The sequence below is a fragment of the Salinibacterium sp. NYA9b genome (genome assembly GCF_976973725.1).
The window spans coordinates 1369926-1426649 of the sequence record NZ_OZ333476.1 but is presented as its reverse complement, the minus strand read 5'-3'; the positions used below and the strand labels follow the sequence as shown (position 1 = coordinate 1426649).

Genomic DNA, 56724 nt, shown 5'->3' with positions numbered 1-56724 from the left:
ATCGCACCGGCACCGCCCATCGCGTAGACCTCATCGACGCCAAGAAGACCGGCGGCGCCGAGGATCGTCGGGTGAACTGCTCCCCCAAACGCTCGTTGAGGCGGAGAGGCCAAGGCCACGGAAGAGACACCAGCGACCTGCGCCGGAACGACGTTCATGATCACACTCGACGGGTACACGGCCTTGCCGCCGGGAACGTAGAGACCGACCCGGTTGACAGGCTGCCAGCGCTGAATAATCTCGGCGCCGTCGCCCAACTGAGTCATCATCGCGGGCGGCACCTGCGCTTTGCTCGCAGTGCGCACTCGGTCGATTGCGAGTTCGAGAGCCTCGCGTACGGCAGGTTGGAGCGCCCGCGTGGCGCGAGTGATCTCATCCGCGTGAATTCGTACGCGCTCAGGAAGCACTCCATCGAGGCGCTCTGCTTGATCGAGCAACGCTTGCTCGCCGTGTTCGCGTACATCCTCAATCAGTTGGATGGCCGCGGCAGATGCAACAGACACGTCCATTTGGGCGCGAGGGATGACACGAGTGAGTTCCGCACGACTCAAAGCGGCGGACCGAAGATCAATAGTATTCAGCGACATAGCTCAACCATGCTAGTTCGTTATCTGCAAGGAATGCGCCTACTCCAATTAGGGTTGTAGCAAGCACATGGAAAATTCAGAAGTAGCAGACGGAATCGACGCCTTCAAAGGCGCCTTCAGACGACACGCAGCCGGCGTCGCAGTGATCACTTCGCTCGCGCCCGACGGCCACCCTGTCGGCTTCACCGCCACGTCTCTCGCCTCGCTTGCTGCCGTGCCACCGCTAGCCACCTTCAACATGGCTCAAGTCTCCAGTTCTTGGCCTGCCATCACCGTCGGCAACAGAGTTGCTATCCACATGCTCGGCCCGCGAAGCCGTCATCTGGCCGAGAAGATGGCGGCCGATCATGACCTGCGATTTGTGGGCGACCACTGGAGCCCAGGCGAACACGGCCTCCCGCTGCTTGAGGAAGCGACCGCGATCGCGATCGGACACATCATTGAAGTGCATCCCGTGCATAACAATGCGATTGTCGTCGTCGAAATCGACCACGGCACCCTTGGCACCGAAGACGAAGCATTGCTCTACCACGAACGCACTTATATGCGTCCCGTCGAGCTCACGGACGACGAGCAGCGCTAACGCGTTTCGTGCAGTCCTAGCCGAGGCAGCCCGGGCCAAGCAGCGACTTCAACTCTCCGTAGAGATCTGCCGAAACTTTCACCCGATACGGGAGCTCAAAGACCCGCGCAACATCGTCACGCACGAGGCGTAATCGCACCTCGATGTTTCCGGAATGACGGATGAGGACCTCGCCAAGTCCCGAAACAACCTCGGTCGTGGCTCGCTGTTCTTTTAGCGTCAGTACGATCGGCCCAGAACCCAAACTCGCACCTAGATCGGGCGAGAACATGCTCACTGCGTGCAGGTTCATGCCATCGTCGCGAGCACTCGCGCGACCGCGAACCACGACGATGGAGTCATTGACCAGCCCGGGCGCAAATTCTTGATAGGTCTTGCCCAAGAACATGACGTCGATTTCGCCGCCGAAGTCTTCGACGGTGACGATTCCGTACTGGTTACCGCTATTGCGGGCTACCCGATGTTGCACACTCGTCACCAACCCGGCGATCGAAACATGCTCGCCATCCGCGACCACGTCGCCCGAAAGCACCTCAGTGATGGTGAAGTCTTGATGCTTCGCCAGCTGAATCTCAAGACCCGATAGCGGGTGATCAGAAACATACAGGCCCAGCATTTCGCGCTCAAACGCGAGCTTGTCGCGCTTCGACCACTCCGGCCGCTCGGGAACGCCATCCTCGTCTTCGTTGAAATCGAAGATTCCGCCGAAGAGGTCTACTTGACCGTTGGCTTCGTTTCGTTTGAGGCTGACGGCTGAATCGCACGCGTCTTCGTGAATCTCCAACAGGCCACGACGGGTCGCCCCGAGCGAATCGAAGGCTCCCGACTTGATCAGAGACTCGACCGTGCGCTTGTTGGCGACTTGGATCGATACCTTCCGCAAGAAATCGTGGAACGATTCGAAGCGCTCCTTTTCAGTGCGCGCCCGAACGATTTGCTCCACAACCGCAGCGCCCACGTTGCGCACTGCTCCGAGACCGAATCGGATGTCGCCAGCCACAGCGGTGAAGTTCACCGTCGACTCGTTAACGTCTGGCGCCAGAACCTTGATGCCCATGCGACGGCACTCGCTCAAGTACATGCCCAGCTTGTCTTTGGAGTCACCAACACTCGTTAACAGCGCTGCCATGTATTCGGCGGGATAATTCGCCTTGAGGTACGCCGTCCAGTAGCTGAGCACGCCATAGCCGGCGCTGTGCGCCTTGTTGAAGGCGTAGTCGGCAAAGGGCATCAGGGTTTCCCAGAGGACCTTTACGGCCTCTTTACTGAAGCCGTTGTCGAGCATTCCGGTTTCGAAGCCGATGAACTGCTTGTCGAGTTCTTCCTTCTTCTTCTTACCCATTGCGCGACGCAAAACGTCGGCTTGACCCAGAGTGAAGCCTGCGACCTTTTGCGCCACAGACATCACTTGCTCTTGGTACACGATGAGGCCGAAGGTCGTGCCGAGAATTTCTTTCAGCGGCTCTTCAAGCTCGGGGTGGATCGCATCGATCCCTTCCAAGCCGTTCTTACGCAGCGCGTACTTGGTGTGGGAGTTCATGCCCATAGGACCCGGGCGGTACAGCGCGATTACAGCCGAGATGTCTTCGAAGTTGGTGGGTTTCAGCTGCTTGAGCAGCGCTCGCATGGGGCCGCCATCAAGCTGGAACACCCCGAGAGTGTCGCCTCGCGCCAGCAAATCGTACGTCTTCTGGTCGGCATCGAGATCGAGGTCTTCAATGATCAAAGGTGAACCAGTATTGGCAGCGATCATTTTGAGAGCATCTTCGATCACCGTGAGGTTACGAAGACCCAAGAAGTCCATCTTGATCAGGCCGAGGCTCTCCAACGGCGGCTGATCAAACTGGGTAATGATAGCGCCGTCATCTTCACGACGCATGATGGGAAGCACATCGAGCAATGGCTCTGCAGACAGCACAACGCCGGCGGCGTGCACACCCCACTGGCGCTTGAGTCCCTCGAGGCCAACAGCGGTTTCGAAGACCTTCGCCGCTTCATGGTCCGTATCGAGAATGCCCCGGATGTCGGCGGCTTCTTTGTACCGTGCCGCATCTTTATTGCGCACGTCGCCGAGGGAAATATCCTTTCCCATGATGGCGGGAGGCATCGCCTTCGTCAGCTTCTCACCGACCGAGTACGGCATTCCGAGCACGCGAGCGGAGTCTTTAAGAGCTTGCTTGGCTTTAATCGTTCCGTAGGTGACGATCTGCGCAACCCGGTCGTCACCATACTTGTCGGTGACATAGCGGATGACTTCGCCGCGGCGCCGGTCGTCAAAGTCGACGTCGACGTCGGGCATCGACACACGCTCGGGATTGAGGAAGCGCTCGAAGATTAGCCCGTGCGCAAGAGGGTCAAGTTCTGTGATGCCCACGGCATAGGACGCCATCGAGCCGGCGGCGGATCCACGCCCTGGTCCGACGCGGATGCCCTGGGACTTTGCCCATTCGATGAAGTCTGCGACCACCAAGAAGTAGCCGGGAAACCCCATCTGTTGAATGACATCGACCTCGTACTTCGCCTGGGCGAGGTGCGCGTCAGACGGTGCGTTGTTGAACCGTTTGTTCATGCCACGGGCGACCTCTTTTTCGAACCAGGTCGCCTCGGTCTCCCCTTCGGGAACAGGGAAACGTGGCATGAGGTCGCGGCCTTCGAAGCTGATCTCACTGCGTTCGGCAATAAGCAGCGTGTTGTCGCAGGCTTCAGGATGTTCGCGGAACAGCGACCGCATTTCAGCAGCCGTTTTAAGGTAAAACTCGCTCGAATCGAACTTGAAACGGTTCGGGTCGTCGAGCGTTGATGCCGACTGCACGCACAGGAGCGCGGCGTGTGCCGTGGCATCGTGAGCATGCGTGTAATGCAAGTCGTTCGTCGCGAGCAGAGGCATATCGAGCTCTTTAGCGAGCTTCAGAAGATCGAGCATTGTGCGGCGCTCGATATCGATGCCATGATCCATGATTTCAGCGAAGAAGTTTTCTTTGCCGAAAATGTCTTGGAACTCAGCCGCGGCTATTTTCGCCTCGTCGTACAGGCCAAGGCGGAGCTTCGTCTGAACTTCGCCACCGACACAGCCGGTTGTGGCGGTAATGCCCTTGGAGTACTCGCTCAGAAGTTCGCGGTCCATTCGAGGCTTGAAATAAAAACCTTCAATAGATGCTCGTGACGACAGCCGAAAGAGGTTGTGCATGCCTTCGTTGTTCTGGGCAAGCAATGTCATGTGGGTGTAAGCACCACTACCACCGACGTCATCACGCGTCTGGTGGCTACCGCCCCAACGCACCCGCGTCTTATCTCTTCGCGACGTGCCAGGGGTGACGTATGCCTCTGTGCCGATAATGGGCTTGATGCCGCGGGCTGTCGCCTGTTTCCAGAAGTCGTAAGCGCCGAACATGTTGCCATGGTCAGTGATGGCGATCGCGGGCATGCCCTGCTCAACAGCGGCATCCAAGAGCGGACCGACGCGAGCCGCTCCGTCGAGCATCGAGTACTCACTATGAACGTGCAAATGCACAAACGAGTCGTTATTGGCAGCCAAAGACACTCCGAATTCTTTCGAAATCCAGCCTAAGCCAGCGGGCCGACGAGACTATAACTGACGCGCCCTAGTCGGCTCGAAGCACCTCAAGTGCTGCCTGAAGGTCAGCCGGATACGGCGACTCGAACGAGACCTGTTCGCCCGTTGCGGGATGGGCAAAACCGAGCTTATGGGCATGCAACCACTGCCGCGTTAGTCCCAGCCGCGTCGAAATCGTGGGGTCGGCACCGTACATGGTGTCCCCGACACAGGGATGCCGTTGCGCGGCCATATGAACACGGATTTGATGCGTGCGCCCGGTCTCTAAGTGCACCTCGACCAGAGCGGCCGACGGGAACGCTTCCAACGTTTCGTAGTGGGTAATCGAGTCTTTGCCGCCCGAGACCACTGCAAATTTCCAGCTGGAGCCCGGATGACGCCCGATCGGCGCATCGATGGTGCCGGCGAGCGGGTCGGGGTGCCCCTGCACGACAGAGTGATAGATCTTGCTGACTTCACGGTCATGAAATGCACGCTTGAGTTCGGTGTAGGCCAGCTCAGACTTCGCGACCACCATGAGACCACTTGTTCCAGCATCTAGACGGTGGACGACTCCGGCACGCTCTGCGGCACCCGAGGTCGAAATGCGGTAACCCGCACCTGCTAGCGCGCCAAGTACCGTAACGCCATCCCAGCCAATTGAAGGGTGCGCCGCCACTCCGGCTGGCTTATCGACAACAACAATGTGCTCGTCGTCGTAGATAATGCCAAGAGAGTCAAGAACTACGGGGACGATCTGAGGCTCGGTCTTGGAAACCCACGATACTTCGAGCCAGGAACCGTCAACGAGGCGGTCAGACTTACCGACGGCAACACCATCCATCGTCACTCCGCCGCCCGCCGCTACCTCAGCGGCGAAGGTGCGGGAGAAACCCAGCAGTTTGGCGAGAGCTGCGTCGACGCGCTGCCCCGCAAGGCCCTCAGGAACCGGCAAGCTTCGGGTTTCCATGATGCTCCTTGATAGTGATGCGTTTAAACGGACGTGCCGCACTCCCCCAGCGCGGCTGGGATTGGTGCGAACACAGCAAAAGCCGCCAGCGGCGGCGGAGCCTAAGCTCTCACCGACCGACTGACGGCCATTGCAGAAAAACTAGCTACCGGAGAATCCGGAGAAGCTGGCGGGAGGCTGCTGTGCCGACTGAGGCGCAGCGAAGTCTTCCGGAGTCAAGTGACCAGAAGGCTGCGATGCCGGAGCCTGGCCCTGCTGAGCTGCTGAACCACCAGCGGTGACGAGGCTCGAAGAATCGAGATCGTGAAGCTGGCCTTCGATGTAGCTCTTGAGCTTCTCGCGGTACTCACGCTCGAAGCTGCGAAGGGACTCGATGCGACCCTCAAGAGCTTCACGTTCGCGTTCGAGAGTGCCGATCTGCTCGCGCTGCTGCGCTTCAGCCTCGGCAACGAGCTCAGCGGCTGTTGCCTTGCTTGCAGCCACAACTTCGGCGGCAGATGCCTTGCCCTCAGCGAGAATCTCGGCAGCGGATGCCTGACCCTCAGCGATAAGAGCGTCGCGCTTCTGAACGCCTTCGCGGACGTGCTCTTCGTGCAAGCGACGCGCGAGCTGAAGAAGATTGTTGGTGCTACTAGCGTCGTCGAGGACCGACGACGCCGGCTCGATGGCGGCGGGTGCAGCAGGAGCGGGCGCGCTTTCAATTGCAGCGGGCGCCGGAGCGGCAATCGCGGCAGGAGCAGCGGCAGCAGGAGCGCTACTCGCGTTCTGCTGAAGTTCAGTTGCGCGAGCCTCTGCAGCGCTCAAGCGCTGACGAAGCTCGTCGTTCTCTTGGTTAAGACGGCGCAATTCAACAACAACCTCGTCGAGGAAGTCATCGACGTCATCTTGGTCGTATCCCTCGCGGAATTTAGTTGATTCAAACCGCTTGTTGACCACGTCTTCTGGAGTCAAAGCCATTTCCGCCACCTCTAACACTTTCTTTCAACGTATACACAACGTTCAACGTTCGCATCACATCGTAGTAACGAAACCTGATTAGTTGCCGCATGCTCTCCGATAAGAGTACATCTGTCGCGGCTAGTTCTAAAAGCCCCGCAAAATGGAGGTAAGGATGATGCATACGAGCATGACCAGCATCCACGACAGATCGAGTGCTCCGTTGCCGATTCGAATCATCGGGACAACTTTGCGAACCGCCTTGATCGGAGGATCAGTGATCGTGAACACAAGCTCAGAAAGAACCAGTCCAATGCCGCTGGGGCGCCATCCTCTAGCGAAGACGACGACGAGATCGAGAATGAACCGAGCCCACATCGCGAACATGAACAAAGTGATGGCGTAGTAAGCCACCAGGGCGATAACAGAAACGGGATTCACCCCTCTAGATTAGCGGGCTTCACATCACCCGCCGTGCAGTGCGGCTACTGAGCGAAGAAGGAAGCGTCGACGTCAGACTCAACTTCAGCCTGTTCGCCGCTCACGGCAACGTGTGCCGGAGAAAGCAAGAAGACCTTGCTAGTGACGCGCTCGATCTTGCCGTAGAGGCCCTGCGAGAGTCCGCTGGCAAAGTCCACGAGACGACGAGCATCCGGCTCGCTCATCTGCGACAGGTTGATGATCACGGGGATGCCCTCGCGGAAGTTCTCAGCAATGAGCTGAGCATCCTTGTACTGGCGCGGGTGCACCGTCAAAATCTCGTTCATCTCTGCCTCCGCAGTGCTGGGTGCAGCGCGACGCAACGGAGTAACCGGGGCACGGTTAGAACTCGCTGGTGCGGGTGCTGCTGCAACAGGGGCAGCCGGCGCGGCTGGTCCCTGCTCGTACTCGTAGTCCTCATCGGCGAGGCCGAGGTAGACCATTGTCTTGCGCAGTGGGTTGGCCATGATAATCCTCCGAATGGTGAAGCTTCTGCTTCGAGATTAACCATGGTCGGGTCGTTTTCCCGTGATTGCCGTGCCAATTCGTAGGTGTGTCGCGCCTTCGGCAATAGCCTCGGCGAAGTCTCCTGACATGCCCATAGACAACGCTGCAGCCTCGGGATGGTTCAGCTGCACGCGCTCGGACAACGCCCGCAGAGCGGCGAAGGCAGGCCTTGGGTCGCCGTTGAGCGGCGCAACGCCCATGAGGCCGCGTAACCGCAGCCCTGACGCGGCAGCGACGCGGTCGGCGAAGGCTTCCAGCTCAGCGGGCACTACGCCACCGCGACCGGAATCATCGGTGAGGTTGACTTGAACGAACACATCAAGCTCAGTGTCAGCGTCGTCGTTGGCCAGCGCGGTGATCAATGAATCACGATCTACGGAGTGCACCGCCTGACAATAGGCCCGCACCTGGCGTGCTTTCTTGCTTTGCAACTGACCGACAAAGTTCCACCGCAAATCGAGGTCAGCCAACTCGGCCGCCTTCGGTTGCGCTTCCTGATGACGATTCTCGCCAATGTCACGAACGCCCAATCCGTGCAGCTCTCGGACGAGGCTCGCCGGATGGAACTTGGTAATGACGATGCGCGTGATTGACGACAGATCGCGGGATGCCGCGCGTGCGGCATCCGCGATCGTGTCGTCGACCTCTGCGAGTCGTTCGCCTAACGGAGTCAGGTCGACCATTGCGACTACTTCAGGAAGTCAGGAACGTCGAGATCGTTGTCGTTCTCGTCGTCATCATCGAAACTGCGATCGATCGGTGTCGCGGGAACTGCACTCGGCTGCGACTTCCAATCGGCTTCCTTGCTCGGAGCCTTCTCGTCAGCTGCGATGTGCTCGGCCGGGGGCTCGGGAACAACGTAGTTGGTGCGGCGACCCTCAACAGGCTTAGCCGAGGGCTCTCCCCCGTCGAAGCCAGCGGCAATGACGGTGACGCGAACCTCGTCGCCCAGAGTGTCGTCGATGACGGCACCAAAGATGATGTTGGCCTCACGGTGAACGGCTTCTTGAACCAGACGAGCGGCATCGTTGATTTCGAAGATACCGAGGTTTGATCCGCCCTGAATCGAGAGCAGCACGCCGTGCGCTCCGTCAATGCTGGCTTCGAGCAACGGTGACGCCACAGCAAGTTCTGCTGCTTTTATCGCCCGGTCGGCCCCGCGTGATGAGCCAATACCCATCAGTGCAGAACCGGCACCCTGCATGACCGACTTGACGTCGGCGAAGTCGAGGTTGATCAGACCCGGGGTCGTGATGAGGTCGGTAATGCCTTGAACGCCAGCAAGCAGAACCTGGTCGGCGGTCGAGAATGCTTCGAGCATGCTGATGCCGCGGTCGCTGATCTCAAGGAGGCGGTCGTTGGGAACGACGATCAGGGTGTCGACCTCGTTCTTGAGGGTCTCTACACCGATCTCTGCCTGAGACGAACGACGCTTGCCCTCGAAACCGAACGGCTTCGTGACAACACCAATCGTGAGCGCGCCGATCGACTTAGCGATGCGGGCGACGACGGGAGCACCACCGGTGCCCGTTCCACCACCCTCGCCTGCGGTAACAAAGACCATGTCGGCGCCCGCAAGCGCCTCTTCGATCTCTTCGGCGTGATCCTCGGCAGCACGACGGCCAACCTCAGGATCGGCGCCGGCTCCAAGTCCGCGCGTGAGTTCGCGACCGACGTCGAGCTTGACGTCTGCATCGCTCATGAGCAGCGCCTGGGCGTCGGTATTGATCGCAATAAACTCGACGCCTCGCAGGCCGAGCTCGATCATCCGGTTGACAGCGTTCACGCCACCGCCACCGATGCCGACTACCTTGATGACTGCGAGGTAGTTCTGGTTTGATGTCACTTTTCGGCCTCCACTGGAAACTATCAACCTCGACTTGAGGTTTAAAGTTATGCTCAGTATGTATTTCTTTTGTTGAGAGTATGCGGACAGCACCCCACACGGATGCACAACTGGCCGCGTGTCGGAAAGTGTTCTGGCAATTAGCGGCCTTGCCGCACGCTCAGCGCTCGCGAAGGGCTAGCTGGGACGGAAAATGCCATTGCTGGGAGCCGACACGTCGAACTCGCCCGCTTCATCCGACGATCGAGTAGAGATGAGTGCTTCGAGCAAAGCTGCCTTTTCGTCCGAATCGCTAGCGCTGCCCCACACCACACGCTGACCTACCCCGGTCAACACAAAGGACACGTCATCCTTGGTGGTCGCAGAAACGCTTTCGACCCGCGCTCGAAGCTCCGTTGGCAGAGATAACAAAACCTCCGTCGCCGCGGTAAAGGCAGAACTCGAGACATCCGCTCCCCCAATATCGATCAGCGGCACTCCGGGGATCCGTTCTGCTGATTCCTGGATGGTGATTCCAGCGGGATCGAGCAACGTGAACACTCCGTTGATCTTCACTGACCCAATCGGTTCGCGTTCAACAATGTGCACGAGCAAAGTATCGGGCGGCACAATTTCGGTGACATAACTGCGGATCAACGGGAAGACCGACAGTTCTTCGTTGATGGCATCAAAGTCTAGGAGCGCGAGCGGCGTTCCCTGTTGGGTCTCCACGGCAGCTTGCACCTCAGCGGGATCGATGCGGTTCGTTCCGTCAACAACTACCGTGCGCAACGCCAGAATCGGCGAGAACACAGCGACCGCGATGAGGGCGAGCAACACGGCGACGAGCCCAGAAACCGAGAGCCACACAAACTTACGCGTGCGTGCGCGACGCGTGAAACGGCGAAGCTCCGCTTTCTCTGCACGTTTGCGCGCCCGCGCAGCACGACGAAGCTGTCGCTTCGCGTGAACTTCAGGATTGGGTTCTCTGCGCTGCTTTGTGGGGCGCGGACGCGGGTCGGCCGTGGGCTTCGGCGCCGCTGTGGGCTTCGCTTCCGGCTTCGCTACGGATGGCCCGGGCTTCGGCGTGCGTGCGGATGTGGCGTCTTTCGCCGGCTGCGGCGAACGCTTTCGGCGAGACTTCGCCGGAGGCGGATCCGGCTGGGCAGCAGACTTATCGAACCCTTCAGGCCTCTTCACTCGGCACCTGATCTGCGACCGTCTCGGATGCCTCGACAACGGGATAACGATCGATCGCTGCGACAAGCTGCGGGATGATGCGATAAACATCACCACAGCTCAGGGTCATGACGATGTCACCCTCCTGAGCAATCTCAGCGACACGTTGCGCCGCCAACTCCCAGTCGGGCTGGTAGTCAACCCGGGAAGGATCAACGAAACCAGACGAGACGAGTTCTCCGGTGACACCAGGAATCGGGTCCTCACGCGCACCGAACACTCCGAGTACAACGGTGTGGTCTGCCAAGCGTTCGTAAACCTCGGCAAATTCAGGTGCCATGTCGCGGGTGCGACTAAAGAGATGCGGTTGGTGCACAGCGATCAATCGGCCGCTGCCCAACACACTGCGGGCACCGCTGAGGGCTGCTTCGACCTCGGTGGGGTGATGAGCGTAGTCGTCGTACACGCTCACTCCATCGACAACAGCATGCAGCTCGAAACGGCGCTGCGTGCCCGCAAAAGTGGACACCGCGTCAATAGCGGCTCCTAGTTCATGACCAAGACCGATCAGTACAGCGATCGCTCCTGCAGCGTTGAGGGCGTTGTGGTGCCCAGGGACAGCAAGTTGCACACGCTCTTCGCGACCGTCGACAACGACGGTGAATGCCACGGGCCCGAGAGACGTGACGGAATGGATGCGCACGGTCGCGTCATCCGCTTCACCAAACGTCACCACGTTGTCGTGCGTGAGTCGTTTGGTCACCCGAATTGCGCCAGCATCATCGCTGGAAACGACGACGGCTTCAGTAGCCCGCGACGCAAACTCTACGAAAGCGTCATCGAAGGCCTCGTGGGAGCCGTAGTGGTCGAGGTGATCCGCATCGACGTTGGTGATCAGGGCGACAGCGGTGGAATAGAGCAAAAATGAGCCATCAGACTCATCTGCTTCGACCACAAACAAATCATCGGTTCCTGAGCCCGAACTAGTGCCCAAGCCCTGAATCACGCCGCCGTTCACAAAGCTCGGAGACGTGCCCAGTTCGCGCAGCGCGGTGATGATCATTCCTGTCGACGTTGTCTTGCCGTGGGCGCCCGCGACGGCAACCAGACGAGTCGAGCCCACGAGCCAGGCGAGAGCTTGAGAGCGGTGGAGCACAGGAATGCCACGCTCAAGCGCAGCGAGGTACTCGGGGTTATCGGGCCAGAGCGCGCCCGTGTACACCAGCGCTTCCGCTTCACCGAGGTGAGCGGCGTCGTGGCCGATCGAGATCGTTGCACCCGCTGCGTTCAGCGATGCGGTGTTTGCGTTCGCGGCCTTGTCGGAACCGGTGACCGTAATTCCGGCATCCAAAAACATCTGGGCGATGCCGCTCATACCCGCGCCACCGACACCAACGAAGTGCGCCGAACGCAATGGTCCGGGCAACGGCATAGACAAGTCGGGAAAGATCATGATGTCAATGGTAGATCGCGGCCGAGGGCCAGATCGACGAGTTCAAGCATCCGGTCGGTTCCGTCGAGGGAACCAACGCTCGAGGCGCGGGCAGCCATGTCCGCAATAAGGGCACGTTTGCGCAGCATCGGAACGAGTTCGGAACTGACCCATTGGGGCACGAATCGGGAATCCGTGACGAGCACTGCGGCTCCGGCCTCTACTGCTGTACGAGCGTTGTATTTCTGCTCGCCATTGCCGACAGGGTACGGAACGTAAATCGCGGGGACGCCGAGCCCGGTGAGTTCGGCGACAGTTGATGTGCCCGCCCGCGCAATCGCAAGATCGGCCGCCGCGAGGGCGAGCTCCATGCGGTCGCAGTATTTGACCACGATGTAGCCGGGGAGTTGCTGATCATCGACAGCGTCTCGGTACTCCCCCGTAATGTGAAGCACTTGCCAGCCCGCGCCCAAAATGCGCGTGATCGACGCGGAAATAGTGTCGTTGATGCGTTTCGCTCCCGAGGAACCACCCGTCACCAGGAGGGTTGGCTTCTTGGGATCAAGGCCGAAAAAGGCATCCGCCTCGGTGCGCGCCGCAAAGCGGTCGAGATTCTCAATTTCGGCACGCAAGGGCATACCGACGACTACGCCGCCACGAATCGGAGTGCGGTCGAAGGCTGTGCCCACAAACTTCGTAAAGAAAGAGCCGAGACGGTTCGCGATGCCCGGGCGACTATTGGCCTCATGGATGACGAGAGGAACCCCCGCCTTGCGCGCGCCCAAGTAGGCCGGCGCCGCAACGTAGCCGCCGAACCCGACGACCACATCCACGCCGCGTTCGGCAATGATCGAGACGACCTCGTCAATAGTGGCGCGCAGCCGAGCCGGAAACTTTAGTGCAGCGCGGTTTGGCCGACGCGGAAACGGAAGCTTCGCGATCGTGAGAAGCTCAAAGCCGCGGGCCGGGACCAAGCGGGCCTCTAGCCCCTCCTTCGTGCCCAGAATCAACACCTCAGAGTCGGGTTCGCGCAGGCGAATCCGTTCGGCTACTGCGAGCAAAGGATTAACGTGGCCGGCGGTACCCCCACCGGCAAGGAGGTAAGTAGTCATCGGCGTCCTCGTGCTCGATTAGCCGCCAGCATGCGGGAACGGTCAGCTGCAGTTTGAGCAGGAGCAGCAGCGGGGGTCGCGGCACTCGGGGCCGCCGTAGGAGCACTCGCCGGCCCCGAAGGCCGAGGCGCAGCGGAGGCCGCCTTGTGGTCAGACCTCGCGAACGACAGCACAATTCCGATAGCCAGCAGCGTCGCGATGAGCGCAGAGCCACCCGTGGATATCAAGGGCAACGGAACTCCAAGAACGGGAAGAACTCCCAGCACCACCGCAAAATTCACGAACGCCTGGCCGACCGTCCACACCATAACGCCCGCGGTCGCGATGCGAACGAAGCTGTCGTTGGTGGTGCGGATGATGCGGATAAAGGCAACTGCCAACACGACGAACAACAGCAGAACGACGATCGCGCCAATAAGCCCGAGTTCCTCGCCGATGATCGCGAAAATATAGTCGTTGTCGGCGTGAGGCAGCCATCCGCGCTTGGCAACCGAGTTGCCAAGCCCGCGGCCAAAGAGACCGCCGCCGGCGAGAGCCCAATTCGCGTGATCGATTTGCCAGCACGAATCCTGATAGTCGAGCTCGGTGCATCCGTTCAACCAGATATCAATGCGCGAGGTACGAGAACTACTAGTGGTGGCGAACAGCAGCGCCCCGACAACAACGGCAAGGACACCGATCGACAGGAACTTCAGCCGCACACCGGCGAAGAAAAGGCACGCGAAGACGATGAGAAGCATGATGGATGCTGTTCCCAAGTCATTACCGATAAGCACGAACCCGATAGCGGCGCCGGCAACCGGCACAACAGGCAGCACTACCTGACGCCACTCACTCAGCACGTCTTGCTTGGTCGAGAGCACCCAGGCCACCCAGATGATCACGGCGACCTTCACGAACTCAGACGGTTGTGCGCTGAACGATCCGATTTGAATCCAGTTTCGGTTACCTCCGTACTCCAAACCGATACCGGGGACGAAGACGAGAAGCTGCAAGACCGCGCCAAGCACAAGCCCAGGAAACGCCCACCGCTTCCAGAATCTTGTCGGCGCGCGTGACGCAATGAGCATCAGCGGGATGCCCAAAAGAGCGAACAACCCCTGACGCAAGAAGCTGCCGAAGAATCCTTGATCGGCGGCGTAGGACTCCACCGATGACGATGAGAGCACCATCACGAGCCCAAAGATTACGAGGAAGAGCGTTGTTCCCAAGAGCAGGAAAAAGTTGCTCGATTCTCCCGAGAAAATGCGTTTGACCGGCACGCGAGCCGCGACAGGCTCCTGCTGCTTCGGAGATGCGTCCGCGGATGCGGCGTCAGGTTGCGAGGCTTTCGGCCCGTTGGTCGGCCCGCTACTCGGCCGCTGGGGTCGGTGTGGTCGCTGAGGAGGCGTCATCGTCGTTCCCTCCTACTCGTTCGAGCACTGCTGCTGCGAACTTGTCTCCGCGATCTGCGTAACTCGTGAATTGATCCATGGATGCTGCCGCTGGCGCCAACAAGACGGTGTCGCCTTCGGCAGCGATTCCGTGCGCCATCTCGACAGCACGGGGCATCACGTGATCAGTGTCAGTCGAGTCAACCTCGAAGACCGGAATCTGGGGCGCGTGTCGCTGGAATGCGGCCTGTATTGCCAGCCTGTCGTTACCAATGACAATTGCCGCCTTGAGCCTCGGTGCATGTTTTGCGATCAGCGGTGCGACATCAATGCCCTTGAGGAGGCCGCCCAGAATCCACACCACAGGGTCGGCCGCGGAAAGCGATGCACTCGCGGCGTGCGAATTAGTGGCCTTGGAATCGTTGATCCACGTCACTCCCCCGCTGACGAGCACAACCTGGTTACGGTGGCCATCAATTTCGAAACTAGCTACGCCCTCACGCACTGCGTCGATGCTTACGCCAGCGGCTCGAGTGAGTGCACTCGCCGCGAGAACATTGGCGACCATATGAGGCGCCGCAAGGTTGCGCTGGCGCAGCTCGTCGAGCGTGAAGAGTTCGAGGGCAGCGTTGTGGCGGTCATCGCCGAACGCGCGGTCAGCGAGCAAGTCGCTCACTATCCCGAAGTCGCTGGGACCCGGCGTATCGAGTCCAAAACCGATCGCCCGGCATCCCTCGACCACCTCAGCATTTTCGACCATGGCGAGCGTCTCGGGCACCGCGCGATTGTAAACAGCGGCAATCTTCGTGTTGGCGTACACAGTCGCTTTTGCGTACGCGTAGGCGTCGCGAGAACCGTGCCAATCGAGGTGGTCGTCGGCAAAATTGAGACAGACACTGGCGAGCGGTGAGATCGCACCAGCGCCCTCTCGCGGCATCCCATGAAGTTGAAAACTCGAGAGCTCAACGACGAGAAAGTCAAAGCCATCGGGGTAGCGAATAGCGTCAAGTACCGGGATCCCAATATTGCCGACTGCACCAGCTCGGAAGCCTGCCGTTGTCAGAATGTGGGCGGTCAGCTGAGCCGTGGTCGTTTTGCCGTTGGTGCCTGTGATGGCGATCCATTCGGCAGGCGTGCCTGTTTTGTCGCGCAGACGCCAAGCGAGCTCAATTTCGGTCCACATCGGCACAGCGTTTGTGCGGCACCACTCCACGAGAACGTGATCGAGCGGATAGCCAGGTGACACGATGACGACGTCCGGGGCGTGAGCGGTGAGCGCGGCCAGTTGTTCGTCGGCGCTTCCGCCAAGTGCCAGCTCGGCACCGATGACCTGCGTCATTTCAACGCGGTTCGCGGATGCGGCGTCTGCGACCACCAGCACGCGAGCCTTGAGTTCGGTGAGGGTGTCAGCCGCCGAGAAGCCGGTTGCACCCAGCCCGAGGACCGCGACGCTCAGTTCGCTCCAGGCCGAGTTCCAGCTGGTGAGTGAGGTGAGATCGCGCACGACTACTGATTGATCCATTCGAGATAGAAGGTTCCGACGCCGGCCGCGACGAAGAGCGCCGCAATAAGCCAGAAACGCACCACAACAGTGACTTCTGCCCAGCCTTTGAGCTCGAAGTGATGATGCAGCGGGCTCATGAGGAAAATACGCCTACCGCCGGTGATCTTGAAGTAAGCCCGTTGCAGAATCACGGAACCGGTGACGATAAGGAAGAGTCCACCGATCAGGATGAGCAGCAGCTCGGTGCGGCTCATGATTGCGAGAGCAGCAAGCGCGCCACCAAGGCCAAGTGAGCCGGTGTCGCCCATGAAGACCTGTGCCGGTGACGTGTTCCACCAGAGGAAGCCGATGAGAGCACCAACGATTGCGGCAGCGATGATCGCAAGGTCGAGCGGGTCGCGGACTTCGTAGCACTTGTACAGCACTTCGCGATCAATGGTGGGGTTGCTGCACGACTGATTGTTCTGCCAGAAACCGATGACAATGTACGACGCGATCGCGAAGATCGCTGAGCCGGTCGCGAGACCGTCAAGACCGTCGGCCACGTTCACACCGTTAGACGTGCTGACGATGATGAGAGTCACCCAAATCGCAAAGAGAATCGCGCCGGTAACCACTCCAAAAGTGGCGAGGTCGAGCCAGCTGATGTCGCGTAGTCCCGAGATCATCGATGATGCTGGTGTGAGTCCGCCAGGATCGGGGAAGTTGAGAGCGAGAGCAGCAAAACCTGCGGCGACGATGACCTGCCCAGCGACCTTCGACCAACCGCCAAGGCCGAGACTGCGCTGCTTGCGAGTCTTCATGAAGTCATCGATAAAGCCGATGATGCCAAGGCCAACCATGAGGTAAATAACCAGGAGGCCCGACAGTGTCACGTCCTCGCTGGCGACCCAGTGTCCGACGAAATAACCGATCGTCGCGCCCAGAATGAAGACGATTCCGCCCATTGTCGGGGTGCCACGCTTGGTGTGATGGCTCTCGGGACCGTCGTCACGAATGAATTGGCCCCACTTGAGGCGCACAAAGAGCTTGATGAAAAGCGGCGTGAGCAGCAGCGTGAAGAAAAGGGAGAAGCCCGCTGCAACGAGAAGCGCGATCATGCGGTCACCCCGGCGATCCGGTCACCCAGGTGCCGCAAGCCAGCAGAGTTCGACGATTTCACTAGCACGACGTCGCCCTCTCGCAGTTCTTCACGCAGCACAGCGTATGCCTCTTCGACGCTATCCACGAGGACCGACTCTCCATCCCACGAACCTTCAAGACCCGCTGCATTGTGGATGTGGCGCGCTTCGTGCCCGACCACAATGAGCTTCTGTACGTTCAATCGCACGATTAGCCGACCGATACGGTCATGCTCGTCGTTCGCATAGTCGCCGAGCTCAGCAAGCTCACCCAGCACCGCAACGGAGCGATTTTCGGGGCCAACGATCTGAACAAGCGTCTTGAGCGCAGCCGCCATCGAGTCAGGGCTCGCATTGTAGGCATCATTGATGACGGTGATGCCGCCGGGAGCCTCCAACAGCTCCATCCGCCAACGTTCGGCGCGCTCGATGGATTCGAGCGCCGCGACCGCGCGCGCGGGATCGATGCCCAGAGCGCGTGCTGCCGAAATCGCCGCCAGAGCGTTCGTGACATGGTGTTCGCCGAGAATGCGCAACTGCACGGGAATCATCGCGCCTCCGACGTGCAACTCAAACGCGGTTCCGTGGACCGTAGCCTGAATGTCGTCAGCCCACACCTCAGCACTCGAGTCGAGCCCGAACAGGGTGACGTTAGCCTCCGTCTGCTGCGCCATAGCTTTGACGCGACCGTCGTCGTTGTTCAAGACGGCAGTCGCGGACGAAGGCAGATGGGAGACCATCTCGGACTTTGCTCGGGCCGTGACTGCGGCATCCCCGAATTTGCCGATGTGGGCCAGACCCACCATCAGGACGATGCCGACGTCGGGCATGACAATCGACTGAAGGCGCGTGATGTCGCCAAGGCCGTCTGCTCCCATCTCGACAACGAGAAATTGAGTGGAATCAGTGACGTTGAGCATGGTGATGGGCGCACCGACATCGTTGTTGAACGAGCCCTGAGGCGCAACAGTTTCACCCTCGTGCTCCAGAATCGCGCGCAGCATGTTCTTCGTCGTCGTTTTACCGTTGGAACCGGTCACCGCGACAACTTTGAGATGACCCTTGCTTCGGACGGAAGCAACGACTGCGCGCGCGAGAGCTTGGAGAGCGATTACCCCGTCGGCAACAATGATCTGCGGAACGTCAAGATCGAGTAGTCGTTCGGCGACAACGAGCGTTGCGCCATTCGCTACTGCGGTGGCCGCGAAGAGGTGACCATCAGTGCTTTCGCCGCGCAGAGCAAAGAAGATGGAGCCTGCAGTGCTGAGCCGGGAGTCAGTTTGCACGCTGCTCGCGGGGAGGCGTTGCTGACCGTCGCTGCCATCACGGAGTTCTCCGCCAACGGCGGTGGCAATCTCGGCAATGCTCAGTTCGATCACGTGATGTGCTCCAGGGGTAGGGGACGCGGGGGAAGCTCACCAACGCAGCGGCAGATCCGGTCCCGAAGTGTTTGACGGGGTAACACGGTAGGTGGTGAGCGTTTGGGCCATGATGTCGCGGAAAGTCGAGGCAATGGCGCCGGAATATATGCTATCCGGGATCCCGGCTGTCGCGATCACTATGTACTCAGGGTCATCTGCTGGGGCGAGCCCCGCATAGGAAATCACTACGTTGCTGCCATAGGCACCGTTCTCGGCAACCTGCGCTGTTCCACTCTTTACGGCGACCCGATAGCCGGGAATCTGAAGATTCGGAGCCGAACCACTAGCGCTGTACACCATCTCCATCATTTGGAGAGTCTGATCAGCAGCCGTCTCGGAAATAACCCGAGTGCCTTCAGTTGACGGCGTATCGGTGACCGTGCCGTCAGGCCACGTGCAGCCCTCAACAAGAACGGGAGGAAGTCGAACACCATCGTTGCCGAGCGCCTGGTACGCGCTCGCCATCTGAATGGATGTCGTGCTGAGACCTTGGCCGAATTGAACGGCGTAGTTCGTACGCGCGTCCCAATCCTTGGCTTCGTAAAGAGTGCCGCTCGATTCACCGTTGAAGCCGATACCGGTTGCTTCACCGAGCCCGAACTTCTGAAGGTAATCATGTCGAGACGCGGCATCGAGAAGATCCGTGTACTGAGCAATGGCTGTATTGGAAGATTCCACAAGTGCTCCCGCGAGAGTCAATTGTTGGTCTTCGTGATAGAAGGAGTCGCTGATCGTTCCGCCGCCGTTGGTCAGCTCTAGCGCGTACGGCGAGACAACTTGCGTTTGCTGGTTGGCCACGCCCGCATCGATCAGAGAGGCAGCAGTCAGTGCTTTCACGGTCGAACCGGGCTCATAGGGCGTACTGAATGCTCGCGAGCCCAGGGCTCCACGCTCGGCGAGGTCGACGTTGTTGGGGTCCACGGTCGGCCAGTCGCTGACGGCAAGAAGGTGAGCATCGCTGACGCGCATCACGACACCCGTTGCCCACGTAGCGCCGAGCGACTCCGCGGTCTGCGCCATCCGCTGCTGAACGTAGAACTGAAGATCTCGGTCTATCGACAGCGCGAGCGTGCCACCGTCTTGCGGTTCGATCGATTCCACCGCGCTTCCGGGCAACGCGACGCCATCTTCACCACGCGCGTAACTCGCTTCAACGTCTTGACCGGCGAGGCACTCATCGCCTGTCAGCTCGACGCCGGCTTGCGGACCGTCGGTACCGATGAATCCCACGAGGTTGCCGGCGATTTCGCCGTTCGGGTAACTGCGTTCTGGACTCAGTTCGTAGTAGAGCCACGTGATGCCTAGCTCGCCAACGGTCTGATACTGCTCGAGAGTGATGCCCTTCGCCAAGTACTCGAAGTCTGACTCTGGGTTGTCCAGAATCATGGCGAGCAATTCATCAGGATCTCCCCCAATGATGTCCGTTATCTTCGTCAAGTCCTCAAGCACGACCACAGAAGCGTTCTCACGCAACAGGGTCACCCGTGGTGAGATGACGATATCGAAACGTTCGACACTGTCAGCGAGAACGGCGCCCTTCGTGTCAACGATGTCCCCGCGCGTTCCGTACGTCACCCGAGTCAGGGTTCGTTTGGTATCAGCTTCAGCGTTGAGCGTTTCTGCCTGCACGATCTGCAGGTCGACGAGACGAACCATGAAGACACCCGTCAACACCACGATGGTGAGGATGACAAATGCCACTCGCGCGCGAGTTGAGCGTGGTTTCATCGAGTCTCCCCCAGAAGGTTCATCTCAATCATCGCGTGACAGGTGCCGGAATCGCGTTATTGGAAGGCTGTGGCGCGGCGGTAGCCGAATCCGCAACAGCAGTTCCTGACGTGCTAGCAGCAGTCGTTGCGGCAGCAGTCTTGGCTGCGGCCGCGGCCGCAGCATTTTCCGCACTCACGAGCGGAACACCAGAAAGCAGCGTGTTGCCGACAAGGCCACAGTTGCCACCACATCCGGTGGGATCCGCGCTGCCCGGCAGGCGGAATACCGAACCATCCGAGATGTTCAGCGAATATGGCGTCGTGTTGGGAACCATGCCGAAGCCTGCTGCCTGAGCAGCGAGATTCTGTGACGACGACTGCAACGAGAGCGACTCAAGCAAGCTTTGCTCGGTGCGGATCAGCACCTTCTGCTCGTACTGCAACGAGTCGATCTGGTAGGCACCCTGGGTGACCACAATGCTGAGCAAGAGCTGCGCCGCAAGAATCACGAACAGGCTGCCAACGGTCACCACGGCGTAGAGCATGCGCGGTCGAGCTTTGCGCTGTGCCTTCGTCGTGACGATCTCGATGTGAGACGGGCGTTCCGTGGGCTGGTAAAGCGGCTGTGGCTGCGCATAAGCGAGGTTGGTGCTCATGAGATGACTCGCATTCGTTCTATTGCTCGCAGTCGTACGGGCTTTGCTCGAGGATTAAGGGCTTGTTCTGCTTCGCTCGCTTGCTCAGATCCACGAACAAGGAGTTTGAGCTCCGGCTTGTGCTCCGGAAGTTCAACCGGAAGCCCTGCCGGCGCAGTGGACTTGGAGCGGCGCTGTAGCTCACGCTTGACGATGCGGTCTTCCAGCGACTGATAGGCCAGCACGACCATTCGTCCGCCGAGGGCGAGCGAGTCGACGGCAGCGGGAATCGCCCGCTCGAGCACCGAGAGCTCTTGATTGACTTCGATTCGCAGCGCCTGGAACACGCGCTTTGCGGGATGTCCCGCACGCTGTGCCGCCGCCGGCGTAGCCGCAATGACCAGTTCCACCAGTTGAGCGGACGTCGTCAAGGGCTGCTGCTCACGAAACTGGACGATGCGGCTGGCGAAACGCGGCGCTAGCTTCTCGTCGCCATACGCGTAAAAGATGCGGCGAAGTTCGAGCTCGCTGTACGTTGCGAGGATGTGCTCGGCCGTGACGGGCGTCGAGGCATCCATCCGCATGTCTAGCGGAGCGTCTTGAGAATAGGAAAACCCGCGCTCAACACGGTCGAGTTGGAGTGAGGAGACTCCGAGGTCGAAGAAGATGCCCTCGACTGACGAGATTCCCAACGTAGCGAGTGCCTGCGGAATTTCGTCGTAGACAGCATGAACAAAGTGCGTGCGGCTAGCGAAAGGCTCAAGCCGGCGTCTAGCGATAGCAAGAGCGTCCTCGTCTCTGTCGATGCCCACGAGCGTGAGGTCCGGGAAACGCTGCAGGAAAGCCTCCGCGTGCCCGGCCATGCCGAGGGTGCCGTCAACAAGAACGGCTCCAGGAGCGTTCAGCGCCGGCGCGAGCAACTCAATCGAGCGCTCAAGGAGTACTGGGGTGTGGATGGTGTTGTCAGCCATGGCGTAAGGGCCTAGTTCTTGGATGCTGATCCCCATCCGATTCGACCTGATATCGGGGAAGAAAATCAGGGCGTTCGGCTGGGAGTCAGCGTCGAAGAGCTAGAAGAGTCCCGGAATCACCTCCTCGGTGGTGTTGACGAAATCGGCCTCGGTGGCCTCGTAGTAGTTGTTCCAGGCTTCGGTGTCCCAGATTTCAGCGCGGTTACCCGCACCGATCACAGTCAGGTCTCGCCCTAATCCGGCGTACTCACGTAGCCCAGCGGGGATCGTTACCCGGTGCTGCTTGTCAGGCGTCTCTTGGTTTGCACCAGAAAGAAAAAGACGCAAAAAATCGCGCCCCTGCTTGCTCGTGACAGGCGCCTTGCGAATCGCCTCGTGCATTACTTCGAACTCGCGCTGGCTGAAGACGTAGAGGCAACGTTCTTGGCCACGAGTGACCACGACGCCGGACGCGAGCTCCTCGCGAAACTTCGCCGGAAGGATGATGCGGCCCTTGTCGTCGAGCTTGGGGGCGTAGGTGCCTAGAAACACGGCGCCCTCCCCTCAATCTCCGGCCCGGATTCTGGTTGCCTCCACTTTACTCCACTTTCAACCACATATCTAAGGTTTTCGCGCACATTGCGTAAAAGTTATCCACAGAGGCCAGTGAATACAAGGAAACTAGGGGTGGAGGAAAATGGAGCAAAATCGACCGAATACACGTTTCCAACCCCGTTCTGGGCACAAAAAAAGGACCAGCCCGAAGGCTGGTCCTTGAAAGTGGAGAAGGTTGGAGTTAGCTATTGCCGTCCTGGCGGCGATCCCAACGCTGGTTGATTGTGTCCATAAATGACGTGCCGCGCTTGGCGGAGCGGCCCGATGAAGCCGACGACGGCTCCGGTACTTCGTGGTCGTCTCCAGCACGAGGTGGCGCCACGAAAAGCAGAACACCAACGAACATGACGACGAACCCAAGCACGCCCACGAGAGGCTGCTGAATGATCACGCCTGTCAACAATGCAATGATTCCAGCGACCCCGACTAGGACGCCAACAACCATCATTCGATAGTTGGGCTTGCCTTTGCGAGGGCTGACTGCGCTGACGAAATCGGCGTCGTTTTGATAGAGGCTGCGCTCCATCTCATCGAGGGCCCGCTGCTCTTGCTCTGAAAGCGGCATTCCGTTCCCCTCTCTCTGGGATTTACGGCTAGGTCTCTATAGTACGCCCCCATTCACTAGGTAGGCTAGACGAGTGCCTGAGAGTAACCAGTTAGTTGACCTTGTCCAGCTGAAAATCGATGAATTTCTCGCCGAGAAGCGCAATGAGCTTGACGCAATCGCCCCCGAGTTGACCGCCCTCACCGACGTTGGTAGCGCGCTCTTGTCTGGCGGCAAGCGTTTTCGGGCGCTCTTTTGCTACTGGGGATGGCAGGCAGTCGCCGGGCTCGCCTCGTCTGATGACCCGTTTGCTGAGAACTCCGTGAGTAAAGACCTCACGGGCGTACTGCTGTCAGCCTCCGCCCTCGAGCTCTTCCACGCCGCAGCACTCGTTCACGACGACATCATGGATCGCTCCGACACCCGCCGCGGTGCGCCTTCAGCCCATCGGCGCTTCGAGAAGATGCACCTCGACGGCGGATGGAGCGGCAACGCCGAGGCGTATGGAGAGTCATCCGCACTCCTGCTTGGTGATCTACTCCTGGGCTGGAGCGACGAGCTCTTGGGCCGTGGGATCGCGACACTCCCCCGCCCTTCGGCTTTGGCCGCGCGTAAGGAATTCATGACGATGCGCACGGAGGTCATGGCCGGGCAGTTCTTGGACATCCATGATGAAAGCGCATGGGCAAGCTACCCCGAGTCAGAAGCCCTTGACCGTGCGCAGCGCGTCTTGATCTACAAGTCTGCGAAGTACAGCGTTGAGGCCCCTCTTGCGCTTGGCGCCAGCCTGGGCGCCGGCACTGACGAACAAATGGCCACTCTTCGCGCCTTCGGTTTACCTCTCGGCGTTGCTTTCCAGCTGCGCGACGACGTGCTTGGTGTTTTCGGTGACCCGGAAGTGACGGGCAAGCCCGCCGGCGACGATCTTCGTGAAGGCAAGCGCACCGCCATCATCGCAATCGCTCGCGAAAAACTCTCGAAGAGCGCCAACGCCATCCTTGACGAACTGCTGGGTGACCCAGATCTCAGCGATGAGCAAGTGAACATGATTCGTTCGACGCTCGAAGAGTCGGGCGCCGTCGCGAAGGTTGAGAAGGCGATCTCGCGCAATCTCGAACGTGCGTGTGAGGCAATCGAGAACGCGGACCTTGCACCGACAGCGCGCGCACGCCTACTCGAGCTGGCCGAAGCGGCGACTACGAGATCGTTCTAGAGCGCTGGTGCGCAAGCGCACCGCGCAGCTAGTGATCTGGCGCGCTACGAGATCTTAGAAGCCGAGGGCCTGAGCGACGCGGCGGACTTCGGCCTTACGTCCAGCCCGGAGTGCTTCAACCGGCGCTACACCCAAACTCGGCTCGCTCGAAAGCAACCAGTTCATTGACTCATCGAGCGAGAAGCCCGCGTCAGAAAGCACGACAACGGTTCCCCTGAGCTCGCGCAGCGGCGCTCCGTCGACGATGAACACGTCGGGAACCTGCCACACTCCATCGATTTTGCTCGCGAGGAGAGCGCCTTCTTCAATGAGGCGACGCACTTGGCTCACCTTGAGCCCGAGAAGCTCGGTGAGGTCTGGAACAGTAAGCCAGTTGATGGTGGGTGATTCAGTCACACCTTAAGACTGCCACGACACTGGAGTTAAACCTGACAGTTCGCACGGCATACCCAGAATATTCACTAGCAACTTAGGTAACACCAGTCACATTGGCAACACCAGCCACAATGGTTGACACTAATAAGCTTCTGTGACAGCGTTGAGCCGGTGATCTCAGTGATCGCATGTACCTTCTCGGGGCCGGGAGCAGGAAGAACGCTATGACACACTTCATGATGGACGACACAGACAGCATTGCTGCGACCGTTTTTGCGGGGCTAGTGCCCGCACACGCAGTCGACACGCCTGATCGCGCTCGACGGATCGCCCAGCAGCGCTCCCGCATGAACCGCAGCGTCATGAACACGGTTCCTGTTCTCCTGGTTGGGTCCCTTGCCGCTGCGACCTTCAACCTCACCGGGCCCGTCGAACCGGTCAACGCCAGGACGCCTGATGACCCCCGGCTCTCCACTGAACGTGCCACTAAGCCTTCTCGTGTGACGACTCCCACGATCAGCGAGGCTTCGACAACGATCATCGGGCCCGCTCCGGCGAGCTACCGCGTTGCCGAAGGCGACACCGTCAGCGACATCGCTTCTCGCTATGGCCTCTCTACAGCATCCGTTCTGGCGCTGAATGGGTTGAGCTGGTCGTCAATGATCTTTCCCGGCCAGGAACTCAAGCTGACCAAGGATGTCGTCAACACCGTTCCCAGCGTGAACCACGTCAAGACCACCAATGGTCAGTACACAATCGTCGCTGGTGACACGATCAGCGGCATCTCGCACAAGTTTGGCGTCTCGACGATCTCGGTGATGTCGGCAAATGGCCTCGGCTGGTCGAGCATCATCTACCCGGGTCAATTGCTGATTATTCCCGGGAACTTGAGCTCTCCCACGCAAGAAACCGAAGAATACGATTTCACTGCGGATGAGGACGACGCCCCGAGCGACAGCGCTTCTTCGGCAGAGAGCGAGGATGCCGCAGAGGATGCCGCAGAGGCTCCAGTCGAAGTTGTGGTTGAAGCGCCGGCGCCGGTAGTTGAACCAGAGCCAGCACCGGTAGCCGAAACGGCCCCCGTCGAAGGAAGCACCTACCTCGTTGTTTCTGGCGACACCGTATCGTCGATCGCATCACGCGTCGGCATCTCGACTCAAGCGCTACTCGACGCAAACGGCCTGTCATCGTCAACCGTTATCTTTATCGGCGACAAACTGACGATTCCGTCATTGAGTTCTGTGCCGGCCAGCACAGGTGGAAGTGTCACCTACCTCAACTCCGAGATGCGGGCGAACGCAGAAGTCATCATTCAAGTCGGTCGCGATCTTGGCGTTTCCGACTATGGCATCACTATTGCCCTCGCGACTGCGATGCAAGAGTCGAGCCTACGCAACCTCACCTGGGGCGATCGCGACTCCGTTGGTCTCTTCCAGCAGCGCCCAAGCTCAGGCTGGGGAACTGTCAGCCAACTCACGACACCTTCCTATGCTGCGAAACTTTTTTACGGCGGACCGAGCAACCCAAATAAGGGAATCACGCGCGGATTGCTGGAGATCTCAGGCTGGCAGAACATGAGCGTAACGAAAGCGGCACAGGCCGTGCAGATCTCAGCTCACCCTGATGCCTACGCAAAATGGGAGACTTCCGCCCGATCTTGGCTAGAACAGCTCGGCTAAGAGCCAGAACAGCCGTGTCTAGCGGCACTCTCGAAGCTCAGAACTTTAGACTCTGAAGGTGAATGCGAACTCTACTGATCCGATGATCGGCCGTCTGCTCGACGGTCGGTATCAGATTCGTTCGCGGATCGCGCGCGGCGGCATGGCAACCGTGTACCTGGCTACTGACCAGCGTCTCGAGCGCAAAGTCGCCATCAAGGTCATGCACGGTCACCTTGCTGACGACAGCAAGTTCAAGGAACGCTTCGTGCAAGAGGCTCGATCCTCAGCGCGGCTAGCCCACCCCAACGTCGTCAACGTCTTCGATCAAGGTCAAGACAGCGATATGGCCTACTTGGTGATGGAATACCTGCCTGGCATCACGCTGCGCGATCTGCTGCTGGAACACCGCATCCTCACTACCGAGCAGACGCTCGACATTATGGAAGCCGTGCTCGCCGGCCTCGCCGCCGCCCACAAAGCTGGCATCGTTCACCGCGACCTCAAACCAGAGAACGTCTTGCTCGCCGACGACGGCCGCATCAAGATTGCGGACTTCGGACTAGCGCGCGCCGCTAGCGCCAACACCGCCACCGGCGCCTCGCTGCTCGGCACAATCGCGTATCTCTCCCCCGAACTCGTGACTCGTGGACTGGCAGACACCCGCAGCGACATCTACGCCGTCGGCATCATGATGTACGAAATGCTCGTAGGCGAGCAGCCCTTCAAGGGCGAGCAGCCCATGCAGATCGCTTACCAGCACGCCAATGACGCCGTGCCGAGCCCGAGTTCACGCAACCACCTGGTGCCCGCCGAACTCGACGACCTCGTGCTGTGGGCTACCGCGCGCGAGCCGGACGACCGCCCCAAAGACGCACGCGTGCTGCTCGACCAGCTGTACCAAACGCACAGCTCACTCATGACCGCCCTGCCGCCCACGGCATCCACCGCTGTACAACGAACGATGGTGCTCCCGAGCGCGCCGGCAGAAGAACCACAGAACTCGACGGCAGACACCCAGGTGTTCGGCGCAGAACTTCAGCAGGTTGCAGCTCCGGCTCCTACCCAAGTGTCCGAGAACACCACCACCCTGTCGACACGTGCCACGAAACGAAAGTCACGCGGCTGGTGGCTGCTCATCCTCATCGTTCTACTCGTCGGCGGTGCAGCCGGTGCTGGCTGGTACTTCGGCGCTGGCCCGGGCTCACAAGTGACGATTCCTGACAGCATCCGCAATGCAACGCCGGAAGAAGCCCAAGCAATCTTGGAAGACCTCGGGCTTGTTGTCAGTGATGAACTTGGCGAAACCTACGACCCCGTGGTCGCGGTCGATCTTGTGGCGAACTCAGCTCCCGAAGTGGGTGCGAGTGTGCCGAATGGCTCTCCCGTGCAGCTGCTGATCTCGCAAGGTCCGCGCCCGCTCGCTGTGCCTGACTTCTCTGGAATGACGGAAGAAGAAGCGCGTGCTGCTATCGAAGCAGCCCCCTTCACTCTCGTAGAGCCCATCATTAAACAGTTCGATAGCGATATCGCCGCCGGTCTCGTCGTTGATGTACTTGGTGCAGACTCTGCATCAATTCTCGGAGCCGAAAACTACGGTGAGCTTCAAGACGTAACCCTCGTCATCTCCGCAGGCTCGCTGCCCGATGTCACGTGCTCTACCGTCGACGAAGCAACGCAAACTCTTGCCGGCGTCGGGCTGAACGCGGAGACCGGCATCGAAGTGTTTAGCGATTGCCAAGAAGGCAGCGTCGTAGCCATCGACTCAGAAAAGAATGCGGATGGTGTTCCCCGCACATTCCGCGAAGGCGACACTGCGACTCTCATCACCTCGAAGGGCCCTGACCTCGTGCAGGTTCCCGACGTTTCTGGAGAGACGATCAACGGTGCCATCGCAGAGCTCGAGGAACTCGACTTCATCGTCAACGTCGAGACCGACCTGCCGCAGGGGTTCTGGGGTTCCGGCCTCGCCATAGTTTCCGGCACTGACCCATCAGCGGGCGAGGCGATCAAGCGCGGCTCTGAAGTCACCGTTTACGGTCCGCAGATCTAGCTACGGTTCCCGCCACTGCACCAAGTGGGCTGTGGCTCACTACACCGCGAAAAACGCCCGCCACCCGTGACGCTCTCCTGCGAGAGTGTGGGGATGGCGGGCGTTTTCAGTGATGCTAGAAAGCGCGAAGCTCCTCGGCTACCAAGAAAGCGAGTTCAAGCGACTGCATGTGGTTGAGTCGCGGGTCACACAGCGACTCGTAGCGAGTTGCGAGAGTAGCCTCATCGATCTGCTCCGAACCGCCCAGGCACTCCGTGACATCGTCGCCGGTGAGCTCAATGTGGATACCGCCGGGGTAGGTTCCCGCAGCGCGGTGCGACTCAAAGAAGCCCTTGACCTCATCAACAACATCGTCAAAGCGACGTGTCTTGTAGCCAGTGGGTGTGGTGAGCCCGTTGCCGTGCATCGGGTCGGTGATCCACAGCGGCGTCGCGTCCATCTCCTTGATGGCCTCAAGCAGCGGCGGAAGCGCATCGCGAACCTTGCCAGCACCCATGCGGGTAATGAAGGTCAGACGGCCGGGCTCGCGCTCAGGGTCAAGCTTGTCGATGAGCTGCTTCATGGTCTCGGGCGTCGTCGTCGGACCGAGCTTGACGCCGATCGGGTTACGCAGTCGCGAGAAGTAGTCGATGTGAGCACCATCGAGGTCGCGCGTGCGCTCCCCGATCCACAAGAAGTGGGCGCTCGTGTTGTACGGCGTGCCAGTGCGCGAATCAATGCGCGTCATCGGACGCTCGTAGTCCATGAGGAGACCCTCGTGACTCGAGTAGAACTCGGTGCGCTTGAGCTCGTCGAAGTCAGCGCCTGCCGCCTCCATGAAGCGCACAGCCTTGTCGATCTCTTTAGCGAGGCTTTCGTACTGGCGATTCGCCGGGTTAGCAGCGAAGCCCTTGTTCCACGAGTGCACCTGGCGAAGGTCAGCAAATCCACCCTGCGTGAACGCACGGATGAGGTTCAGTGTCGACGCTGCCGTGTGGTAACCCTCAACCAGACGGGCGGGGTCAGCAGTGCGAGACTCCGGCGTGAAGTCGTAACCATTAACGATGTCGCCACGGTATGCCGGCAACGTCACGTCGCCGCGCGTCTCAGAATCACTCGAGCGAGGCTTAGCAAACTGGCCAGCCATGCGGCCCATCTTCACGATGGGCTTCGAAGCGCCATACGTGAGGACAACAGCCATCTGCAGAATCGTCTTAACACGATCACTAATCTGCTGCGCGGTCGCTCCCGCGAAAGTCTCGGCGCAGTCACCGCCCTGCAGCAAGAATGCCTCACCCTGAGCTGCGCGCGCGAGGCGCGTACGCAGACGATCTACTTCGCCCGCGAAAACGAGGGGCGGCAGCGACGCAATCTTGCTGGAGGCTTCGCCAACGGCGTCGGCATCCGGCCATTGCGGCTGCTGCTTGATGGGGAGGGTGCGCCAGTTGTCTAGCCCCGCAAGCACGGCGGGATCAGCGAGCACGACTGGTTCTGACGGGTCGACCACGAGGAGTTTCCTTCATACAATTACTGCGAAAATGAACGGGTTTGTGACCCACTACGAGCCTACCGGCACAAGTGGGTGCTGAGTGTCACCGTTACGGCACTGCTCCACGGTGAGGTGTTGCACCACGTAACCGACTGGCTGCTACCGACGAGCGGCGCGATCCTTCACTGATGTTGCGTAGACATCGACGTACTCTTGACCGCTGATGCGGTTGAGCTCATACATGATCTCGTCGGTAATCGAACGAAGGATGAACCGGTCACCCTCCATCCCTTCGAAACGGCTGAAGTCGAGGGGCTCACCGAACACAATTCCGATGCGGCCCATGCGAGGGATCTTCGTGCCGATCGGCATCACTTTTTCGGTGTCGATCATGGCGACGGGAACAACAGGCACGTGGCCTTCAAGAATCATGCGTGCGACGCCGGTGCGGCCGCGATACATTTTTCCGTCGGGGCTGCGCGTTCCCTCGGGATAGATGCCGAGCACCTCTCCGCGAGCCAACACGGCTAAGCCCGTGTTCAAGGATGCTTCTGATGCTTTTCCGCCGGAACGGTCGATCGGCAACATGCCCGTGCCATTGAAGAAGGCACGCGAGAGCCAGCCCTTGACGCCTCGGCCAGTGAAATAGTCACTCTTGGCGAGAAAGAAGATGCGGCGGTCCATGATGAGCGGCAAGAACACCGAGTCGATGAACGACAGATGATTGCTAGCCAGAATGACGCCACCCTTGCGCGGGACGTTCTCCAGACCGGAAACCCACGGACGGAAGACGGTCTTCAAGATGGGACCGGCAACCAGATTCTTCATAAACCAATAGAACATGGCACCTCAATTCCTCGTCGCGGGACTCCCCACTCTACCGTTTGCCGGAACGTACCCCACAAACGGGTGCAAATTTTCTCCCGCGCCAATGCGCACGTGGTTAGGCGTGCCTGACCTCGCTAGAGTGGAGTAGACCACCTACCGGTGCCAAAGGAGTTGCCGTGAAACAGTTTGATGTACCAGCCATAGTTGAGGCTGACCCGGAAGCAAACGCTACCGATCTTTTGATGGATCGCGTTGCGGCCACACCCAATAACGCGTTGTTCTCGCTCCCCACCGCCAATGGTGGTTGGAGCGATGTGACTTCGTCAGAGTTTCTTACCCAAGTGAAAGCCCTGGCCAAGGGACTCGTCGCTGCTGGCATTGAGCCCGGCGACAAAATTGGCCTCATGTGCAAGACCCGCTATGAGTGGACGCTCATTGACTTCGCGACTTGGTTTGCGGGCGCAGTGCTCGTGCCAATTTACGAGACCAGCTCGCCCAGCCAGATTCTGTGGAACATCACGGACTCCGGCGCAACAGGGATGATCACGGAAACGCCCGATCACTTCGCACGCTTCGACGAGATTCGTGCCGACGTGCCGGGCATCGCCAATCTGTGGCAGATCGATTTGGGAGACCTCGACAAACTCGCCAAGTCGGGTACCGACGTCAGTGACGACGAGATCGAACGTCGCCGCAATCTGGCCAAGGGCTCCGATCTCGCGACGCTGATCTACACCTCGGGAACTACTGGAAAGCCCAAGGGCTGCATCATCACGCACTCCAACTTTGTTGAGCTGTGCCGCAACTCGCAAAAGGCGATCCCCGAGGTCGTCAACCCCGATTCGAGCACGCTGCTCTTTATTACGACAGCGCACATCTTTGCTCGCTTCATCTCGATCCTCTGTGTCCACGGCGGCGTCAAGGTCGGCCACCAGCCTGATACCAAGTTGCTGCTGCCCTCGATGGCGTCGTTCAAGCCGACATTCCTTTTGGCTGTGCCGCGGGTATTCGAGAAGGTCTACAACTCTTCCGAGCAGAAGGCCGAAGCTGGCGGCAAGGGCAAGATCTTCCGCAAGGCTGCCGATGTCGCGATCGCACACTCGAAGGCACTCGATGAGGGACACGTGCCGCTGGGGCTCAAGATCCAATTCGCTGTCTTCGACCGTCTCGTGCTCTCCAAGATTCGCGCAGCACTCGGCGGGCGCGTCAAGTACGCGGTCTCCGGATCCGCGCCACTCGGATTGCGTCTCGGTCACTTCTACCGCAGCCTCGGTCTCACGATCCTCGAGGGTTATGGGCTCACCGAGACCACGGCGCCGATTTCGGTGAACAAGCCGTCCAACTTCAAGATCGGCAAGGTCGGCCCGCCGCTCCCCGGCGTTTCGGTGCGGATTGCCGAAGACGGTGAGATTCAGGCCAAGGGCGTGTGCGTCTTCGAGGGGTACTGGAACAACCAGGCTGCCACCGACGACGTCTTTGAAGACGGGTGGTTCAAGACCGGAGACATCGGTCAGTTCGACGAAGATGGATACCTCGAGATCACCGGTCGCAAGAAGGAAATCATTGTGACCGCCGGCGGCAAGAACGTTGCTCCCGCAGCACTCGAAGACCCCATCCGCGCAAACCCGATCATCGGCCAGGTAATCGTCGTGGGTGAACAGCGTCCGTTCATTTCGGCCCTTGTCACTCTTGATGAAGAAATGCTGCCCGTGTGGCTCGCCAACAATGGGCTCGACGCAACCTGGACGTTGGAGCAGGCGGCGAAAAATCCCGCCGTCCTCGCCGAAGTCCAGCGTGCGATCGACGTGGGAAACTCCCGCGTCTCTCGTGCCGAGTCGATTCGTAAGTTCCACATCCTCGATGCGGACCTCACCGAGGAGAGCGGTCACCTGACGCCCAAGATGAGCATCAAGCGCAATGTGATTCTGGCTGACTTCGCCGATGTGATCGAGTCACTGTACTCAAACTCGCCGGCGACAGAAGGAATCTCACTGAAGTAGCACGACAAACGTTGAAGGCCCCGTCATACGCAAGTATGGCGGGGCCTTTGTCGCGTAGATCCCCCACAGCATGCGCTAGCGGGCGCACTCGATTACATGCCCTTTCTCGAAGCGAGAGGGCGCGTGACGCGGGTGAGGTTTAGTACCAGGGTGCCTGACGGATGGCGCGCATCGCTTCGCGCTTAGCCTCAGGTTCGAGTCCCTCAATATACAGATGGCCATCGAGATGATCGGTCTCGTGTTGCAGCGCCTGAGCCATAAGCCCTTCACCGCTGAGCTCAACAGGCTCGCCCGCGAGATCGACTCCGGTCACTCTGGCGAAGGGATAGCGGCGACGCAGGAAATAGAAGCCGGGCACAGATAAGCAGCCCTCATCCACCAGCTCCGACTCCCCCGAGACTTCGGCAAGCACCGGGTTGATGATGTAGCCGATATCGCCATCGATGTTGTAGCTGAATGCGCGCAAGCCGACGCCGATTTGGTTAGCGGCGAGCCCGGCGCGGCCGGGCAGCTTGACCGTCTCAATGAGGTCGTCGATGAGCGCAGCAGCACGGGCATCACCGATAACAATGGGATCGCATGCTGAGCGAAGGACGGGATCGCCAAACAGGCGAATCTCACGAACAGCCATAGTGTCAGTTAGCCCGAACTGCCGGAAGACCATCCATGACAACCGCCGCGAGTTCGCGAGCAGCAGCCTTGGTCAACCGGTTGAGGTCACGGTAGTGAACGACCGATCCCGTAGCCAAGCTGGGGTCGTAGGGCACGCGAACGATCTCACGAACGCGCGACTTGAAGTGAGCCTCAATCTCCTCAAGCTTCACCAAGTTGGTGCCCTGAGTGGCGGTGTTGATAGCCACGACAGCATTCTTGACGAGATCTTCGTGCCCATTGGATTCGAGCCACGTGAGAGTCTCTGATGCGAGACGCGCTTCGTCGACGCTGCCACCGGAAACGATGACAATCGAGTCAGCACGCTGCAGCGTTGCCCGCATCACCGAGTGAACAATTCCGGTTCCACAGTCAGTGATGGCGACCGAATAGAAACGTTCGGCCATATCGGCAACGACGTTGTAGTCGTTTTCGTCAAATGCTTCTGACACGTGTGGGTCAGTGTCGGATGCCAAAACGTCGAGACGAGTCTCGTCACGAGACACCACTGTTTGGAATTCGCTAAATGTGTGGAGCGACTCTGCACGCATCACGACATCGCGAACCGTTGCACGGGTTTGCTTATCAATTCGCTCGGCAAGCGTTCCGCGGTCGGGGTTGGCGTCGATCGCAATAATGCGGTCCTCGCGGGTATCTGCCAACGCCATTCCAAGAAGGGCTGTGATGGTGGTCTTACCGACCCCGCCCTTGCGGGTGAGAACAGGGACGAAACGCGTTCCACCGACGAAAGTCTTGGTAACACGAGCCTCAAGAGCCTTGCGCTCTTTCACGCGGTACGAATCGCCGAGGTTTACAAGATGGAACGTCGCAGCGTAAACGAGTTCTTGGAAGAATCCCTCGGGTGCTGCGGTGCGATTCTTCTTGCCAGGCTTGATGAGGCGCTCAGCGGTCAGCATCGTCGCCGTCTCTGGCGTCGTCGCGCGAACCTCGGTGCGCTGGCGACCGCGACGAGTCGTCGGGCGGTCTGCCGGTGGCAGCTCCGGAATAACAGCCACCTCGGGCACGGACTCGGGCGGGATAGTCACGACCGACTCCGGCGCAAACGTAATTGTGGTGGTTGCCATGGTTGCGACATCCACTTGATGAGCGTTGACAGCAACATCGTCGATCGCCACGGCAGCTTCATGCTCGGGCGTCTCGCGAACAGCGACCGGCAGCGAGAGCGTGAACGTCACGTTATCGGGGTTCGGAGCCTGCTCGACTGTCGACTCCTTCGCATCGTGATCGGTCGACGTATCGCGCTCGTCGACGGACGGCTGCACATCAGGTTCATTGCGCTTCGTAGTCACGTATCGATCCCCTCCAGAAAGCAAACACACCACTTTACCGCGTTAACGAGCGAGACGTGACCGATGTGCTTACAACGATCACGTCCCTACCCTACAAACTTCTGCGGATTAGCTGGGTTCGATTTCCACAAGCAAGTCGCCGCCGTCTACCTGCTGCGTCTTCGGAATGGCCAATCGCTTGACCGTTCCTGCAACAGATGCCGTGATTGCGGCTTCCATCTTCATCGCTTCGATCGAAGCCACAGTGTCGCCAACGGCAACGGTTGCGCCCTCTTCTACCTGCAACGTGACAACGCCGGAGAACGGTGCCGCGACGTGTCCAGGCTTAGACGCATCAGCCTTCTCAGCCGCAGTCGAGTCGACCTTGATGCTCTGATCGCGAATGAACACCGGACGCAACTGGCCATTGAGGGTCGCCATTACTGTGCGCATACCCTTCTCGTCAGCTTCACCGATCGCTTCGAGACCGACGAACAATTGCACGCCCTTCTCGATCTCGACAACGTGCTCGTGACCCTGCTGGATGCCGTAGAGGTAATCCTTGCTATCGAGGGCCGACAAGTCGCCATAGGTTTCGCGAGCCGTCTCAAAGATCTGGGTGGGACCAGCGAACAGCAACCGGTTGAGCGCTGAGCGTCGTTCCTGAGGTTCGCCATCGAGCGCGGCTTGATCGTCAGCACTGATTTCCTCAATGCCGATCTTGACGTTGCGCCCCTTCAGCACCTTCGAGCGGAAGGGCTCAGGCCAGCCACCGGGCAGTTCGCCCAACTCGCCAGCCATGAAGCCAATCACCGAATCAGGGATGTCGTACTTGTCGGGGTTCTCTTCGAAGTCAGCAGGATCGGCGTGCGCCGCTGCTAGAGCCAGCGCAAGGTCACCGACGACCTTCGACGACGGGGTGACCTTCGGCGGACGGCCGAGCATCTTGTTGGCCGCAGCGTAAAGGTTCTCGATTGTCTCGAACTGGTCAGCGAGACCCAGCGCAATCGCTTGCTGACGCAGGTTCGACAGTTGACCACCCGGAATTTCGTGGTGGTAGACCCGCCCTGTCGGACCGGGAAGGCCCGATTCGAACGGCGCGTAGGCGTGACGCACTGCCTCCCAGTAGGGCTCAAGATCGGAGACGGCGTCAAGCGAGATGCCCGTGTCGCGTTCGGTGTGGGCGAGAGCCGCGACCAAAGCCGACATGGATGGCTGGCTTGTCGTTCCTGCCATGGGAGCGCTCGCGACATCCACTGCGTCTGCACCGGCACGGGATGCCGCCAGCAGGGTAGCCAGCTGGCCGCCTGCCGTGTCGTGAGTGTGAACGTGCACCGGAGCATCGAAACGCTCACGCAAGGCCGCTACAAGCTTCTCAGCGGCTTCCGCCCGCAAGAGACCAGCCATGTCCTTGATCGCGAGCACATGGGCGCCGCTCTCCATGATCTGGTCGGCAAGCGTGAGGTAGTAGTCGAGCGTGTAGAGATCCTCATTCGGGTCAAGCAAGTCACCCGTGTAGCAGAGGGCAACTTCAGCAACAGCAGTGCCCGTGTTCAGCACAGCATCGATCGCCGGTCGCATCTGCGAAACATCGTTGAGCGCGTCAAAGATGCGGAAGATATCGACACCGGTATCAGCGGCCTCACGTACGAAGGCATCCGTAACTTCGGTCGGATACGGCGTGTAGCCAACCGTATTGCGACCGCGCAACAGCATCTGGATCGCCACGTTCGGCAGAGCTTCGCGCATGGACGCGAGACGCTCCCACGGGTCTTCAGCGAGGAAGCGCAGAGCGACGTCATACGTTGCTCCACCCCATGCTTCGACCGAGAGCAATTCTGGCGTCATGCGAGCCACGTGTGGCATTACCGCGACAAGGTCACGAGTGCGCACTCGAGTGGCGAGCAACGACTGGTGGGCGTCGCGGAAAGTGGTTTCGGTCACGGCAAGCGACTTCTGCTCGCGGAGAGCCGAGGCGAACCCGGCCGGGCCGAGCTCCAACAAACGCTGACGCGACCCCGCCGGAGCTTCTACCGAAAGATCGACCTCGGGCAGCTTCAATTGCGGGCTGATGATGCCAGCGCCATCGCCATTGGGCTGGTTGACCGTCACATCGGCCAACCACGTGAGGATCTTTGTTCCGCGGTCCTTGGAGCGATGCGAGTTGACGAGCCACGGGCGCTCGTCAATGAACGCGGTGCTCAAATCGCCCGCAATGAACTCGGGGTCATCGAGCACACCCTGAAGGAACGGGATGTTCGTGGTCACTCCGCGAAGGCGGAACTCAGCGAGTCCACGGCGGGCGCGACGCACAGCCGACGCGAAGTCGCGTCCACGGCACGTCATCTTGACGAGCATCGAGTCGAAGTGCGGAGAAATCTGCGAACCAGCAGAAACCGTTCCACCATCCAGACGGATGCCGGCGCCGCCAGGCGAGCGGTAGGTCGTGATTTTGCCGGTGTCGGGTCGGAACCCGCTGGCCGGGTCTTCGGTCGTGATGCGGCACTGGAGCGCCGCTCCACGCAGCTTGAGCTCGTCTTGACGCAGCCCTAACTCGTCGAGGGACTCCCCAAACGCGATTCGCATCTGCGATTGCACGAGGTCAACATCGGTGACTTCTTCGGTCACCGTGTGCTCAACCTGGATGCGCGGGTTCATCTCGATGAAGACGTGCTCGCCCTTGCGCTCCCCCGCCGTGTCGAGCAAGAACTCGACTGTGCCGGCATTGACGTAGTCAATTGACTTCGCAAAAGCGATCGCATCGCGGTACATCGCTTGACGCGTGTCTTCGTCGAGGTTTGGTGCCGGTGCGATCTCGACAACCTTCTGGTGACGACGTTGAACCGAGCAGTCACGCTCGAACAAGTGGATGGTGCCGCCATGGGCATCAGCGAGAATTTGGACTTCGATGTGGCGAGGGCGAACAACCGCCTGCTCAACAAACATCGTGGGGTCACCGAAAGCGCTGTCAGCTTCACGCATCGCCTCTTCGAGGGCGCCGCGCAAATCTTCCTTCTTCTCGACACGGCGCATACCGCGCCCTCCGCCGCCAGCTACAGCCTTGGCGAAGACCGGGAAACCAATCTCGTTGGCACCCGCGATGAGTTCATCGAGATCGGTGCTGGCCGGAGTTGACTTGAGAACGGGAACTCCCGCTGCAATTGCGTGTTCCTTGGCCGTGACCTTGTTGCCGGCCATCTCAAGCACCCGGGTCGGCGGTCCGATGAAAGTGATTCCCGCTTCCGCCGCTGCGCGAGCGAGGTCAGGATTCTCCGAAAGAAAGCCATAACCGGGGTAGATCGCGTCGGCGCCGGATTCTTTGGCGACGCGAATAATCTCCGAAACATCGAGGTATGCGCGGACAGGATGCCCCTCCTCACCGATCTGGTAAGCCTCATCAGCTTTCAGACGATGAACCGAATTTCGGTCTTCGTAAGGGAAAACGGCCACAGTTCTTGCCCCGAGCTCGACAGCCGCACGCATTGCGCGGATAGCAATCTCACCTCGGTTGGCAACGAGAATCTTCTTAAACATTCGGTCCTTCCTGACAAAAACCAAGCCTAGAGTGATTGAACTCTGGCAGTTTCCTCAAGGGTGCGCAAAAGTTGGCGGTGTTTTAGGTTTCTTAACAGTAGTGAAGGTATCGTCGTTACTCGTGCACGTACTTAGCGTTAGCTCCCTCAAGGGGGGCGTGGGAAAGACGACCGTCACGCTTGGGCTCGCTTCGGCAGCTTTCGCTCGCGGTCTTCGAACTCTCGTCGTCGACCTTGATCCCCAGTCCGATGTTTCGACCGGAATGGACATTGATGTCGCCGGTCACCTCAATGTGGCTGACGTGCTCGCGTCTCCGAAGGAGAAGATCGTGCGTGCCGCGATCGCGCCGAGTGGCTGGACCAGGGGCCGTCCCGGCAAAGTGGATGTGCTGATCGGTTCACCGTCCGCCATCAACTTCGACGGACCGCACCCCAGCATCCGCGATATTTGGAAGCTTGAAGAAGCCCTTGCCAATGTCGAAGCTGACTACGACCTCGTGCTCATTGACTGTGCACCATCTCTCAACGCGCTCACCCGCACAGCGTGGGCTGCCAGCGATCGTGTAGCGATTGTTACCGAACCCGGCCTGTTCTCCGTTGCTGCTGCCGACCGAGCCCTCCGCGCGATTGAAGAAATCCGCCGCGGACTCTCCCCTCGCCTTCAGCCGCTCGGCCTCATCGTGAACCGACTGCGTTCGCAGTCGCTTGAGCACCAGTTCCGCATCAAAGAACTACGCGACATGTTTGGACCGCTCGTGCTGTCACCACAGCTCCCCGAGCGCACATCGCTTCAGCAGGCACAGGGTGCCGCGAAGCCGCTCCACGTGTGGCCAGGCGAGAGCGCTCAAGAAATGGCGCGCTACTTTGACCAACTCCTTGATCGCGTCATGCGTGCGGCACGCATGGGCGAATACAGCAACGGCCAGTAGCGCACATTCGGCTTCGCCGAAGCCGGCGTAAGGCCGCGGCTGTTATAGCGAGCCCGAAGAGGCTCTGGCGAGCGCTGTCTAGGAAGCGCGGGATGCGCGGCGCTTAGCCAACTCATCCATGGGGTCTTCACCCTTGACCGTGTCGAGGTCGATGAGGCTTGTTTCGACCTCACGCAGGACCTTGCCTACGGCGATGCCAAAGACACCCTGGCCGCGGCTGACGAGGTCAATAACTTCGTCGTTTGACGTGCACAAATAGACACCGGCACCGTCACTCATCAGAGTGGTCTGCGCGAGGTCGTGAATGCCTGACTCACGAAGTTGGTTGACGGCGATACGGATCTGCTGAAGCGAGATTCCCGTGTCGAGGAGGCGCTTAACAAGTTTGAGCACCAAGATGTCGCGAAAGCCATAGAGTCGCTGCGAACCTGACCCTGCCGCGCTGCGGACAGTGGGCTCAACGAGCTGCGTGCGAGCCCAGTAATCGAGCTGACGATAGCTAATGCCGGCCGCACGGGCAGCGACGGCGCCACGGTAGCCAGAGTTATCGTCGAGGTCTGGCATTCCATCGGTAAAGAGGAGCCCAAGATCGTAGCGTGACTCTTCGCTACGGTTCACTTCACTCATGGCTTTGCCCCTTTAGTTCTGATTGATCAGCACGAAAACAACGAACCTTCATGTTGAAGTTGACGCTTAATGTTTCGTGTTACCCCACGGTAGTCACGCCCACTGCCTCTATCAACGACATTCGCAAAAAATCGGCGGCGTGTCGGAATCAGTCGGGTAAAACTGGGCCAACCTCGCGAAACCGCGTTCGGTGCGAGCCGAAAAACGGTCAACAGATCGACCGTACTACGAATCCAACCGACTGAGTGCGGATCGGATAAGACTGCTTCGAACAATCTCCAACTGGCCCGCAATTTCTCGCGCCATCTCCGCAGCACGTGCTCGACTTGACGCATCCTTGCGACGAGCAACCGGCATAAGAGCACTCTCGATAAGCCCCAGCTCCCGCTCTGCCGCCGCGCGGAAGCCACGAAGGTGTCGTGGCTCAATACCGCTGCGTTGGAGCTCTACAAGCGACTTGAGGACCGCAAGGGCATCTTCACCAAAAACATCGGAGGCAACAATGAGAGACGACGAAATAGCATCGCCCAACAGCATGGGGCTGGCGCCGGCTTCGCGGATCAGCTCATCGCGCGTGAGCTTGCGCTCGGCCGACAACATGGACGCGGCAGCAACCGCCCCGCCAGGCAGCTCAGGCGTGCGCCCGGCATCCATCTCTTCTAAATAGCCACGAATGACCTTCAGCGGAAGATAGTGGTCACGCTGCATCGTAAGAACAAAGCGCAAGCGCTCCATGTCTGCCGAAGAAAACTTGCGGTAACCCGAAGCAGTACGCGCCGGGGACACCAACTTGCGCTCTTCAAGAAAGCGCAGTTTTGAGGGAGTTAGATCAGGAAATTCAGGACTGAGCTTGGCAAGAACCTGCCCAATGCTCAGAAGCGCTGGTGCAGGAGTTGAACGCGTTTGACGCGCGACCCCAGCCACTAATTACCAGCCGCTGGCGCAAGATCGCGACGCGAAGGATAAAACGTGAGCTTGTACTTGCCGATCTGAACCTCAGCGCGGTCGCGAAGAACAGCAGTGGACTCAATGCGGTCGCCGCCAAGATAGGTGCCGTTGAGCGAGCCGAGGTCTTTGACCTCGAAGGCTGTGCCCGAACGCAAAAACTCGACATGACGACGGGAGACCGTGACATCGTCAAGAAAAATATCGGCCTCAGGGTGACGGCCCACCGTGGTGACGTCAGCATCTAAGAGGAAACGGGCACCCACATTCGGGCCACGACGGACAATCAACAGCGCAGAACCCGAAGGCAAGGCCGCGATCGCGTCTTGCTCGTCGACGGAAACGTCAACACCCATAGCAGCTACCTGCGCCGCGAACTCGTGACTGTACGTAGCAGTGGTGTCGATCCGCTCGACAATAGGCTGCGCGGACGTCTCATTTGCCGACTCTACGTCGGCGCCGTGACCATTATTCATTGACTCAACCATCGCAAACCTCCCTGACTGACCAGCGTATCGGATCAGAACACAACTCAGACCCTCGGAAGACGAGAAATACGGACGGATTGCGCAACATAAATGAAGCCAGCCCACCAATACAAGAACGCGCCCCAGAGCGCGAACGCCCACCCGATTGGATCAGTGACCCCGGCGATAGCCGGGAAAGCTTGGCCCAGCATCAGAATCGGCAACGCATAGAACAGTGCCGCCGTGGCAACTTTGCCCAAATGGTGCACCGGTAGCGGGCCAAAACCGTAGTTCGCCGAGATGATTCCCAAAATCACCAGCATGATGTCGCGCCCGACGATAACCAAGAACATCCACCAGGGGATGACGTCGCGCGCGGCGAGACCAATCAACGCGGCAAAAATAAACAGTCGGTCGGCCGCCGGATCAAGCAACTGGCCGAGCCGCGTGATTTGGTTGAAACGACGAGCAATCACGCCATCGAGGTAGTCGCTCAGACTGGAGAACACAAGAACGATCAAAGCCAACGCGTCTTGGGCAGAAATGATCAGATATAAGAAGACCGGAACCAACGCGAGCCGGATGAAGCTCAAGACATTGGGCACAGTCCACACACGATCGCTGATCTCGGGTGAACTACGGGTGGCCACCTTCTGAGTCTAGCCAGCATCCGCACGCAAAATGCCGCGAATGCAACGCAAACTTGTCGCGACGCAGGCGTACCCTTGAATGCATGTCATGCATCCGCTTCAATACCCCAGCCCAGCGGGAACAAATGCGAGCAATGGCCCCCTCGATGCTCACGGCCGAGGAAGCCGCGGAACTTCACCCTGCGCCCGAGGTAACCGCGAGCAAAATCGCGAGGATCCGCATACTGGCGGCCGACCCCAATCCGAAAATTCGCGAGAGTGCCGCGAGTAACCACAACACGCCCATCGACGTGTTCGAAACGCTCGCCCGCGATACTGACGACGGGGTGCGCGCCTGTGTGGCTCGTAACGAATACGCTCCCTGCGACGTGCTTCGGATGCTCGCCGACGACCCCTCGGAGACCGTGCGCGGTTTCCTAGCAATCAACTTCTTTGTTCCCGAAGACACCATGCTCACACTCGCCGCGGACACCAGCGCCACTGTGCAGCGACTCGTGCAGTGGAAAACTGAACTCGCCTCCGTCTAATGGCTGCCGGAACAGTTCGCGTCGATAGCTGGTTGTGGGCGGTGCGCGTCTACAAGACTCGCTCTCAAGCGACCACCGCGTGCCGTGCTGGCCACGTAAAGATTGGTGGAGCGAGCGTAAAGGCAGCGCAAGCTGTAAAAGTCGGTGACCAAGTGCGCGTTCGTATCGCCGGATTCGACCGCATTTTGGTCGTCAAACAGACCATCGTGAAGCGCGTTTCGGCAGTGACCGCTGCCGAGAGCTATGTCGACGAGACTCCCCCACCGCCCACTCGCGAAGAGCGTGCCTTCGCACCGATGCGTGATCGTGGCGCCGGTCGTCCCACCAAACGTGAGCGACGCGAGCTCGAGAAGCTACGCGGCCGAGACAGCGCAGACACCGGCGACGAATGGATGACCGAGCTTTAGCTCGCCTCAGTCCGATCCTCGGGCGCCCCCGCGTGCGCTTGAGCCTGATGTTGCGCCTCCGAGCGGGCCCGACGTGACACTAGCCACACAACTACAGCGGCAGAGGCAGACACCGCAACCACCCCGAGCAAGAACACCACGTTATCGATGCTCGCGCCCGTTGTGGCGGCCCATGACTCTGCACGGTACTGAGCGGTAATCGGGACGAAACCGCCCAGCGACGCGGTTCCGTCGCTGACCAGCAGAAGGATGCCGATCCCGATCGTGAGCGCGCCAGAAATAATCATGGTCCACGAATTTGACCAGTTGCGGATCCTGAGCGTGCGCGGACGCAGCCAGGAACGCCCACGAGATCCCACCCGCTTCCACACCGCAGCAAGCACGAGTAGAGGCACCGTGAGCCCGAGCGCATAGAGCGTAAGCATGATGGCGCCGTAGGCAGCGTTTCCACTCAGAGCCGCAACCGCAAGCACCGAACCAAGGATGGGGCCAGCGCAGACACCGGCGACCGCGTAAACCATGCCGAGGGCGAAAACGGAAACTGCAGAGGTTCGATCCGTCGCGGCATCCGCTTTTTCTGTTCGGCTGAAACCGGGAATCGGGATACCGAACAGTTGAATTGCTCCAGCGACGATCACCACGATTGCAGCGCCAACCACGAGAGCACCGCGATGCTCGTGAACGAGTGACCCCAGCGTGGCCGAGAACACTCCCAGCGGAACCAACGTGGTCACTAAACCACCAAAGAACAACCCCGTTCGGGCGAAAAGCTTTGCCGCTGAACCAAACGCATAGGCAAAAAACGCCGGCAGCAGCATGACCGAGCACGGGCTCAAGAGCGCAAACAACCCGCCGATGAACGCCCCGGCGTACCCGATGTCCACCGTTACTGGCCGGCCAATCGGAGTTGCTCATCGATCACGTCACGGAACACCTGAAGAGGCTGAGCACCCGCAATCGGCACATCGTCGATCACGATGGACGGCACACTCGAGACACCAATTTGCTGCGCTTCGGAAACGTTCGCTTGAACCCGAGCAATCAGAGCCGGACTGCTGAGGTCTGCCTCAAACTGAGCAAGGTCAGGAACCCCAATGTCGCGGGCGTACGCAAGAAGCTTTTCTCGGTCAATCTCGAGATGTCCCGTTTCGGGCGCCGATTCGTACACCGCTGTGTTGTATTCCCAAAAAAGATCTTGCTCGCCCGCCGCGTGGGCTGCAACAGCCGCCATCACCGAGGTTTCACCAAAAATGGGGTAATCGCGCCATTCGATGCGCAGCTGCCCAGCGTCGACGTATTCGCTGATCAGCTCAGGAAGCGTCTCGCGCGACAACACACCGCAGAACGGACAGCGATAGTCCGCATATTCGACGAGCACGACGGGAGCATCAATCGCCCCCATTGCCGTGGGGTCTCCTTCGATTCGACGCGCCAAGTCGATCGTGGGCTCGCTGCCCTCTTCGGCGGAGACCGACGGCAATGCCTGAGGCGTTGACGATCCGGAGTTTGCCTTGGCCCCGGCTACGAACGCGACGGTGAGCAGCACCAGCGCGCCGAGACCGCCGAGCAACATGCCGAGTTGCTTGCGAGAATACTTGCGGCGGCCCCGTGGAGCTCGGTTCGACTGTGGCTGGCCGCTGTTTTTCACGCTACAGATCCTCTCGGGGCACTCAACTACCCTGCTGCTCGACCCCAAGAAGAGTCATCCTCCACCCTACCCAGTGACGGCACACCGGAGCGCCAGAGCACTGCCCACCACCACGCTCACATCGCGGGTTTAGCCTGGTTTGCTCGCCGCACCATCGAGCCACAGCGTGTCTGACTCGTCGCTATGCGTGCCCGAAGTGCCAACATGTTTGGAGTCGATACGAGCACCCTTTCTCGATGACTCGAGAAGCCTCCTCTTAGTCTGCGGCGAGCAGGGCGTCGATCTGGCCGATAGCCTCTCGCATGCCTTCTTCCATGCCCATCTTCACCATTTCTTCGAGCTGCTCTGCTGACTCGAAGCCTGACAGGATCGTCAGCCGGGTGCCGCCGTTAATGGGCTCGAAGGTAAGGAGAGCGGTCGTAACACCGATATCCCCCGATGGTTCGCCCTGGTCATCCGCAAACTCATCTTCGATGGAAACTTCGCGCGGCTCGGTAATCGACAAGATGCGCCACATACCGTGCATTCGCTCACCATCAGGACCTTGCATGAAGTAATGAGCGCGCCCACCCGGCACAAACTCGTAGCGCACGAAAGTTGCCGGCCACTCGGGCGGCCCCCACCAGCGCTCGAGCTGACGCGGATCGCTCACCAGCTGCCAAGCGCGTTCAAGAGACGCAGCAAGTTCGGTGGTGGTCGTCAGGGTGAGTGCTTCAGGATCAGTGTGAGTTGTGACGTTCATTGCTTCACCATTTCTTTAGTCGTGAGGGATATCGACCCGAGCCCCTGAACTGGTGGGGCTCGGTGGTGCCTCAGTGGTTGCGTCATCCCGCAACACGTCAGCCATGTGCAGTGCACGCTGCTTCCACACCGCTTCGAAGTGAGAAAGAAGCTTTTGGATGTGATGAATCGAGGCGAGATTGCCACTGACAATCTGCTCGCGACCCTGCCGGGATTTTGTCACCAACCCTGCTGCTTGCAGGACGGCCACGTGCTTTTGCACTGCGGCGAAACTCATGTCGTAGCGCTCAGCGAGACGCGACACTGAAGCATTTTCGTGCAACACGCGATCGACGATGTCACGTCGGGTGGCATCGGCGAGGGCGCGGAACATCGCGTCAACTTCGGAGTCTGTCAATTCATATACAACCATTTGGTTGTATATTATGGCAGCGGGAAAATCAGCGCAAGGGGTAGCGAGAAAACTCTCGCCGCAGGCGCGCGCTGGGGAACGCTAGACCTTGCGCAGCGTCAAGATTTGCTCGGCGCGCCCGAACGGCCCCTGCTCGTCGTGGAGCACCGTGGAGGTCAGGCCAATGCCATCCGAGCCAAAGTTCACCGCATTCTCGAGACCGAGCCACTCACCAGCCGGCAGCCGGTACAAGTGCACCTGCAGGTCGACGTTGGGGAAGGCATACCCGCCCGCCCCCGGTTTGACGCGAGTGGCGATGCCGTTACTGGTGTCCACAAGGCCAGTCAGCCGAGCAAAGTCACTCACCGGCTCATCAACGAGCAAGGGATACGGCGTGCGCAACCACACCCGGCCACTGCCCGACGCGTGCTCGGGAAGCGCCCGCGCCTCAATCGACTGGATGTAGCCGCCGGGCCACTCGGAGAGGTTCACTGGCTCCCCCGCGAGCTCACGGCCGGGCATCCGTTGGTCAACGATTCCCTCAACCTCTGAGGTATCCGAAATTTGCAGACGCCACGCCGTCGCGCGCACGGCAACGCGGCCGCCCGCACTGAGCTCCGCCTGCACTAGTTCAATCGTTCGCCCTGGCCGCACCACCGACGCCACGATCTCGAAGTCGCCGGCAGGGATGAGACCCAAGATCTCGTAACTAATGCGAGCGATGCGGAGGCCTTCGCGTGCCTCAAACGCTTCGAGGACGTGCGCCAGAATACCGGCGACCGGAGCCATGTGCTGCTCGTGCGGATTCCACGCACCCTGCGCGTGAATGGTCGACTCGAAATGGGTGGAATCGTGTCGGAGATAGTAAGACTCTGCTTGTGGGGTCACTCCCCCAGACTAGTTAGCTCGTCGCGCGCCGGCATCATTTCGAAGCCCGCACTGCCCACCGACCACGAGCGCACCTCTAGTGCGATCGAAGTAACTTGATCAATTCAGCCTTCCTGAGCGCCGAATACCCCTGGAGACCCAGCTCCCGGGCTCTCTTCTCAAGATCCACCACGGTCCAATTGTCATAGGAACCTGCCTCTCCCCCGCGGTGCCCCACCTCGGAACGCCCGTCCCGCGCGGCAGCGTTAGAGATGCGAGCCGCCTTCTCCGCGGAAGCGCCGTCGTCCCTCAACGACTCGTACAGTTCAGGATCCTTGAGACGGGAGTTTTTGTTCTTAGGCATCTGCCTTCACCTTCCTGACGTTACCGACCACGGCGATAGTGAGTAAGTCGCGCTCTGGGCCGGGCGCCGCCGTTCGTGTTCTGCGAAACGTTACGCACCGCATCCGGCGTTGTTGGCGATTGTGCGAGAACGCTCAGCGAGCACGGACTGGATACCCAGCAAGATGGTGACTACAGCGAGAGCGACGAAGACAGCGCTAGAAGAGGGTCGGTTGCGGCATTGCGCGCGCCGCCAGCTCGGGTGGCATTTCCTCGGCGATGAGCGAACGACCGACTAGACCGGAATGTACCGGCGTATGGGCACGGGAACCGACGATTCCTGTCGCGGGATCGAGCAGTGTTCGCTCCAGCCCGTGACGACGGATAATCGGCTTCAGCTTGGCGGCCAACCACTGGCGATATTCCTTCGGGGCATAGTTGCCTCGCGAGTACATCGAACGATATTTGCCGAGCAGTTCAGGATGCGCCTGCTCAAGCCACCCGAGATACCACTCCTTTGTTCCCGGCTTCAGATGCAGTGCCGAGTACGTAATTGAGGTTGCCCCGGCCTCTTTAGCCTGAGAAACGGCACGCTCAAGATGGTCTCGCGTGTCGGTCAAGAACGGCAGAATCGGCATCAAAAAGACAGCGCAATCGAGTCCAGCATCGCGCACAGCGCTCACCGTCGCCAAGCGAGCCTTCGCGGTAGGCGTGCCAGGCTCGACGGACTGCTGTAGCTCGTCGTCGTAAATCGCGATCGACATGCCCACATCAACGGGAACATGCTCGCTTGCCTCTGACAAGAGGGCAAGATCGCGCCGCAACAACGTGCCTTTCGTCAAAATTGACAGGGGTGTTCCGGATGCCGCGAGGGCGGCAATGATGCCGGGCATCAGCCGATAACGACCCTCAGCGCGCTGGTACGGATCCGTATTCGTGCCGAGCGCGACCGGATGCCGCCCCCAACTGGGTTTGCTGAGCTCCTTAGCCAGAACCTCAGCCACGTTCACCTTGACGATGATCTGCGTGTCGAAGTCTTTGCCCGCGTCAAGATCGAGGAACTCGTGGGTCGGACGAGCGAAGCAATACGTGCACTGGTGCAGGCATCCGCGCATCGGATTGATCGTCCAACCGAAGGGCATATCGCTGGCCGTTGGCACTTTGTTGAGGGCGCTCTTGGCAAGTACTTCGTAAAAGGTGACGCCGTCGAACTCCGGGGTTCGCACCGTGCGCACCAAGTTGTTGAGCTTGGCGAGACCAGGCAGCGCGTCGGGGGCCTCGCTATTGACCTGCTGCCCACTCCATCGCATACCGTTTATTCGAACACATGTTCGAATAGTGCGCAAGCCGACGCGCGCGAGCCTAGGCCGCAGACACCAGCTCCCGCGCGAACTGTGCAATATCGCGAACCTGGGCCGAATCTCTCGTGAGCTTGGCCGTCGTGAGCGCGCCGTCGTAAAGAACAATGAGCCGCGTGATCACGCCCTCGGCCGCATCCGGCCCCATGATGTGGGTCACATGAGTGCGAAGCACCCGACGGTATCGGGCAATTGATGACTGCACGTCAGCCATGTCGGGGCACTCGATGGCCGCATTAGTGAAGGGGCAGCCGTAGAAAGTGCCCTCATCGACTTGATCAGCGACCGCGGTGAAGAGACGCGCGACGCGTTCTGCGGTCGAGGCGCGCTCGTCGTCGAACTCCGTCACCCGGTCCAACCAGGCATCCGCCTCTTCATCGAGGTAGGCCGCGATGAGAGCTTCTTTGCTCGGGAAGTGGTGATACATGCTGCCTTTGGCAACTCCCGCTTTCGCGATCACCGTATCGATTCCGGTGGCATTGATGCCATGCGTGTAGAAGAGATCCGCCGCGGTAGCGAGGAGTTTCATTCGCGAAGTCACGCGGATCTGAGGAGTTTCTGGGGCCATGTTGCAATTCTAGACGAATCCGTCTATATTTTCTAGACGGATCCGTCTAGAAACGCTGGATGGCCAACACAAGGAGTTTTCAATGTCAGACCTCAAGATTGCCGTCGTCATCCTCGAAACGCTCGAGAACAACAACGCTCGCGTCTACCGCGGCCTCAAGACCGCCCTCGAATTCAAGGCCGCTGGCGACGACGTGATCGTCATGTTCGACGGTTCAGGCGTTGAAACCCTCGCGAAGATTGCTGACGCTAGCCACCCCATGCACGGTCTCGTTACTGCTCTTGGCGACACGATCATCGGTGCCTGCGAGTTCTGCTCCAAGTCGCACAACGTCTTCGAGCCCATTCGCGATGGCGGCTTCCCCCTGCTTTCCGACAACGGTGGCGAAGCCAGCGTTCGTAAGCTCGTCGTCGACGGCTACCAGATCTTGAACTACTAGCGCCAACTCCCCCGAGCAGCGCAACGGCCCGGCGTGACCCACCACGACGGTGGGCACCCGGGCCGTGCACAGTTCTTCATCGACGTGAAGCGAGAACGCGCACTGCAACCAATCCGAGGATGACACCGAAGATCATGTGGCCCATCAAGGACAAGAGCGCCGCGGTATCGATAGCGAAGAGCGCACCGCCGAGCATGAGCGGCATCATCATGAGGGGTCCAAGGACCCACCAGATCGCGCCGTAGACGAAACCGACGACCGCACCACGGGCGTAGTTCGTGAGAAGCAGGTTGCCGAAGAGGACCGTTAGCCCGATTCCGATCATGATCGAAATCATGAGGTGAACGAGGAATCCCACGACGGCCGATTCAGAACCAACCATCATGGCGAGCGTGGGCAGCATGCCCATCATTGCCATCATCATCCCGAAGACGACACCACCGGCAACACCGCCGACGACACCCGCCAGGATGCGACGACCGAACGTGGCGGAGGAGTGAGAGGTGGTGGATTTGTTCGCGGTGGTGGAATCATTTGTTGCAGTCATTGAACTACCTTTCCCGTAGGTGTTGCGTGTAATTGGCGACACTACGGAAGGGGTGAGACGAGTTCAGCAATCTCGAATACACAGCGGCGATTGAAGCAGAGTGCGGTGTTGTCAACACCGAGGGCTGGCGATAATTAGCCACACGATCGAGCACCGCTGGCTCGCGAGCAGCGCTAGCGCTGCTATCGTCGTGGGAGTGTTTTCTAAAGTGACTGTTCCGACAACTCTCCAGACGCGAGACGGCGAAATGATTCTTCGCTACTCCGCTCTTGGCGACATCGACACCATTCTGCAGCTCCTCGCAGACGACGCGATTAGCGCGCTTCGAGGCGACAACGCACGACCAGAAGACCGCCCCGCCTACGAAAAGGCGTTCCACGCCATCGCCACGACGCCCGCGAATGCCCTCCTCGTTGTCGAAGCGCCCTCAGGGGATGTCGTCGCCACCATGCAATTGACCGCCATTCCCGGAATGGCCCGCCGTGGCTCGCACCGCCTCCAAGTCGAAGCCGTGAGAGTAGCCGCGAGCCAGCGTTCGAGCGGAATCGGCGGCGCAATGATGCGCTGGGTTATCGATACCGCAGCGCCCACGCTCGGTGCGTCCCTCATCCAGCTCACTTCTGACGAAGCCCGCACCGACGCCCACCGGTTCTACACGAAGCTTGGCTTTGAGGCGTCTCACATTGGTTTCAAGTACGCCGTCGACCTGCACCGCGAAACCCCAGCTCAGTAAACGCGGGTTCGCGGTGCACTAGCCACGGCAGGTGACCCCTCACGCCGATAGCGTGCGCCCGCATGCTCCGCCGGCAGCCTGTTGCCACGCCCGTGCAGCTTGTGGCGCAGCGTGCCTTCCACGTATTCCTCGGGATAGGTTCCGCGAGCCCGCAGCACCGGAATGACGTGCTCGACGACATCCTCAAACGTGCCCGGCGTGATCGCGTAGGCAAGGTTGAAGCCGTCGACATCCGTCTCTGCCACCCACGCCTCGAGCTCATCGGCGATCTCTTCGCCAGAGCCAATGATGAACGGCCCTAAACCACCAATCGCACCAAGCCGCGCGATGTCCCGAACCTTCCATTCGCTGCCGTCGTCATTGGCCTGCTGAAAGTTCGCCACCGTCGACTGGATTGCGTTGCTCTTGACATTGCCGATCGGCTCATCGAGGTCGTACTGCGAGAGGTCGATGCCCATCCATCCCGACATGAACACCAGCGCACCTTCTTCGCTGGCGTAGCTCAAGTAGTCGTCATACTTGGCGTGAGCCTTCTCCGTTGTCTCGTCCGTGATGATCGTCAGAAGCGTATAGATGCGCGCCGAGTAGCGATCGCGCCCTGCCTCTTCAAGAGCATCCCGGATGCGGCCCACCGTTGCTTTGAGCCCTGCCTTGGTCGATGCCGCGACGAAGATCGCTTCAGCGTTACCTGCGGCGAACTGGATTCCTCGCGGCGAAGCACCGGCCTGGTAAATGACCGGTGTTCGCTGCACCGACGGTTCTGACAAGTGGATGCCGGGAACAGTGAAATGTTTGCCCTTGTGCTCGATGTCATGCACCTTGCTGGGGTCAGTGAACACACCGGACTCCCGGTCACGAATCACAGCATCGTCTTCCCACGACCCCTCCCACAACTTGTAGAGCACCTCAAGATATTCGTCAGCGTGGTCGTAGCGATCATCGTGTTCGAGCTGATCGTCGTTGCCCATGTTGCGGGCAGCCGAGGGCAGGTAGCCGGTCACGACATTCCAACCGATCCGACCCTGCGTGAGGTGATCGAGCGTCGACATACGACGAGCAAAGGGGTAGGGATGCTCGTAGGCGGTTCCCGCCGTGATGCCGAATCCGAGGTTTTCCGTGACATGCGCCATGGCCGAGACGAGCAACAGCGGATCGTTCACCGGAACCTGGGCACCGTGGCGAATGGCGGCCTCATTCGAGCCGGCGTAGACGTCATAGGTGCCGAGGACATCCGCAATGAAGATGCCGTCAAAGGTTCCCTTTTCGAGCAGCTGCGCGAGTTCGGTCCAGTAATTGAGGTCTTTGTAACGCCACGATTGGTCGTCGGGATGGCGCCACATTCCGGAGGACTGGTGAGCGACGCAGTTCATATCGAAGGCGTTGAAGCGAATTTGTCTAGGCATGCCCTTATGGTGCGCCGCAGCATCCGATAGCGCACCTGAGCACGAAACAATCGGCGAAACAGAAGGACACATATCGACATATTCTCGCTTCGTCGCGTGCTCGGGTGCACGCTTGTCCGCATCCCCGAAACATTGGATGGACGAATGCACACGACAGCCCCCACTGCGCCTCGCACCGTCGAGCGCGCCCACCGCTCCGATGCCGATGCCCTGCCCGCCGCCGGGCTGAGTGCGGCCGAGTTTGCGGCTGCCTTTCGCCAGTATCCAGGTGGAGTTGCGATTGTGACGGCCGACTCTCCCCTCGGCCCTGTCGCCGTCACTGTGACGTCGATTGTGTCTGTGAGTGCGGATCCCCCGCTATTTGCGTTCTCCATTGGACATCAGGCATCCACCGCTACGGGGATCCGGAACGCGGATTCCTACGTCGTTCACTTTCTCAGCAGTGAACAATTGCCGATCGCGGAGCTGTGCGCGACAAGTGGCATCGATCGGTTCGCCGACCGCTCGCTGTGGTCGCGGCTGCCGAGCGGCGAGCCATACTTTCCGAGCGCTCCTGTGCGGATTGTTGGCCAGCGGGTCGATCAACTCGACACGGCGTCCGCGTCGTTAATTCTGGTTTTGGCGCAGGCGTCTCATGTGGGAAGCGAAACGGATGCTGCTCCCCCGCTGGTCTACCACGACCGCGGCTGGCACGAACTCGGCGAGCACTCGCAACTCGGGAAACGCTAGCTCCAGACTTTAGCTTGCAGTCGTTTCTGCCGCGTGGGCAGGCGCAGCGTCCTTGTCATCGCCCCAGCTCTCGACGAGCGTGATGCGGCCGCGGGATTCCTTGACCGCGAGCACCAGCGCGATGATACCGGTCGCTATTCCGATGACTCCCAGCGGGTTCGCGATACCGATGGCAATGCCGAGAGCGGGTTCGTTCGGCCCGCTCACGATTGTTTGCAGACCTTCTGGGGTGTTATCCGGAATCATGAGCCCCAGCAAGAACGCACAAACGCCGGAGGAAATGAGCATCGCGTGGGTGATGGGTCGCGTGCCGAAACCGCGAGTCTGCGTGCGCCGCATAGCCAGCCCGACGAGTACAAATACGACGCCGAACAGTATTCCAATCGTTGTCGCATAGACGATGGTGAGATCTCCACCGATGCCAAAGAGATGGCGTCCGAAAGAGACCCAGCCAGCCACCGCGATCCCGAAGCCAATCACGGCGACACCCGTGCGGCCAGATCTGGGCTCTCCTGGAGTCTCTCGAACTCGAATAGCGCTATACGTCACTGGCATTCCTTAATCTTGCGGCGTCTCCTCAATCGTAGCGATGACAAAACAGAAGGTGCGCCTCTCCCCACGAGAGACGCACCTTCGTCACAGAAGCAACGAGCGTGACCTACGGAGCTACGCACTCCTGAGACATCGTTCCCAACCCGGTAATTGCGCTGCGCACAACTTCGCCCGCGCGCAAATAGCGGGGCGGGTTCTGGCCGAAACCGACGCCGGGCGGTGTGCCAGTGAAGATCACATCGCCGGGGCGCAATTCAACAATGGACGAGAGTTCACTGACGAGTCGCGGCACAGAAAACACCATGTCGTTCATCGGTGCGCTCTGCACGAGAGCATCGTCGATCCAGCATTCGAGAGTGATCTCTGACTGCTCCAGAAAGCTTTCCGTGTCGACGAATACTGGCCCGAGCGGTGCGAACCCTGCGAACGATTTGCCGAGCGAAAACTGCGGTGGCACTCCTCGCATCTGCACGTCGCGCGCCGAGTAGTCCTGGCCAATGCAGAAGCCTGCGATCGCCGCGAGTCCGTCGGCTTCGGCGATGTTGCGACCGCCCGAGCCCACGACAGCAACCAGCTCGACTTCCCAATCGACACTATCGGTCGGCAATACGAGCGGTTCGAACGGACCCGAGATCGACGACGCAAACTTCGTGAAGACCATCGGATGCTCCGGAACGTTAAATCCGGACTCCGCAGCGTGGTCAACATAGTTGAGTCCGACCGCGAAAATCTGCTGCGGGGCGTGCGCGAGCGCACCCCACTGAGCAGGTTCAACTTCGGACTCGCTACGGTCGCTTGCTACGGCATCCGCCGCCCACGCCTGGAACGGCGCCCAGTCGCGGTAGAGCTCGTCGACCGTGGCCGAGAATCGACCAGCACTCGCACGCTCGATATCGACAACGGTGCCGTCGACGAGGAGCGACGATCGCCCGTCAATGACTGCGAGACGCATTGCTATTTCTCGGGAAGCGCGACGATCGCGTCGAGCTCAACGTCGAAGCCACGAAGGTTGGCCTGAATCGTCGTGCGCGCCGGGAGCGGTGCCGTGAGGAACTCTGCCGCGATCTCGTTGAACTCAGCGAAGTCATCGAGCGTCTTGAGGTACACGCCGTAACGTACGGTGTTTTCAAGGCTCGTACCGGCAGCCTGAGCAACGGTCTCGAGGTTGCGGAAGGTCTGGCGAACCTGCTCAGCGAAGGTCTCGCCGACGCGGTTGCTGTCTTTATCGAACGGGCCCTGACCGGCAAGGAACACGAGCGAGCCTGCGACGACAGCAGAGCTGTAGGTGCCGGCGGGCTGAGGAGCGTCTGGGGTGGTGATTGCGTGGAACATTGATGCCTTTCTTTGGGGTTGGTTGGGGTGCCCGCACTAAACCGTGCGGGGCTGATCGCCATGAAGGCGAGGAACTGACGCGAGAAGTTTCTTGGTGTAGTCGTGCTGAGGTGAGGTAAGAATGTCGGCGGCCGCGCCTGATTCGACGACTTCACCGTGATACATCACGTAGACGTAGTCGCAGAATCGCGCAACAACGCCCATGTCGTGAGTGATCATGAGCACCGCCATGCCGCGATCGTCAGCGAGAGCACCGATGGTCTCGAGCACTGCAGCTTGCACGGTCACGTCGAGCGCACTCGTCGCTTCATCCGCAATAAGCAGTCGGGGTGACGATGCGATCGCCATCGCGATCATGATGCGTTGGCGCATTCCGCCGCTGAGCTCGTGAGGGTACTGACGGTAGACCGCAGCGGGGTTGCGGATACCGACCGCATCCAAACTCTCGATAACGAGAGCCTTGGCCGTCTTTCGCAGCTCGGGGCGGTGCGCCACGAGAACGTCGCGCACTTGGTGCCCTACTCGGAACACCGGGTTGAGCACCGACATCGGGTCCTGGAAGATCATCGAGGCTTTCGCACCACGTACGCCCTGGATCGCCGAGAGCGGCGCTTTGAGAAGTTCACGACCATCGAGGGTGATGGACGATTCCTCGCCATAGTGGGCGATTCGTTCGTCATTCAAGCGCAACACCGACATCGCAGTGACCGACTTGCCGGAGCCCGATTCGCCAATGATTCCCACGCGAGTTCCCGCCTCGACGCGAATGGAAACACCGCGCACAGCGGGCGGGGCGGATGCCGAGAACCGTACCGAAAGGTCCCGGATTTCTAAGAGTGCTTGGTCGCTCATGCGCGGCTCCTCGTCACGTTTATCGGGCTAGTGAGATCGGGGTCGATCGACAGCGGACGGTGCCGCGACGCCGGATCGGGCTCAAGAACCGCTTCGATCAAGGCACGAGTGTAAGGGTGCTGCGGGTTGCTGAAGACTTCATCAGACGTTCCGTACTCCACAATCTCCCCCAAGTACATGACAGCGACTCGATGCGACATGGCGCGCACGACGCCCAGGTTGTGGGCAATAAACAGGTACGCGATTCCTTGAGTGCGTTGGAGCTCTTGAAGAAGTTCGAGCACTTGAGCTTGCACCGATACATCGAGCGCACTGGTCGGTTCGTCGCAGACGATCAGCGACGGGCTAACGCCAAGCGCCCGGGCAATCGCGATGCGCTGGCGTTGACCACCAGAGAACTCGTGTGGGTAGCGGCCTGCCATCTCCACCGACAGCCCAACTTGCTCGAGCAGTTCGCCCACGCGGGCACGGGCGCCTGAGCGCGGCACGATCTTGTGTACCAGCATGGGCTCCGCGATTTGCCGACCGACCGTCATCCGCGGGTCAAGTGTGGCGTACGGGTCTTGAAAGATCATCTGCAGGTCGCTGCGGATAGCGCGCATGCGGGTCGGCGTCACTTCGGCAAGGTTCTCACCTTGGTAGGTGATGGTTCCTTTGAAAGGCATCAATCCGAGCACGGCGCGCGCGACGGTCGACTTGCCCGACCCTGATTCGCCCACGAGCCCGACCGTCTCGCCGGCGGCGAGGGACAGCGAGACGTTATTGACGGCGGGCTTAGCGTTGCCCGTGCCATAGCGAACCGTGAGGTCTGAAATTTCTAGTAACGGTGAAGGGGTCATGCTGTTCTCCTTCTCAAGACGTGGCCAGGCAATTCATGGGTGTGACGGCCGTCGCGCACTACCCGTACGCCGTTCACAAAAACGTGGGTGACTCCTTGCGGCGCTTCCAATGGGGACGCGTAGGTTGCCCGGTCCGCAACGGTCGACGCATCGAATACCGTGACGTCAGCGCACGCACCCACAGCGAGCACGCCGCGGTCGGTGAAGCCCAGTCGAGCTGCCGGCTTCGCAGTCATCTTGTGCACGATCTCCACGGTGGTCATGCCAGCACGCGAGAGTTCGTCGAACGAACGCGGGAAGGTACCGATCGACCGCGGATGAGGCAGATTGGCCTCGTGGGTCAGGCTGAGGGCGAGCCCGTCCGATGCCACAGAAACGAGCGGATGCTGCAGTACCCGGAGTGCGTCGACGGGACGCGTACCGACGACAATCACGTCAACGTTGAGATCGTTCGCACTGAGGAGTTCCACAGCGAGGGCGCCCCACGACTGGTGAGCGGAGTCAGCAACCAGTTCTGCGAGCGTCTTGCTGACCGCGAGAGGAGTCGCCGAAGCCTTAGCGACCGTGATGGCTTCCGGTGGGAACCCTGCTCCCGACTCGAGCATCCCGGCAACGGCGGCCGGAGCCTCGGCAATGCGCTGGGCGATCTCGGCCACGGGAAGTGCTCGCAGCTCGGTCGGTAAGAGTTGAAGCATTGTGGTGTGACCGGCGAGATACGGATACGCAT

The 56724-nt window shown here is 59.9% G+C and carries 57 protein-coding genes and 1 pseudogene (2 of these 58 running past the window's edge); 11 read left to right on the top strand and 47 right to left on the bottom strand.

What is annotated here, in order from left to right; genetic code table 11:
* A protein-coding gene (hisD, locus tag ACWFSR_RS06790) for a histidinol dehydrogenase (RefSeq protein WP_197105534.1) crosses the window boundary here: on the bottom strand, positions 1-587 show its 5' portion. 727 nt of this gene lie to the left of the window's left edge; only the first 587 of its 1314 coding nucleotides appear in the window; the start codon lies at positions 585-587; its stop codon lies off the left edge, out of view.
* A 67-nt stretch (positions 588-654) separates the two neighbouring features.
* On the opposite strand from hisD, the gene ACWFSR_RS06785 reads away from it, so the two are divergent.
* On the top strand, positions 655-1170 hold the full coding sequence (locus ACWFSR_RS06785; protein ID WP_197105533.1) for a flavin reductase family protein: 516 nt from the start codon (positions 655-657) through the stop codon (positions 1168-1170).
* 16 nt (positions 1171-1186) lie between these two features.
* On the opposite strand, the gene dnaE is transcribed toward ACWFSR_RS06785, so the two are convergent.
* The 19 genes from dnaE to ACWFSR_RS06690 form a co-directional block, all read right to left on the bottom strand.
* Positions 1187-4705, bottom strand: coding sequence for a DNA polymerase III subunit alpha (gene dnaE / locus ACWFSR_RS06780; RefSeq protein WP_197107106.1), 3519 nt, complete (start codon positions 4703-4705; stop codon positions 1187-1189).
* Between the two features lie 67 nt (positions 4706-4772).
* On the bottom strand, positions 4773-5693 hold the full coding sequence (locus ACWFSR_RS06775) for an RluA family pseudouridine synthase (RefSeq protein WP_197105532.1): 921 nt from the start codon (positions 5691-5693) through the stop codon (positions 4773-4775).
* A gap of 141 nt (positions 5694-5834) precedes the next feature.
* Positions 5835-6650 (bottom strand): DivIVA domain-containing protein, encoded by an 816-nt coding sequence (locus ACWFSR_RS06770; protein WP_197105531.1) that lies wholly within the window; start codon positions 6648-6650, stop codon positions 5835-5837.
* A 126-nt stretch (positions 6651-6776) separates the two neighbouring features.
* Positions 6777-7070, bottom strand: a complete 294-nt coding sequence (locus tag ACWFSR_RS06765; protein WP_197105530.1) for a YggT family protein — start codon at positions 7068-7070, stop codon at positions 6777-6779.
* A gap of 44 nt (positions 7071-7114) precedes the next feature.
* On the bottom strand, positions 7115-7576 hold the full coding sequence (locus tag ACWFSR_RS06760; protein WP_197105529.1) for a cell division protein SepF: 462 nt from the start codon (positions 7574-7576) through the stop codon (positions 7115-7117).
* Between the two features lie 36 nt (positions 7577-7612).
* A complete protein-coding gene (locus ACWFSR_RS06755) occupies positions 7613-8299 on the bottom strand; it encodes a YggS family pyridoxal phosphate-dependent enzyme (protein ID WP_197105528.1) in 687 nt (228 codons plus the stop codon).
* 5 nt (positions 8300-8304) lie between these two features.
* Positions 8305-9462, bottom strand: coding sequence for a cell division protein FtsZ (gene ftsZ, locus ACWFSR_RS06750; protein ID WP_197105527.1), 1158 nt, complete (start codon positions 9460-9462; stop codon positions 8305-8307).
* Between the two features lie 177 nt (positions 9463-9639).
* Positions 9640-10641 carry an FtsQ-type POTRA domain-containing protein gene (locus ACWFSR_RS06745; RefSeq protein WP_447523400.1) on the bottom strand — a complete coding sequence of 334 codons (1002 nt, stop codon included), beginning with the start codon at positions 10639-10641 and terminating at the stop codon, positions 9640-9642.
* Positions 10628-12073: a UDP-N-acetylmuramate--L-alanine ligase gene (murC, locus tag ACWFSR_RS06740; RefSeq protein ID WP_197124690.1), complete on the bottom strand. Its 1446-nt coding sequence runs from the start codon at positions 12071-12073 to the stop codon at positions 10628-10630. Before murC ends, ACWFSR_RS06745 begins: the two co-directional genes overlap by 14 nt.
* Positions 12070-13164 (bottom strand): UDP-N-acetylglucosamine--N-acetylmuramyl-(pentapeptide) pyrophosphoryl-undecaprenol N-acetylglucosamine transferase, encoded by a 1095-nt coding sequence (locus ACWFSR_RS06735; protein WP_197110003.1) that lies wholly within the window; start codon positions 13162-13164, stop codon positions 12070-12072. Before ACWFSR_RS06735 ends, murC begins: the two co-directional genes overlap by 4 nt.
* On the bottom strand, positions 13161-14558 hold the full coding sequence (ftsW, locus tag ACWFSR_RS06730; RefSeq protein ID WP_197105523.1) for a putative lipid II flippase FtsW: 1398 nt from the start codon (positions 14556-14558) through the stop codon (positions 13161-13163). Before ftsW ends, ACWFSR_RS06735 begins: the two co-directional genes overlap by 4 nt.
* Positions 14515-16059 (bottom strand): UDP-N-acetylmuramoyl-L-alanine--D-glutamate ligase, encoded by a 1545-nt coding sequence (gene murD, locus ACWFSR_RS06725; protein ID WP_197105522.1) that lies wholly within the window; start codon positions 16057-16059, stop codon positions 14515-14517. Before murD ends, ftsW begins: the two co-directional genes overlap by 44 nt.
* Entirely contained in the window at positions 16044-17141 is a 1098-nt protein-coding gene (mraY, locus tag ACWFSR_RS06720; protein WP_197105521.1) for a phospho-N-acetylmuramoyl-pentapeptide-transferase, read from the bottom strand. The genes murD and mraY overlap by 16 nt, the downstream gene beginning before the upstream one ends.
* Positions 17138-18541: a UDP-N-acetylmuramoyl-tripeptide--D-alanyl-D-alanine ligase gene (locus tag ACWFSR_RS06715; RefSeq protein WP_447523399.1), complete on the bottom strand. Its 1404-nt coding sequence runs from the start codon at positions 18539-18541 to the stop codon at positions 17138-17140. Before ACWFSR_RS06715 ends, mraY begins: the two co-directional genes overlap by 4 nt.
* Before the next feature lie 36 nt (positions 18542-18577).
* On the bottom strand, positions 18578-20311 hold the full coding sequence (locus ACWFSR_RS06710; protein WP_197110006.1) for a peptidoglycan D,D-transpeptidase FtsI family protein: 1734 nt from the start codon (positions 20309-20311) through the stop codon (positions 18578-18580).
* Between the two features lie 28 nt (positions 20312-20339).
* Positions 20340-20948 (bottom strand): hypothetical protein, encoded by a 609-nt coding sequence (locus ACWFSR_RS06705; RefSeq protein WP_197105518.1) that lies wholly within the window; start codon positions 20946-20948, stop codon positions 20340-20342.
* Positions 20945-21898 carry a 16S rRNA (cytosine(1402)-N(4))-methyltransferase RsmH gene (gene rsmH / locus ACWFSR_RS06700; RefSeq protein WP_197110008.1) on the bottom strand — a complete coding sequence of 318 codons (954 nt, stop codon included), beginning with the start codon at positions 21896-21898 and terminating at the stop codon, positions 20945-20947. Before rsmH ends, ACWFSR_RS06705 begins: the two co-directional genes overlap by 4 nt.
* Before the next feature lie 99 nt (positions 21899-21997).
* Positions 21998-22429, bottom strand: coding sequence for a division/cell wall cluster transcriptional repressor MraZ (gene mraZ / locus ACWFSR_RS06695; protein WP_129071303.1), 432 nt, complete (start codon positions 22427-22429; stop codon positions 21998-22000).
* A 244-nt stretch (positions 22430-22673) separates the two neighbouring features.
* Positions 22674-23057 carry a DUF3040 domain-containing protein gene (locus ACWFSR_RS06690; protein WP_197105516.1) on the bottom strand — a complete coding sequence of 128 codons (384 nt, stop codon included), beginning with the start codon at positions 23055-23057 and terminating at the stop codon, positions 22674-22676.
* Positions 23058-23130: 73 nt separating this feature from the next.
* Here ACWFSR_RS06690 and ACWFSR_RS06685 point away from each other — a divergent pair, with 73 nt between their 5' ends.
* Positions 23131-24249, top strand: a complete 1119-nt coding sequence (locus tag ACWFSR_RS06685) for a polyprenyl synthetase family protein (RefSeq protein WP_197105515.1) — start codon at positions 23131-23133, stop codon at positions 24247-24249.
* A gap of 54 nt (positions 24250-24303) precedes the next feature.
* On the opposite strand, the gene ACWFSR_RS06680 is transcribed toward ACWFSR_RS06685, so the two are convergent.
* Positions 24304-24645: an Rv2175c family DNA-binding protein gene (locus tag ACWFSR_RS06680; RefSeq protein WP_197105514.1), complete on the bottom strand. Its 342-nt coding sequence runs from the start codon at positions 24643-24645 to the stop codon at positions 24304-24306.
* A 326-nt stretch (positions 24646-24971) separates the two neighbouring features.
* Here ACWFSR_RS06680 and ACWFSR_RS06675 point away from each other — a divergent pair, with 326 nt between their 5' ends.
* The gene (locus ACWFSR_RS06675) at positions 24972-26303 is read left to right on the top strand and encodes a LysM peptidoglycan-binding domain-containing protein (RefSeq protein WP_447523439.1); all 1332 of its coding nucleotides are present in this window, start codon (positions 24972-24974) and stop codon (positions 26301-26303) included.
* Positions 26304-26385: 82 nt separating this feature from the next.
* The gene (pknB, locus tag ACWFSR_RS06670; protein WP_231600001.1) at positions 26386-28335 is read left to right on the top strand and encodes a Stk1 family PASTA domain-containing Ser/Thr kinase; all 1950 of its coding nucleotides are present in this window, start codon (positions 26386-26388) and stop codon (positions 28333-28335) included.
* A 115-nt stretch (positions 28336-28450) separates the two neighbouring features.
* Here the strand turns inward: pknB and ACWFSR_RS06665 are convergent, their stop codons facing one another.
* The gene (locus ACWFSR_RS06665) at positions 28451-29821 is read right to left on the bottom strand and encodes a class II 3-deoxy-7-phosphoheptulonate synthase (RefSeq protein ID WP_307783887.1); all 1371 of its coding nucleotides are present in this window, start codon (positions 29819-29821) and stop codon (positions 28451-28453) included.
* 141 nt (positions 29822-29962) lie between these two features.
* On the bottom strand, positions 29963-30646 hold the full coding sequence (locus ACWFSR_RS06660) for a lysophospholipid acyltransferase family protein (protein WP_447523398.1): 684 nt from the start codon (positions 30644-30646) through the stop codon (positions 29963-29965).
* Positions 30647-30807: 161 nt separating this feature from the next.
* On the opposite strand from ACWFSR_RS06660, the gene ACWFSR_RS06655 reads away from it, so the two are divergent.
* Entirely contained in the window at positions 30808-32631 is a 1824-nt protein-coding gene (locus ACWFSR_RS06655) for an AMP-dependent synthetase/ligase (protein ID WP_197105511.1), read from the top strand.
* A gap of 139 nt (positions 32632-32770) precedes the next feature.
* Here ACWFSR_RS06655 and ACWFSR_RS06650 read toward each other — a convergent pair whose 3' ends face one another.
* The 3 genes from ACWFSR_RS06650 to ACWFSR_RS06640 all read right to left on the bottom strand — a co-directional run bounded on the left by ACWFSR_RS06650 (position 32771) and on the right by ACWFSR_RS06640 (position 38105).
* A complete protein-coding gene (locus tag ACWFSR_RS06650) occupies positions 32771-33262 on the bottom strand; it encodes a peptide deformylase (RefSeq protein WP_197105510.1) in 492 nt (163 codons plus the stop codon).
* Positions 33263-33266: 4 nt separating this feature from the next.
* On the bottom strand, positions 33267-34592 hold the full coding sequence (locus tag ACWFSR_RS06645) for a MinD/ParA family ATP-binding protein (protein ID WP_197105509.1): 1326 nt from the start codon (positions 34590-34592) through the stop codon (positions 33267-33269).
* 108 nt (positions 34593-34700) lie between these two features.
* Positions 34701-38105, bottom strand: a complete 3405-nt coding sequence (locus tag ACWFSR_RS06640) for a pyruvate carboxylase (protein ID WP_447523397.1) — start codon at positions 38103-38105, stop codon at positions 34701-34703.
* A 121-nt stretch (positions 38106-38226) separates the two neighbouring features.
* On the opposite strand from ACWFSR_RS06640, the gene ACWFSR_RS06635 reads away from it, so the two are divergent.
* Positions 38227-39033 (top strand): ParA family protein, encoded by an 807-nt coding sequence (locus ACWFSR_RS06635; protein WP_197105507.1) that lies wholly within the window; start codon positions 38227-38229, stop codon positions 39031-39033.
* 78 nt (positions 39034-39111) lie between these two features.
* On the opposite strand, the gene ACWFSR_RS06630 is transcribed toward ACWFSR_RS06635, so the two are convergent.
* From ACWFSR_RS06630 to ACWFSR_RS06615, 4 genes are all read right to left on the bottom strand, one after another.
* A complete protein-coding gene (locus ACWFSR_RS06630) occupies positions 39112-39660 on the bottom strand; it encodes a MerR family transcriptional regulator (protein ID WP_197105506.1) in 549 nt (182 codons plus the stop codon).
* A gap of 225 nt (positions 39661-39885) precedes the next feature.
* Positions 39886-40584, bottom strand: coding sequence for a transcriptional regulator FtsR (gene ftsR / locus ACWFSR_RS06625; RefSeq protein WP_197105505.1), 699 nt, complete (start codon positions 40582-40584; stop codon positions 39886-39888).
* Positions 40584-41093 carry an FHA domain-containing protein gene (locus ACWFSR_RS06620; RefSeq protein WP_197105504.1) on the bottom strand — a complete coding sequence of 170 codons (510 nt, stop codon included), beginning with the start codon at positions 41091-41093 and terminating at the stop codon, positions 40584-40586. The genes ftsR and ACWFSR_RS06620 overlap by 1 nt, the downstream gene beginning before the upstream one ends.
* 44 nt (positions 41094-41137) lie before the next feature.
* Positions 41138-41722 (bottom strand): CDP-alcohol phosphatidyltransferase family protein, encoded by a 585-nt coding sequence (locus tag ACWFSR_RS06615; protein WP_197105503.1) that lies wholly within the window; start codon positions 41720-41722, stop codon positions 41138-41140.
* Between the two features lie 83 nt (positions 41723-41805).
* Here ACWFSR_RS06615 and ACWFSR_RS06610 point away from each other — a divergent pair, with 83 nt between their 5' ends.
* Both ACWFSR_RS06610 and ACWFSR_RS06605 read left to right on the top strand, forming a co-directional pair.
* Complete coding sequence (locus ACWFSR_RS06610; protein WP_197105502.1) at positions 41806-42249, top strand: hypothetical protein; 444 nt, start codon at positions 41806-41808, stop codon at positions 42247-42249.
* Positions 42249-42656 (top strand): RNA-binding S4 domain-containing protein, encoded by a 408-nt coding sequence (locus ACWFSR_RS06605; protein ID WP_197105501.1) that lies wholly within the window; start codon positions 42249-42251, stop codon positions 42654-42656. Before ACWFSR_RS06610 ends, ACWFSR_RS06605 begins: the two co-directional genes overlap by 1 nt.
* On the opposite strand, the gene ACWFSR_RS06600 is transcribed toward ACWFSR_RS06605, so the two are convergent.
* The 9 genes and pseudogenes from ACWFSR_RS06600 to ACWFSR_RS06560 form a co-directional block, all read right to left on the bottom strand.
* The gene (locus tag ACWFSR_RS06600; protein WP_447523396.1) at positions 42653-43540 is read right to left on the bottom strand and encodes a cytochrome c biogenesis CcdA family protein; all 888 of its coding nucleotides are present in this window, start codon (positions 43538-43540) and stop codon (positions 42653-42655) included. The genes ACWFSR_RS06605 and ACWFSR_RS06600 overlap by 4 nt on opposite strands.
* 2 nt (positions 43541-43542) lie before the next feature.
* Positions 43543-44304 (bottom strand): DsbA family protein, encoded by a 762-nt coding sequence (locus tag ACWFSR_RS06595; protein ID WP_447523395.1) that lies wholly within the window; start codon positions 44302-44304, stop codon positions 43543-43545.
* A 129-nt stretch (positions 44305-44433) separates the two neighbouring features.
* Positions 44434-44535: pseudogene (locus ACWFSR_RS06590) on the bottom strand (DUF4287 domain-containing protein); the annotation flags it as partial.
* Positions 44536-44560: 25 nt separating this feature from the next.
* Complete coding sequence (locus ACWFSR_RS06585) at positions 44561-45046, bottom strand: SRPBCC family protein (protein WP_447523394.1); 486 nt, start codon at positions 45044-45046, stop codon at positions 44561-44563.
* Between the two features lie 15 nt (positions 45047-45061).
* Positions 45062-45457 (bottom strand): ArsR/SmtB family transcription factor, encoded by a 396-nt coding sequence (locus ACWFSR_RS06580; protein ID WP_197110015.1) that lies wholly within the window; start codon positions 45455-45457, stop codon positions 45062-45064.
* Positions 45458-45538: 81 nt separating this feature from the next.
* Positions 45539-46324 carry a thioesterase family protein gene (locus tag ACWFSR_RS06575; RefSeq protein WP_447523393.1) on the bottom strand — a complete coding sequence of 262 codons (786 nt, stop codon included), beginning with the start codon at positions 46322-46324 and terminating at the stop codon, positions 45539-45541.
* Between the two features lie 76 nt (positions 46325-46400).
* Positions 46401-46667: a DUF7218 family protein gene (locus ACWFSR_RS06570; protein ID WP_447523392.1), complete on the bottom strand. Its 267-nt coding sequence runs from the start codon at positions 46665-46667 to the stop codon at positions 46401-46403.
* Between the two features lie 196 nt (positions 46668-46863).
* Positions 46864-47955: an Rv2578c family radical SAM protein gene (locus ACWFSR_RS06565; RefSeq protein WP_447523391.1), complete on the bottom strand. Its 1092-nt coding sequence runs from the start codon at positions 47953-47955 to the stop codon at positions 46864-46866.
* A gap of 52 nt (positions 47956-48007) precedes the next feature.
* Entirely contained in the window at positions 48008-48571 is a 564-nt protein-coding gene (locus ACWFSR_RS06560) for a TetR/AcrR family transcriptional regulator (protein WP_447523390.1), read from the bottom strand.
* An 82-nt stretch (positions 48572-48653) separates the two neighbouring features.
* On the opposite strand from ACWFSR_RS06560, the gene ACWFSR_RS06555 reads away from it, so the two are divergent.
* The gene (locus tag ACWFSR_RS06555) at positions 48654-49010 is read left to right on the top strand and encodes a sulfur reduction protein DsrE (RefSeq protein ID WP_197105492.1); all 357 of its coding nucleotides are present in this window, start codon (positions 48654-48656) and stop codon (positions 49008-49010) included.
* A gap of 76 nt (positions 49011-49086) precedes the next feature.
* On the opposite strand, the gene ACWFSR_RS06550 is transcribed toward ACWFSR_RS06555, so the two are convergent.
* On the bottom strand, positions 49087-49557 hold the full coding sequence (locus ACWFSR_RS06550) for a hypothetical protein (protein WP_231599707.1): 471 nt from the start codon (positions 49555-49557) through the stop codon (positions 49087-49089).
* A 196-nt stretch (positions 49558-49753) separates the two neighbouring features.
* On the opposite strand from ACWFSR_RS06550, the gene ACWFSR_RS06545 reads away from it, so the two are divergent.
* A complete protein-coding gene (locus ACWFSR_RS06545; RefSeq protein WP_307783889.1) occupies positions 49754-50290 on the top strand; it encodes a GNAT family N-acetyltransferase in 537 nt (178 codons plus the stop codon).
* On the opposite strand, the gene ACWFSR_RS06540 is transcribed toward ACWFSR_RS06545, so the two are convergent.
* Positions 50284-51693, bottom strand: coding sequence for an LLM class flavin-dependent oxidoreductase (locus ACWFSR_RS06540; protein ID WP_447523389.1), 1410 nt, complete (start codon positions 51691-51693; stop codon positions 50284-50286). The two genes, ACWFSR_RS06545 and ACWFSR_RS06540, sit on opposite strands and share 7 nt — an antisense overlap.
* Positions 51694-51837: 144 nt before the next feature.
* Here ACWFSR_RS06540 and ACWFSR_RS06535 point away from each other — a divergent pair, with 144 nt between their 5' ends.
* Positions 51838-52422 carry a flavin reductase family protein gene (locus ACWFSR_RS06535; protein ID WP_197105490.1) on the top strand — a complete coding sequence of 195 codons (585 nt, stop codon included), beginning with the start codon at positions 51838-51840 and terminating at the stop codon, positions 52420-52422.
* Between the two features lie 9 nt (positions 52423-52431).
* Here ACWFSR_RS06535 and ACWFSR_RS06530 read toward each other — a convergent pair whose 3' ends face one another.
* From ACWFSR_RS06530 to ACWFSR_RS06505, 6 genes are all read right to left on the bottom strand, one after another.
* A complete protein-coding gene (locus ACWFSR_RS06530) occupies positions 52432-52902 on the bottom strand; it encodes a hypothetical protein (protein WP_447523388.1) in 471 nt (156 codons plus the stop codon).
* A gap of 178 nt (positions 52903-53080) precedes the next feature.
* A complete protein-coding gene (locus ACWFSR_RS06525) occupies positions 53081-53926 on the bottom strand; it encodes a fumarylacetoacetate hydrolase family protein (protein WP_447523387.1) in 846 nt (281 codons plus the stop codon).
* A 2-nt stretch (positions 53927-53928) separates the two neighbouring features.
* A complete protein-coding gene (locus tag ACWFSR_RS06520; RefSeq protein WP_197105487.1) occupies positions 53929-54306 on the bottom strand; it encodes a RidA family protein in 378 nt (125 codons plus the stop codon).
* Positions 54307-54342: 36 nt separating this feature from the next.
* A complete protein-coding gene (locus ACWFSR_RS06515) occupies positions 54343-55158 on the bottom strand; it encodes an ABC transporter ATP-binding protein (RefSeq protein ID WP_197107101.1) in 816 nt (271 codons plus the stop codon).
* The gene (locus tag ACWFSR_RS06510; protein WP_197105486.1) at positions 55155-55997 is read right to left on the bottom strand and encodes an ATP-binding cassette domain-containing protein; all 843 of its coding nucleotides are present in this window, start codon (positions 55995-55997) and stop codon (positions 55155-55157) included. Before ACWFSR_RS06510 ends, ACWFSR_RS06515 begins: the two co-directional genes overlap by 4 nt.
* Positions 55994-56724, bottom strand: partial view of an N-acyl-D-amino-acid deacylase family protein gene (locus ACWFSR_RS06505; RefSeq protein WP_447523386.1) — the final stretch only. The gene runs 841 nt beyond the window's last position; only the last 731 of its 1572 coding nucleotides appear in the window; the start codon falls outside the window, past its right edge; it ends in the stop codon at positions 55994-55996. The genes ACWFSR_RS06510 and ACWFSR_RS06505 overlap by 4 nt, the downstream gene beginning before the upstream one ends.

Excerpts from the sequence above, each read along its gene's own strand:
- ACWFSR_RS06785 (WP_197105533.1), top strand. The coding sequence starts at position 655 with ATGGAAAATTCAGAAGTAGCAGACGGAATCGACGCCTTCAAAGGCGCC.
- ACWFSR_RS06775 (WP_197105532.1), bottom strand. The coding sequence starts at position 5,693 with ATGGAAACCCGAAGCTTGCCGGTTCCTGAGGGCCTTGCGGGGCAGCGC.
- ACWFSR_RS06770 (WP_197105531.1), bottom strand. The coding sequence starts at position 6,650 with ATGGCTTTGACTCCAGAAGACGTGGTCAACAAGCGGTTTGAATCAACT.
- ACWFSR_RS06760 (WP_197105529.1), bottom strand. The coding sequence starts at position 7,576 with ATGGCCAACCCACTGCGCAAGACAATGGTCTACCTCGGCCTCGCCGAT.
- ACWFSR_RS06755 (WP_197105528.1), bottom strand. The coding sequence starts at position 8,299 with ATGGTCGACCTGACTCCGTTAGGCGAACGACTCGCAGAGGTCGACGAC.
- murC (WP_197124690.1), bottom strand. The coding sequence starts at position 12,073 with ATGATCTTTCCCGACTTGTCTATGCCGTTGCCCGGACCATTGCGTTCG.
- ACWFSR_RS06735 (WP_197110003.1), bottom strand. The coding sequence starts at position 13,164 with ATGACTACTTACCTCCTTGCCGGTGGGGGTACCGCCGGCCACGTTAAT.
- ftsW (WP_197105523.1), bottom strand. The coding sequence starts at position 14,558 with ATGACGCCTCCTCAGCGACCACACCGACCCCAGCGGCCGAGTAGCGGG.
- murD (WP_197105522.1), bottom strand. The coding sequence starts at position 16,059 with ATGGATCAATCAGTAGTCGTGCGCGATCTCACCTCACTCACCAGCTGG.
- mraY (WP_197105521.1), bottom strand. The coding sequence starts at position 17,141 with ATGATCGCGCTTCTCGTTGCAGCGGGCTTCTCCCTTTTCTTCACGCTG.
- ACWFSR_RS06710 (WP_197110006.1), bottom strand. The coding sequence starts at position 20,311 with ATGAAACCACGCTCAACTCGCGCGCGAGTGGCATTTGTCATCCTCACC.
- ACWFSR_RS06705 (WP_197105518.1), bottom strand. The coding sequence starts at position 20,948 with ATGAGCACCAACCTCGCTTATGCGCAGCCACAGCCGCTTTACCAGCCC.
- rsmH (WP_197110008.1), bottom strand. The coding sequence starts at position 21,898 with ATGGCTGACAACACCATCCACACCCCAGTACTCCTTGAGCGCTCGATT.
- ACWFSR_RS06690 (WP_197105516.1), bottom strand. The coding sequence starts at position 23,057 with ATGCCGCTTTCAGAGCAAGAGCAGCGGGCCCTCGATGAGATGGAGCGC.
- ACWFSR_RS06675 (WP_447523439.1), top strand. The coding sequence starts at position 24,972 with ATGAACCGCAGCGTCATGAACACGGTTCCTGTTCTCCTGGTTGGGTCC.
- pknB (WP_231600001.1), top strand. The coding sequence starts at position 26,386 with ATGATCGGCCGTCTGCTCGACGGTCGGTATCAGATTCGTTCGCGGATC.
- ACWFSR_RS06660 (WP_447523398.1), bottom strand. The coding sequence starts at position 30,646 with ATGTTCTATTGGTTTATGAAGAATCTGGTTGCCGGTCCCATCTTGAAG.
- ACWFSR_RS06650 (WP_197105510.1), bottom strand. The coding sequence starts at position 33,262 with ATGGCTGTTCGTGAGATTCGCCTGTTTGGCGATCCCGTCCTTCGCTCA.
- ACWFSR_RS06640 (WP_447523397.1), bottom strand. The coding sequence starts at position 38,105 with ATGTTTAAGAAGATTCTCGTTGCCAACCGAGGTGAGATTGCTATCCGC.
- ACWFSR_RS06630 (WP_197105506.1), bottom strand. The coding sequence starts at position 39,660 with ATGAGTGAAGTGAACCGTAGCGAAGAGTCACGCTACGATCTTGGGCTC.
- ACWFSR_RS06620 (WP_197105504.1), bottom strand. The coding sequence starts at position 41,093 with ATGGTTGAGTCAATGAATAATGGTCACGGCGCCGACGTAGAGTCGGCA.
- ACWFSR_RS06610 (WP_197105502.1), top strand. The coding sequence starts at position 41,806 with ATGTCATGCATCCGCTTCAATACCCCAGCCCAGCGGGAACAAATGCGA.
- ACWFSR_RS06605 (WP_197105501.1), top strand. The coding sequence starts at position 42,249 with ATGGCTGCCGGAACAGTTCGCGTCGATAGCTGGTTGTGGGCGGTGCGC.
- ACWFSR_RS06585 (WP_447523394.1), bottom strand. The coding sequence starts at position 45,046 with ATGAACGTCACAACTCACACTGATCCTGAAGCACTCACCCTGACGACC.
- ACWFSR_RS06580 (WP_197110015.1), bottom strand. The coding sequence starts at position 45,457 with ATGGTTGTATATGAATTGACAGACTCCGAAGTTGACGCGATGTTCCGC.
- ACWFSR_RS06570 (WP_447523392.1), bottom strand. The coding sequence starts at position 46,667 with ATGCCTAAGAACAAAAACTCCCGTCTCAAGGATCCTGAACTGTACGAG.
- ACWFSR_RS06565 (WP_447523391.1), bottom strand. The coding sequence starts at position 47,955 with ATGCGATGGAGTGGGCAGCAGGTCAATAGCGAGGCCCCCGACGCGCTG.
- ACWFSR_RS06560 (WP_447523390.1), bottom strand. The coding sequence starts at position 48,571 with ATGGCCCCAGAAACTCCTCAGATCCGCGTGACTTCGCGAATGAAACTC.
- ACWFSR_RS06555 (WP_197105492.1), top strand. The coding sequence starts at position 48,654 with ATGTCAGACCTCAAGATTGCCGTCGTCATCCTCGAAACGCTCGAGAAC.
- ACWFSR_RS06550 (WP_231599707.1), bottom strand. The coding sequence starts at position 49,557 with ATGACTGCAACAAATGATTCCACCACCGCGAACAAATCCACCACCTCT.
- ACWFSR_RS06540 (WP_447523389.1), bottom strand. The coding sequence starts at position 51,693 with ATGCCTAGACAAATTCGCTTCAACGCCTTCGATATGAACTGCGTCGCT.
- ACWFSR_RS06535 (WP_197105490.1), top strand. The coding sequence starts at position 51,838 with ATGCACACGACAGCCCCCACTGCGCCTCGCACCGTCGAGCGCGCCCAC.
- ACWFSR_RS06525 (WP_447523387.1), bottom strand. The coding sequence starts at position 53,926 with ATGCGTCTCGCAGTCATTGACGGGCGATCGTCGCTCCTCGTCGACGGC.
- ACWFSR_RS06520 (WP_197105487.1), bottom strand. The coding sequence starts at position 54,306 with ATGTTCCACGCAATCACCACCCCAGACGCTCCTCAGCCCGCCGGCACC.
- ACWFSR_RS06515 (WP_197107101.1), bottom strand. The coding sequence starts at position 55,158 with ATGAGCGACCAAGCACTCTTAGAAATCCGGGACCTTTCGGTACGGTTC.
- ACWFSR_RS06510 (WP_197105486.1), bottom strand. The coding sequence starts at position 55,997 with ATGACCCCTTCACCGTTACTAGAAATTTCAGACCTCACGGTTCGCTAT.